The organism is Hyphomonas sp. (assembly GCF_046313975.1).
Lineage (GTDB): Bacteria > Pseudomonadota > Alphaproteobacteria > Caulobacterales > Hyphomonadaceae > Hyphomonas.
Genome location: NZ_JBKBXB010000014.1, coordinates 1 through 55,851 on the forward strand (window position 1 = coordinate 1; position 55,851 = coordinate 55,851).

At 63.1% G+C, this 55,851-nt stretch carries 53 protein-coding genes (1 of these 53 only partly in view); 38 read left to right on the top strand and 15 right to left on the bottom strand.

All coding sequences use genetic code 11. The annotated features are described in order from the left end of the window. Window positions 1–106: 106 nt before the first annotated feature. Entirely contained in the window at window positions 107–466 is a 360-nt protein-coding gene (locus ACK4TE_RS06900) for a RusA family crossover junction endodeoxyribonuclease (protein WP_409910759.1), read from the bottom strand. A 133-nt stretch (window positions 467–599) separates the two neighbouring features. Here ACK4TE_RS06900 and fumC point away from each other — a divergent pair, with 133 nt between their 5' ends. From fumC to ACK4TE_RS06945, 9 genes are all read left to right on the top strand, one after another. Continuing rightward, complete coding sequence (fumC, locus tag ACK4TE_RS06905; RefSeq protein WP_409910760.1) at window positions 600–2,000, top strand: class II fumarate hydratase; 1,401 nt, start codon at window positions 600–602, stop codon at window positions 1,998–2,000. A 6-nt stretch (window positions 2,001–2,006) separates the two neighbouring features. Then, window positions 2,007–2,549 (top strand): dihydrofolate reductase family protein, encoded by a 543-nt coding sequence (locus ACK4TE_RS06910; RefSeq protein ID WP_409910761.1) that lies wholly within the window; start codon window positions 2,007–2,009, stop codon window positions 2,547–2,549. Window positions 2,550–3,025: 476 nt separating this feature from the next. Beyond that, the gene (locus ACK4TE_RS06915) at window positions 3,026–4,333 is read left to right on the top strand and encodes a type IV secretory system conjugative DNA transfer family protein (protein ID WP_409910762.1); all 1,308 of its coding nucleotides are present in this window, start codon (window positions 3,026–3,028) and stop codon (window positions 4,331–4,333) included. Window positions 4,334–4,409: 76 nt separating this feature from the next. Then, a complete protein-coding gene (locus tag ACK4TE_RS06920) occupies window positions 4,410–4,706 on the top strand; it encodes a PepSY domain-containing protein (protein ID WP_409910763.1) in 297 nt (98 codons plus the stop codon). Window positions 4,707–4,722: 16 nt separating this feature from the next. Further along, on the top strand, window positions 4,723–4,821 hold the full coding sequence (locus tag ACK4TE_RS06925) for a type II toxin-antitoxin system CcdA family antitoxin (protein WP_409910764.1): 99 nt from the start codon (window positions 4,723–4,725) through the stop codon (window positions 4,819–4,821). 76 nt (window positions 4,822–4,897) lie between these two features. Next, window positions 4,898–5,194, top strand: a complete 297-nt coding sequence (locus tag ACK4TE_RS06930) for an aspartate decarboxylase (RefSeq protein ID WP_409910765.1) — start codon at window positions 4,898–4,900, stop codon at window positions 5,192–5,194. Next, complete coding sequence (locus tag ACK4TE_RS06935) at window positions 5,191–5,781, top strand: GNAT family N-acetyltransferase (protein ID WP_409910766.1); 591 nt, start codon at window positions 5,191–5,193, stop codon at window positions 5,779–5,781. Before ACK4TE_RS06930 ends, ACK4TE_RS06935 begins: the two co-directional genes overlap by 4 nt. Beyond that, window positions 5,778–5,972 (top strand): DUF4169 family protein, encoded by a 195-nt coding sequence (locus ACK4TE_RS06940; protein WP_409910767.1) that lies wholly within the window; start codon window positions 5,778–5,780, stop codon window positions 5,970–5,972. Before ACK4TE_RS06935 ends, ACK4TE_RS06940 begins: the two co-directional genes overlap by 4 nt. 69 nt (window positions 5,973–6,041) lie before the next feature. Further along, a complete protein-coding gene (locus ACK4TE_RS06945; RefSeq protein WP_409910768.1) occupies window positions 6,042–6,167 on the top strand; it encodes a hypothetical protein in 126 nt (41 codons plus the stop codon). Between the two features lie 8 nt (window positions 6,168–6,175). Here the strand turns inward: ACK4TE_RS06945 and ACK4TE_RS06950 are convergent, their stop codons facing one another. Beyond that, complete coding sequence (locus ACK4TE_RS06950; protein ID WP_409910769.1) at window positions 6,176–7,180, bottom strand: hypothetical protein; 1,005 nt, start codon at window positions 7,178–7,180, stop codon at window positions 6,176–6,178. 116 nt (window positions 7,181–7,296) lie between these two features. On the opposite strand from ACK4TE_RS06950, the gene ACK4TE_RS06955 reads away from it, so the two are divergent. Further along, window positions 7,297–8,403: an NADH:flavin oxidoreductase gene (locus tag ACK4TE_RS06955; RefSeq protein ID WP_409910770.1), complete on the top strand. Its 1,107-nt coding sequence runs from the start codon at window positions 7,297–7,299 to the stop codon at window positions 8,401–8,403. Here ACK4TE_RS06955 and ACK4TE_RS06960 read toward each other — a convergent pair. Further along, the gene (locus ACK4TE_RS06960) at window positions 8,400–9,146 is read right to left on the bottom strand and encodes a hypothetical protein (RefSeq protein ID WP_409910771.1); all 747 of its coding nucleotides are present in this window, start codon (window positions 9,144–9,146) and stop codon (window positions 8,400–8,402) included. The two genes, ACK4TE_RS06955 and ACK4TE_RS06960, sit on opposite strands and share 4 nt — an antisense overlap. Before the next feature lie 115 nt (window positions 9,147–9,261). Between ACK4TE_RS06960 and ACK4TE_RS06965 the strand changes: the two genes are divergently transcribed. Next, a complete protein-coding gene (locus ACK4TE_RS06965; RefSeq protein ID WP_409910772.1) occupies window positions 9,262–9,819 on the top strand; it encodes a DUF3833 domain-containing protein in 558 nt (185 codons plus the stop codon). On the opposite strand, the gene ACK4TE_RS06970 is transcribed toward ACK4TE_RS06965, so the two are convergent. Then, window positions 9,820–10,368 carry a DUF5655 domain-containing protein gene (locus tag ACK4TE_RS06970; RefSeq protein WP_409910773.1) on the bottom strand — a complete coding sequence of 183 codons (549 nt, stop codon included), beginning with the start codon at window positions 10,366–10,368 and terminating at the stop codon, window positions 9,820–9,822. A gap of 99 nt (window positions 10,369–10,467) precedes the next feature. Between ACK4TE_RS06970 and ACK4TE_RS06975 the strand changes: the two genes are divergently transcribed. From ACK4TE_RS06975 to ACK4TE_RS07005, 7 genes are all read left to right on the top strand, one after another. Continuing rightward, window positions 10,468–12,801 (top strand): ATP-dependent helicase, encoded by a 2,334-nt coding sequence (locus ACK4TE_RS06975; protein ID WP_409910774.1) that lies wholly within the window; start codon window positions 10,468–10,470, stop codon window positions 12,799–12,801. A 495-nt stretch (window positions 12,802–13,296) separates the two neighbouring features. Further along, entirely contained in the window at window positions 13,297–14,337 is a 1,041-nt protein-coding gene (locus ACK4TE_RS06980; RefSeq protein WP_409910775.1) for a rod shape-determining protein, read from the top strand. Window positions 14,338–14,376: 39 nt separating this feature from the next. Next, the gene (mreC, locus tag ACK4TE_RS06985; RefSeq protein ID WP_409910776.1) at window positions 14,377–15,246 is read left to right on the top strand and encodes a rod shape-determining protein MreC; all 870 of its coding nucleotides are present in this window, start codon (window positions 14,377–14,379) and stop codon (window positions 15,244–15,246) included. 4 nt (window positions 15,247–15,250) lie between these two features. Then, on the top strand, window positions 15,251–15,799 hold the full coding sequence (locus ACK4TE_RS06990; RefSeq protein ID WP_409910777.1) for a hypothetical protein: 549 nt from the start codon (window positions 15,251–15,253) through the stop codon (window positions 15,797–15,799). Next, window positions 15,799–17,748 (top strand): penicillin-binding protein 2, encoded by a 1,950-nt coding sequence (mrdA, locus tag ACK4TE_RS06995; protein WP_409910778.1) that lies wholly within the window; start codon window positions 15,799–15,801, stop codon window positions 17,746–17,748. Before ACK4TE_RS06990 ends, mrdA begins: the two co-directional genes overlap by 1 nt. Next, window positions 17,745–18,974, top strand: a complete 1,230-nt coding sequence (gene rodA / locus ACK4TE_RS07000) for a rod shape-determining protein RodA (RefSeq protein ID WP_409910779.1) — start codon at window positions 17,745–17,747, stop codon at window positions 18,972–18,974. The genes mrdA and rodA overlap by 4 nt, the downstream gene beginning before the upstream one ends. Before the next feature lie 82 nt (window positions 18,975–19,056). Continuing rightward, window positions 19,057–20,478: a sodium-dependent transporter gene (locus ACK4TE_RS07005; RefSeq protein ID WP_409910780.1), complete on the top strand. Its 1,422-nt coding sequence runs from the start codon at window positions 19,057–19,059 to the stop codon at window positions 20,476–20,478. A 6-nt stretch (window positions 20,479–20,484) separates the two neighbouring features. Here ACK4TE_RS07005 and pip read toward each other — a convergent pair whose 3' ends face one another. Then, a complete protein-coding gene (pip, locus tag ACK4TE_RS07010; RefSeq protein WP_409910781.1) occupies window positions 20,485–21,474 on the bottom strand; it encodes a prolyl aminopeptidase in 990 nt (329 codons plus the stop codon). Window positions 21,475–21,666: 192 nt separating this feature from the next. Between pip and ACK4TE_RS07015 the strand changes: the two genes are divergently transcribed. Next, the gene (locus tag ACK4TE_RS07015) at window positions 21,667–22,200 is read left to right on the top strand and encodes a hypothetical protein (protein WP_409910782.1); all 534 of its coding nucleotides are present in this window, start codon (window positions 21,667–21,669) and stop codon (window positions 22,198–22,200) included. On the opposite strand, the gene ACK4TE_RS07020 is transcribed toward ACK4TE_RS07015, so the two are convergent. Both ACK4TE_RS07020 and ACK4TE_RS07025 read right to left on the bottom strand, forming a co-directional pair. Further along, window positions 22,187–22,540, bottom strand: coding sequence for a DUF423 domain-containing protein (locus tag ACK4TE_RS07020; protein ID WP_409910783.1), 354 nt, complete (start codon window positions 22,538–22,540; stop codon window positions 22,187–22,189). The two genes, ACK4TE_RS07015 and ACK4TE_RS07020, sit on opposite strands and share 14 nt — an antisense overlap. A gap of 6 nt (window positions 22,541–22,546) precedes the next feature. Beyond that, on the bottom strand, window positions 22,547–22,963 hold the full coding sequence (locus ACK4TE_RS07025) for a PaaI family thioesterase (protein ID WP_409910784.1): 417 nt from the start codon (window positions 22,961–22,963) through the stop codon (window positions 22,547–22,549). Between the two features lie 132 nt (window positions 22,964–23,095). Here ACK4TE_RS07025 and ACK4TE_RS07030 point away from each other — a divergent pair, with 132 nt between their 5' ends. Then, window positions 23,096–24,208 (top strand): hypothetical protein, encoded by a 1,113-nt coding sequence (locus tag ACK4TE_RS07030; protein ID WP_409910785.1) that lies wholly within the window; start codon window positions 23,096–23,098, stop codon window positions 24,206–24,208. A 44-nt stretch (window positions 24,209–24,252) separates the two neighbouring features. Continuing rightward, on the top strand, window positions 24,253–26,127 hold the full coding sequence (locus ACK4TE_RS07035; RefSeq protein ID WP_409910786.1) for an ABC-F family ATP-binding cassette domain-containing protein: 1,875 nt from the start codon (window positions 24,253–24,255) through the stop codon (window positions 26,125–26,127). A gap of 144 nt (window positions 26,128–26,271) precedes the next feature. On the opposite strand, the gene ACK4TE_RS07040 is transcribed toward ACK4TE_RS07035, so the two are convergent. From ACK4TE_RS07040 to ACK4TE_RS07055, 4 genes are all read right to left on the bottom strand, one after another. Then, on the bottom strand, window positions 26,272–26,697 hold the full coding sequence (locus tag ACK4TE_RS07040; protein WP_409910787.1) for a hypothetical protein: 426 nt from the start codon (window positions 26,695–26,697) through the stop codon (window positions 26,272–26,274). Window positions 26,698–27,030: 333 nt separating this feature from the next. Beyond that, window positions 27,031–27,192 (bottom strand): hypothetical protein, encoded by a 162-nt coding sequence (locus ACK4TE_RS07045; RefSeq protein ID WP_409910788.1) that lies wholly within the window; start codon window positions 27,190–27,192, stop codon window positions 27,031–27,033. 62 nt (window positions 27,193–27,254) lie between these two features. Next, a complete protein-coding gene (locus ACK4TE_RS07050) occupies window positions 27,255–28,166 on the bottom strand; it encodes an ABC transporter permease (RefSeq protein ID WP_409910789.1) in 912 nt (303 codons plus the stop codon). Further along, window positions 28,166–29,131, bottom strand: a complete 966-nt coding sequence (locus ACK4TE_RS07055) for an ABC transporter permease (RefSeq protein WP_409910814.1) — start codon at window positions 29,129–29,131, stop codon at window positions 28,166–28,168. Before ACK4TE_RS07055 ends, ACK4TE_RS07050 begins: the two co-directional genes overlap by 1 nt. 139 nt (window positions 29,132–29,270) lie before the next feature. On the opposite strand from ACK4TE_RS07055, the gene ACK4TE_RS07060 reads away from it, so the two are divergent. The 8 genes from ACK4TE_RS07060 (at window position 29,271) to ACK4TE_RS07095 (ending at window position 40,279) form a co-directional block, all read left to right on the top strand. Beyond that, window positions 29,271–29,681 carry a TIGR01244 family sulfur transferase gene (locus tag ACK4TE_RS07060; protein WP_409910790.1) on the top strand — a complete coding sequence of 137 codons (411 nt, stop codon included), beginning with the start codon at window positions 29,271–29,273 and terminating at the stop codon, window positions 29,679–29,681. 135 nt (window positions 29,682–29,816) lie between these two features. Beyond that, the gene (locus ACK4TE_RS07065; RefSeq protein ID WP_409910791.1) at window positions 29,817–30,755 is read left to right on the top strand and encodes a hypothetical protein; all 939 of its coding nucleotides are present in this window, start codon (window positions 29,817–29,819) and stop codon (window positions 30,753–30,755) included. A 38-nt stretch (window positions 30,756–30,793) separates the two neighbouring features. Beyond that, entirely contained in the window at window positions 30,794–31,705 is a 912-nt protein-coding gene (locus ACK4TE_RS07070; protein WP_409910792.1) for an MBL fold metallo-hydrolase, read from the top strand. Between the two features lie 150 nt (window positions 31,706–31,855). After that, window positions 31,856–33,478 carry a peptide ABC transporter substrate-binding protein gene (locus ACK4TE_RS07075; protein WP_409910793.1) on the top strand — a complete coding sequence of 541 codons (1,623 nt, stop codon included), beginning with the start codon at window positions 31,856–31,858 and terminating at the stop codon, window positions 33,476–33,478. Between the two features lie 28 nt (window positions 33,479–33,506). After that, window positions 33,507–34,619, top strand: coding sequence for a DUF3667 domain-containing protein (locus tag ACK4TE_RS07080; protein ID WP_409910794.1), 1,113 nt, complete (start codon window positions 33,507–33,509; stop codon window positions 34,617–34,619). Window positions 34,620–34,625: 6 nt separating this feature from the next. After that, window positions 34,626–36,041, top strand: coding sequence for a putative 2OG-Fe(II) oxygenase (locus tag ACK4TE_RS07085; RefSeq protein ID WP_409910795.1), 1,416 nt, complete (start codon window positions 34,626–34,628; stop codon window positions 36,039–36,041). A gap of 253 nt (window positions 36,042–36,294) precedes the next feature. Continuing rightward, on the top strand, window positions 36,295–39,402 hold the full coding sequence (locus tag ACK4TE_RS07090; protein WP_409910796.1) for a TonB-dependent receptor domain-containing protein: 3,108 nt from the start codon (window positions 36,295–36,297) through the stop codon (window positions 39,400–39,402). 85 nt (window positions 39,403–39,487) lie between these two features. Continuing rightward, window positions 39,488–40,279 carry a hypothetical protein gene (locus tag ACK4TE_RS07095; RefSeq protein WP_409910797.1) on the top strand — a complete coding sequence of 264 codons (792 nt, stop codon included), beginning with the start codon at window positions 39,488–39,490 and terminating at the stop codon, window positions 40,277–40,279. Window positions 40,280–40,380: 101 nt separating this feature from the next. Here the strand turns inward: ACK4TE_RS07095 and ACK4TE_RS07100 are convergent, their stop codons facing one another. Both ACK4TE_RS07100 and ACK4TE_RS07105 read right to left on the bottom strand, forming a co-directional pair. Continuing rightward, window positions 40,381–42,399: an alpha/beta hydrolase family protein gene (locus ACK4TE_RS07100; protein ID WP_409910798.1), complete on the bottom strand. Its 2,019-nt coding sequence runs from the start codon at window positions 42,397–42,399 to the stop codon at window positions 40,381–40,383. A 96-nt stretch (window positions 42,400–42,495) separates the two neighbouring features. After that, window positions 42,496–43,041: a hypothetical protein gene (locus ACK4TE_RS07105; protein WP_409910799.1), complete on the bottom strand. Its 546-nt coding sequence runs from the start codon at window positions 43,039–43,041 to the stop codon at window positions 42,496–42,498. 289 nt (window positions 43,042–43,330) lie between these two features. Here ACK4TE_RS07105 and ACK4TE_RS07110 point away from each other — a divergent pair, with 289 nt between their 5' ends. Continuing rightward, entirely contained in the window at window positions 43,331–46,306 is a 2,976-nt protein-coding gene (locus tag ACK4TE_RS07110; protein WP_409910800.1) for a TonB-dependent receptor domain-containing protein, read from the top strand. Between the two features lie 98 nt (window positions 46,307–46,404). Here ACK4TE_RS07110 and ACK4TE_RS07115 read toward each other — a convergent pair whose 3' ends face one another. Then, window positions 46,405–47,295 carry a class I SAM-dependent methyltransferase gene (locus ACK4TE_RS07115; RefSeq protein WP_409910801.1) on the bottom strand — a complete coding sequence of 297 codons (891 nt, stop codon included), beginning with the start codon at window positions 47,293–47,295 and terminating at the stop codon, window positions 46,405–46,407. Further along, the gene (locus ACK4TE_RS07120; protein ID WP_409910802.1) at window positions 47,295–48,113 is read right to left on the bottom strand and encodes a TrmH family RNA methyltransferase; all 819 of its coding nucleotides are present in this window, start codon (window positions 48,111–48,113) and stop codon (window positions 47,295–47,297) included. The genes ACK4TE_RS07115 and ACK4TE_RS07120 overlap by 1 nt, the downstream gene beginning before the upstream one ends. A gap of 92 nt (window positions 48,114–48,205) precedes the next feature. On the opposite strand from ACK4TE_RS07120, the gene ACK4TE_RS07125 reads away from it, so the two are divergent. The 8 genes from ACK4TE_RS07125 to rpoB all read left to right on the top strand — a co-directional run. Next, window positions 48,206–49,615, top strand: a complete 1,410-nt coding sequence (locus tag ACK4TE_RS07125) for a hypothetical protein (protein ID WP_409910803.1) — start codon at window positions 48,206–48,208, stop codon at window positions 49,613–49,615. Beyond that, window positions 49,612–50,736, top strand: coding sequence for a hypothetical protein (locus ACK4TE_RS07130; RefSeq protein ID WP_409910804.1), 1,125 nt, complete (start codon window positions 49,612–49,614; stop codon window positions 50,734–50,736). The genes ACK4TE_RS07125 and ACK4TE_RS07130 overlap by 4 nt, the downstream gene beginning before the upstream one ends. A 120-nt stretch (window positions 50,737–50,856) precedes the next feature. Continuing rightward, window positions 50,857–51,720: a M48 family metallopeptidase gene (locus ACK4TE_RS07135; protein ID WP_409910805.1), complete on the top strand. Its 864-nt coding sequence runs from the start codon at window positions 50,857–50,859 to the stop codon at window positions 51,718–51,720. A 192-nt stretch (window positions 51,721–51,912) separates the two neighbouring features. Then, window positions 51,913–52,359, top strand: a complete 447-nt coding sequence (rplK, locus tag ACK4TE_RS07140) for a 50S ribosomal protein L11 (protein WP_409910806.1) — start codon at window positions 51,913–51,915, stop codon at window positions 52,357–52,359. Between the two features lie 5 nt (window positions 52,360–52,364). Further along, window positions 52,365–53,057: a 50S ribosomal protein L1 gene (gene rplA / locus ACK4TE_RS07145; protein WP_409910807.1), complete on the top strand. Its 693-nt coding sequence runs from the start codon at window positions 52,365–52,367 to the stop codon at window positions 53,055–53,057. 397 nt (window positions 53,058–53,454) lie between these two features. After that, window positions 53,455–53,970, top strand: a complete 516-nt coding sequence (rplJ, locus tag ACK4TE_RS07150; protein ID WP_409910808.1) for a 50S ribosomal protein L10 — start codon at window positions 53,455–53,457, stop codon at window positions 53,968–53,970. A 58-nt stretch (window positions 53,971–54,028) separates the two neighbouring features. Further along, on the top strand, window positions 54,029–54,409 hold the full coding sequence (gene rplL / locus ACK4TE_RS07155; protein WP_409910809.1) for a 50S ribosomal protein L7/L12: 381 nt from the start codon (window positions 54,029–54,031) through the stop codon (window positions 54,407–54,409). A 154-nt stretch (window positions 54,410–54,563) separates the two neighbouring features. After that, window positions 54,564–55,851: the start of a DNA-directed RNA polymerase subunit beta gene (gene rpoB, locus ACK4TE_RS07160; RefSeq protein WP_409910810.1), read on the top strand. The gene runs 2,846 nt beyond the window's last position; only the first 1,288 of its 4,134 coding nucleotides appear in the window; it begins with the start codon at window positions 54,564–54,566; its stop codon lies beyond the right edge, outside the window.

Genomic DNA, 55,851 nt, shown 5'->3' on the forward strand with positions numbered 1-55,851 from the left:
CATCGCCTCAAGTCTGGGTCCCGGCTTTCGCCGGGATGACAGGAAAACAAGTTCATCGAAACTCGAAACCGGCCGGGCACCCCCGCTCCGGGCAATCGTGCTGCATCTAACCCAGCGCCTCCGCGCGCATCCATATTCCGTCGCGTTCGCCCTCACGCCGTTCGACCAGGAGCCGCGCGACCTGATGGTCGTCCTCGAACACATTGCCCGTCAGGGAATCGAGCAGGGCCTTGGCCAGATTGTCGAGGTCCATCCAGGGCGCCTCGCCGAGATGCTCCATCACGATGTGGACGCTATAGTCACCGTATCCGGGACGCAGGCGCGGGAAATCCTTGCGGAAGAATTCCTTCAGCAGAGTCTTGTAGTACTTGGTCTGCGTCGTCAGCCCGGTACACGCCACTTCGAGCGCGCCATCCTCCGTGATCCGCGCCCGCACCTTGCCGTTCTGGATCCACTCCGTCGCCATGGCCCGACTAGGCATATCCCGCCGGAGCAGGGAAGGGGACAAAATGCCGGGACTGCGTCTCCGGCTGCCCTTGTCGCCCCGGCCCGGCCTCGCTAGACCGCCCGGGCAAAGCTGATCCCGAGGAGCCCGCCCCATGGCCAAGACCCCCACCCGTACCGAGACTGATACGTTCGGCCCCATCGAAGTCGAGGCGGACAAGTACTGGGGCGCGCAGGCGCAGCGCTCGCTCGGCAATTTCAAGATCGGCTGGGAAAAGCAGCCCCAGCCGATCATCCGGGCCCTCGGCATCGTCAAGCGCGCCGCCGCCGAAGTGAACATGGCAATGGGTAAGCTCGACAGTTTCTACGGGGACGCCATCGTGAAGGCCGCCAACGAAGTGATCGAGGGCAAGCTGGACGCGCATTTCCCCCTCGTTGTCTGGCAGACGGGCTCGGGCACGCAGTCGAACATGAATGCCAATGAGGTCATCTCGAACCGCGCGATCGAGATGCTGAACGGCAAGGTCGGCTCCAAAATCCCGGTCCACCCGAACGATCATGTCAACATGTCCCAGTCGTCGAACGACACGTTCCCGACCGCCATGCACATCGCCTGCGCCGAGGAAGTGGTGCACCGCCTGATCCCGGCCCTGCAGACGCTGCACAACGCGCTGAACGACAAGGCGAACGCCTGGAAGGACATCATCAAGATCGGACGCACGCATACGCAGGATGCAACGCCGGTGACGCTGGGCCAGGAATTCTCCGGCTATGCCCAGCAGGTGGCCAACGGCATCCGGCGTATCGAGATGACCCTGCCGATGCTGATGGAACTCGCCCAGGGCGGCACCGCCGTCGGCACAGGCCTCGCATCGCCGGCGGGGTTTGCGGTCGGCGTGGCCGAGAAGATCAGCCAGATCACGGGCCTCAAATTCACCTCGGCCCCGAACAAGTTCGAAGCGCTCGCCGCGCATGACGCGATGGTGATGACCCACGGCGCAATCACGACCGTGGCGATGAGCTGTTTCAAGATCGCCAACGACATTCGCTTCCTCGGCTCGGGTCCACGTTCCGGACTTGGCGAACTGGCCCTGCCGGAAAACGAGCCCGGCTCGTCGATCATGCCGGGCAAGGTGAACCCGACTCAGTGCGAAGCCATGACCCAGGTCTGCGCGCATATCCTCGGCAACAACACCGCCATCGCCTTTGCAGGCTCGCAGGGCCATTTCGAACTCAACGTGTTCAACCCGATGATGGCCTACAATTTCCTGCAATCCGTGCGCCTGCTGGCGGATGCTTCGGTCAGCTTCACCGAGAACTGCGTCGTCGGAATCGAGCCGCGGCTCGACAATATCCAGCGCGGACTGGAAAACTCGCTGATGCTGGTAACGCCGCTCAAGGAGAAGTATGGCTACGACCTCGCTGCGAAGGTCGCCAAGAATGCCCACAAGAACGGCACGACCCTGAAAGTCGAAGCCCTTGCGCTCGGCATTTCGGAGGAAGACTTCGACACGATCGTCCGCCCAGAAAAGATGATTGGCCCGGATCCGGTCTGAGCTCTGATGAACACGGAAGGCCACGTTTTCATCGCCTGCAGCCAGGACGGATTCATTGCCCGTCCGGACGGCGATATCGGCTGGCTTCACCAGCTGCCCGATATCGGCAGTGATTATGGCTATGCAGACTTCATGGCCGGGATGGACGGGCTGGTGATGGGCCGGGCCACATTTGAAAAGGTGCTCAGCTTCGGCGAGTGGCCCTACAAAAAGCCGGTGGTTGTGGTGAGCCGCTCTCTGAATGCACTGCCGGAATCGGTATCAGGGAAGGTTTCAATCAGCCGCGACAGCCCGGCCGACCTGATGGCGCGCCTGGGGCGTGAAGGCTGGCAGCGCGCCTATATAGACGGGGGCAAACTGGTATCCTCCTTCCTGCAGGCAGGTCTTGTCTCCAGCCTGACGCTGTCGCGTATTCCCATCCTGCTCGGGACGGGTTTGCCACTTTTCTCCGGCCTTGCGCGCGATATCCGTCTGCAACATGTATCAACCGAAGCTTATGCGTCCGGTCTTGTGCAGAGCCGCTTCAAAGTTCTGCGTGAAGAGGATTGATCTGAGTCATCGAAAAAGTTTTTTCAGGCGCTGGAGTCATGCGCGTTGCAATGCTTGAAGCGGGATGTCTTATGCGTCTGCGAATGGGTCGGGCGGCTTTCTGCAGCAAACACTGAAGTGCCGATTTCTGAACCCAGCGCGACGCTGTAATTCATCCGTGTCAGGATGAACCGGTCCGCATGGCAGCCATGCGCGATTTCCCATAATTCAACGTTGACATTAACCTGTTGCCGATTGAGCCTCTTGCTCAAGGGGGACGATGGGCGTCTCCCGGCAAGACGAAAAGCAGGACATACATGTCAGGGTCATCTGAGACTCCAAGGGGCTGGGAACCCAGGGGGGCAGAGACCGGTAAGCCGAACTCCGCAAAGCCGGAAGAGGGCGCGAAGACGCCCCGGAAACGCAAGCCGACAACGGAAAAGGCAAAGGCAACACGCAGCCGGAGAAAAGCTCCGCCTGCCCACAAAATGCCGGCCGTGGAGAAAGCGCAGCAGGCGCTCAACGCAGGTGACAGCCTGCTGCTCGGCTGGGAACTGGAAGACACGCGCAGCCCGCTTGGCTTCCGCGAGGCCGAAACCGCAACCGCCTCTGCCGGCAGGCCGATCTGGCTGAACGGCGAAGGCCACATGATCACGATTGCACCGACCGGGGCGGGCAAGGGACGCGGGGGCCTGATCCCCAATCTCCTGACCTATGAAGGGCCTGCCATCGTCATCGACCCGAAGGGCGAGGCCTGTCACATCACGGCGCAGCGCCGCCGCGATATGGGCCAGGCCGTGCATGTCATCGATCCGTTCCAGGTCATCTCGGCGGAGACCGACAGCCTGAACCCGATGGATGCCTTCTCTATTCCCGGCGTCGATCCGTCAGCGCTGGCGATGGATATCGCCAAGCAATTGTCGGGCGGCGGCAAGATCTCCAAGGACCCGTTCTGGGATATTCGCGGGCATGATCTGATTGCGGGTGTGATCGCGGCCGTGGCGGCGACGCGCGAACCGGAAGAGCGTAATCTCATCGCGGTTCGCAAGATGCTCAAGAGTGACGACAGTTCCTACACACTGGCTGTCCTGCTGGACCAGAACGGCGGCAAGCTTCCGCCCTTCGCATACGAGGAAATCTCGAGCTACCTGCAGACCGTGGAGGTCACCCGGTCGGGCATCCACGCCACCGCCTGCAGTTACCTGTCGGTGATCGCCTCGATCGCGGCGCAGCGCACGGTGAAAAGCTCGACCATTGACCTCGACGCGGTGCGCCGCGGCGATCCGATGACGATCTATCTCGTCGTGCCGCCGTCAAAACTTGCGAGCCATGCGCCGCTTTTCCGGCTCTGGACGGCGGCGCTGATGTCTGCGGTTTTGTCCCGTGACGGCGCGTTGCCGAAGCATCGCACGCTGTTTGCCATCGATGAATGTGCACAGCTCGGCGATTTCGGCATGCTGGCGATGGTCTACACGCTGGCGCGCTCCTACGGCATGCGGGTGTGGTCCTTTTTTCAGGACCTCGCCCAGATCAAGCGTGTGCTTCCTGAAGAATGGTCCACGGTGCTCACCAATGCGGCGGCGATCCAGGTCTTCGGGGTTCCGAACCATCTGATGGCGGCGGACCTTGCTCCGGTGCTGGGGGATTTCTCGGAAGACACGCTGCGGCGTCTCGACCGGGCAAACCTCGCGGTGCAGGTGGCGGGCCAGCAGGGCATCATCGCCCGCAGGTTCGACTACCTGAAAGACCCTGAATTCCAGGGTCTCTACAAACCCCACCCGCTGCTCGGCGGCTTGGGTCTCTGATACGGTCATTGCCTGTCGCTGCAGGCTTCCTACATGCAAGGCAGCGGCAGGCAATCCATCCGGGAGATACGGGCTTATGACTATGATCATTCTCATCCGTAGCGCCTTGCTGGCGATTCTGATCATAGGCGCCGGTTTTGCGGCTGCCTCTGCGGGTGAAGACAAGGCTGGCAAGGATGGGACGGACCGGCGGCTCGCCGTCTCCGAACATGAAGCCGCCGAGATCGCGGCGGCCGAAGGTGTTGCCGAGATCCAGGAGATAAAGGTCAAGCGCGGCCACTGGAAGATCGAGGGCACCGACGCGGAAGGCCGCAAGATCGAAATCCTCATCGACGGCGACAGCGGCGAAGTCGTGAAATTCGAGACCTATTAGGTGTCAGGTTGCGCGCATGCGCCAGTGGGCGGAAGAGAAGCGGGCCGCGCTGCAAGCCTGGGCCAGGAAAATCGAGGAAGAGGGCCTTTGGCCCGATGGGCTGCGACAGTTCTGACAGTCCTGCTGACGCGGGCCGAGCGGGCGGCTAGAGTGGGGCAACAGAATCACTCCCTCCAGAAAGGTGCGCAGCCATGACCAAGGCTCCCGTCGGCTCGAAAGCCAATCCGTCCCAGTTCGATATCCTCGCCAAGCTGGCCGAGGACGAGCCCTATTTCGTCATCCGCGCCAACGATCCGCTCTCCTCGGCGCTCGTGGAGCTGCACGCCTATATCGGCGCAGGCCAGTCGGGCGCCGCACACAACAAGCTCGCCGAGATCATGGCGCTGACGGCCGCCAAGCCGCCGCGCCCGGCCTCCAGCCCGAAATACCGGGAGACCTTCGCCATCTCGCTGGCGATGGAACAGTGGCGCGAAACACACAAGGCATGATCCTCGCCCCGCTGACGCTGGAAAACGCACATGTGCGCCTGCGCCCGTTCGTTCCGGATACGGACGGGGCGGAGCTGCATGCGTTGGCAGCGCGGGCGCCAGAGATCTTCCGGCTCTGGTCGTTTCGCGGACCTGGTGACTGGGTGGGCGACTGGACCGGGACGATCCGTAAGCGGACGAGTGACGGCACGATGATCGCCTTCGCGGTCACGCAGGCCGGCGATGGCGTGTTCATCGGCATCACCAGCTTTCTGGATCCCAGCGAGATCAACAAGTCGGTGGAGATCGGCATGACTTGCTATGCGCCGGAAGCGCAGGGCACGGCGGTCAATCCGTCCTGCAAATACCTGCTGATGCGCCACCTGTTCGAAGACTGGGGCGCGCGGCGCGTGCAGTATCAGGTCGACAATCGCAACGAACGCTCAAAGGCCGGTGTGCTGAAGCTTGGCGCGACGCATGAAGGCACCCTGCGCAACCACCGCACGCTGCCCGACGGCTTCGTGCGCGACACCGCTTTCTTTTCTATCCTCGACCGGGAATGGCCGGAGGTGAAGGCGCGTCTGGAAGCGAGGCTCGCGGCTGCATGACGACGCCGATCAATCTCAACAAGTTCCGCAAGGCCAAGGCGAAAGCCGAGAAGGAACAGCGCGCGAAAGAGAACCGCGCGAAGTTCGGCCAGCCAAAATCCGCAAAGAAACTCGCGGCGGCAAAGGCCGAGAAACAGGCGCGGGATACGGAGGCTCACCGCCTTCGTCCGGGTGACAGTAAAGAGAGTTAAAAAAGCGTTGACACGCGGCCCCGGCCTTGCACATCTCGCCCTCGAGTGTGCCAGCGTGGGAGTAGGGCCGTGGCCAAGAATGTGCTGATCAAGACCGTGTTCTGCCTCGCCTCCTTCGCCGCCGGAATCGCCTGGGGCATCGCCGCCGAAGCCTGGGCTGCCGGCATGCCACTCGTCAGTGTGTTTCAGGTCTGAAGCGCAGTTCAGCTTCCGCCGCTTTGTGCGCGGTTGATCAGGCCATCCTCATACCGTCCGCGTGACACGCGGCTCAGCGCGTCGAAGATCGGTTTGGCGTCCTTGTCTTTCAGCAGAGGAATCGCGCGCGCCAGTTCCGCCGCGCGGGCATATTGCGCATGCGCGCCGGCAAGGTTGCCGCGGGCTTCCATGCACGCGGCCTGATTGTGAAGGATGCCCGGTGCACTCGGCCAGGTGATTGCCAGTTCATCCCACTGCGCGCAGGCGCCGATGAAATGGCCACTCTTCGTCGCCTTCACGGCCGCCGCAAAGCGCGGGTCTCCTGCTTCTTCGCCGGTCAGCGGCTTGGCGACAATCTCTGCACGGAAGGTGGCCATGTAGGGCGCGATGTCAGTGCGAAATTGTGCGACAGCTGCAGGCACAGCCTGCGCGATCAGCCCATAGGGCGCCGCCCACGGATCATAGATTTCCTGCTCCGTCGGCCCGAAGCTGCCTTCAGGCAGGTCCGTGCCCCACACTTCGCTGATGTCGAAACAATCCTGCTGCTCCGAAGCGCCGCCCTGTGTGGAGGTAAACACGCGCCGGCCGGAGGCATAATCGATCAGGTGCGCGGTAACCGCGACATCGACGATGTCGCGGATGCATCGCTGCTCGACCGTCGCACGCCGCTCGCAGTCGAAAATGCCGTCATACTCGACGCAGCGGCGCACACGTTTATAGGTGATCTCGGCGCGGTAGCCGGTCACTTCGACCCCGCCTTCATAGATACCCTGCGGCCGGTCGCGGCCGGTCATGTTGAACCAGGGCCGGCCTTCCAGCTCTGCTGTCTGGATCATTGCGCCGAACTCCTGCTCGGCAATATCCCCGGCAGGCCCGGCAAAGCGGCCGGTCACCACATCGGTATAGTCGAGGGCCTGAGGATAGTTCGGCGCGGCGCGGCTGACATAGTCATATCCCGGTGTCGCGCAGGCGGCGGCGAAGGCAAGAAGCCCCGCAGGCACAAACCATTTCATCTTGATCCCCGCTGAAGTCACCCTTTAGCCGTGCCGCCGCAAAGCCGCGACGTCAATGGTTGACGCTCCGGGGCCTGCGCCCCACCTCTCCGCCCGAAGCGAGAGAACACCCTGACATGACCCGCACCCTGTTCACGCCGTTCCGGCTGAAGAGCCTTGAACTCAAGAACCGCGTCGTGATGGCGCCGATGACGCGCTCCCGGTCGCCGGGCGGGGTGCCGGGAGAGGATGTGGCGGACTATTATGCCCGACGGGCGGCGGCTGATGTCGGCCTGCTCGTCACCGAGGGCACGACCGTGCGCCGGGGCGGCTCGTCGAATGATCCGAACGTGCCGAATTTCTACAAGGCCGACGCCCTGAAAGGCTGGGGCCGTGTGGTGGAGAAAGTGCATGCGAACGGCGGCGCCATTGCCCCGCAGATCTGGCACCAGGGCATGGTGCGCAAGACCGGCACGGGCCCGAATCCTGACGCACCGACCGACAGCCCCTCGGGCATCACCCATACCGGCAAGCAGGTGCTGCCCGAGCCGACCACCGCCGAAGTGGAAGACATGGTGATGGCCTATGCCGACGCCGCTGCCGACGCGAAACGCCTCGGCTTCGACACGCTCGAAATCCACGGTGCACACGGCTACCTGATCGACCAGTTCTTCTGGGACGCGATGAACAAGCGCTCCGACCGCTATGGCGGCAGTCTTGTGGACCGCGCCAGTTTCGGCGGCGACATCATCCGCGAGATCCGCAAGAAGGTCGGCCCGGATTTCCCGATCATCCTGCGTTACTCTCAGTGGAAGCAGCAGGACTATACCGCCCGCCTCGCGCCGACGCCGCAGGAGCTGGAAGCCTTCCTCAAGGTGTTCGTCGATGCCGGCGTTGATGCGCTGCACGTCTCGCAGCGCCGTTACTGGGAACCGGAGTTCCCGGAGATTGACGGGCCGAACGGCCTTAATGGCGCGGGCTGGGCAAAGAAGCTGACGGGCCTGCCCACCATCACGGTTGGCTCGGTTGGCCTGAACGGCGATTTCGAGAAATCCTTTGCCGGCGAAGGCGCCCCGCAGCGCTCGCTGGATGACCTTGAAGCGCGCCTCGACAAGGGCGAGTTCGACCTGGTTGCCGTGGGCCGCGCCATCCTTCAGGACCCGGAATGGGCCAGGAAGGTGAAAGAAGGCCGCTTCGCCGACCTGCGCGACTATGACGGCAAGGCGCTGGCGACGCTGTATTAGGCAGGTCCTCTGCCCAACAACTGCGCGCCGATCATCGCTGCAAAGGCGATCACTGGCAGGAGCTGGGTGATCAGAAGGCTGCGCTGGATGGCGCGTTCGTCGGCGGCGGTCAGCGTTGGCGCTTCGCCGCGTTCCGGCCAGCCAGGGCGCGAGGTACCGAGCAATGTCAGGAACCCGCCCTTGCCCTCGGCCATCGGCATGGGGTTCAGCCGCACACCGGCCCGCTTGGCGAGGGCGCGCGCGGCGGCGCCGGCGAGCAGCATGTACTGGCCTTCGCGCCCGGTCGGCCGGTCTTCGCCGAGCAGGATGACGCCGCCGGATTTCAGGCGCACGGCATAGACGCGGTTGACCGCCGCCATGCCGAAACTGCGCACCGCTTCCTCGCGCCATTCCAGCGCTTCGATTTCGGAATAGGGGAGCGACCCGGAAAGGGCGGGCTCATTCCCGAACAAGAGGCGTGAGGCGGGCAGGTCCAGCCAGACAGCCTCCGCATCGAGGCGCACTCGCCATCGCTGGCGAAAGAAGAATTCCCGCACCATCACCCGGGCGAGCAGCAGGGTCAGCGCGGTGGCGCCGATGAAGCCGAGGCTGGTGCCCCAGAAGCCGCCCGAGAACAGGGCTGCGGCAAAGGACGCAAACATGATTGCCAGCACGGCAAACATCAGGATGACGACAAAGAGCCCGGCCCGGACCAGCCCGCCATGGCGGAATTCCTGCGCTTCGTCTTCTGCTGTCTCGGCCATGCCCCGAGTGCGCCTGCAATCGGGACCTGCGTCAAGTCTCGCGGGCGGGCGACTCATCCGCTGGCGCCCGGCCTGCGTATCAAAAGCATATGACGACCCAGACCGGAGCCCAGCCATGCCCTTCGCCAGACGCCTCGCCCCCCTCCTGATGGCGGGCGCCGCTGCCACGACAGCGGCGACGACCACCGCCTGCGCGTCCTCTTCCTCGACAAGGCTGGAGGCGTTTTCAGATGCCCGGCGCCAGCTGGTGCTGGAGGAATATTTCGAAGGCAAGACGACCGCCTACGGATTGTTCGAAGACCGGTTCGGCAAGGTGCGCCGCCAGTTCCGGGTGGACATTGTGGGCGAGGTCGAGGGCAACCGCCTGACGCTTACCGAGAAGTTTGTCTACGACGACGGCGAGCGCGACACGCGCGTCTGGGAGATCGATATCCTTGGCAATGGCCGCTATCGCGGCACGGCGGGCGATGTGCCGGGCTATGCCGAAGGGCAGGTTTCGGGGAATGCGTTCAACTGGAAGTACAAGGTCGATCTGAAGGTCGGCGCCAGCGTCTGGAATGTCGGCTTCAATGACTGGATGTTCCTGATGGATGACAACATCCTGATCAACCGCGCCTATGTTACCCGCTACGGCATCGAAATCGGTCAGGTGACCATCGCGTTCCGGAAATGATCAGGCTAGTCCGTAAGCGGATTTTATCCAGGCTTTCAGTTCTGCGTCGAGATCTGCGGCGGATTCCACTTTGACCTTGTGCGTGCACATAGAGCCCGGCTTTTCCGCGAGGATGCGGGATGTGGGGGTGGTGCCTTTCAGGTTGAGGCCGAGATCGATGCGGGTTTTCGAGGCGGGAGTCACCACGGCGAAATTTTTCGAGCGGCGGAAAGCGACCGATGTCTTCTTTGGCGAGATGTCTACATCCTTGCCGAGGCTCTTCGCGTAGGCGGCCAGAGCATCATAGACCGGGCGCAGCGCTTCCTTTCCTGCATACTGCCCTGCCAGCAAGTCATCCTCCGGCGCGTCGAGCGTGCCCTTGGCTGTGTGGCAGATGAGGTTGGCATAGCCATGGCCGAGGCCGTGGGTGTCCTTCAGCAGCTTCATCTGATCGCCGTGCTTTTCGAGGCCGCTTGATTTCACCAGAGCGGCCCATTGGGCGAGCGACTTGCCGGTATTCTTCAGCAGGTTCGCCTTCATCGTTTCCATCGGATCGGATTTATCTGACATTTCGTTCTCCCTGACGCGGCGGCATTATGTGCCCAATGTTCCCCGGTTCCAAGCAGGAGGGGGGTAACGCGGCCCGAAGGCGGCTGCTATACGTTCCTGATGAGTTCCAATCCGAATCGACTGCCCATCAGCCAGATGGCCGCTGCACGCACTGCGCCGCCGGCCGAGGGTGCAGCTTACCTGAAGGGCCTCAACCCGGAGCAGCGCGAGGCCGTGCTGCACACGGAAGGCCCGTTGCTGGTGCTGGCCGGCGCGGGCACCGGCAAGACGCGGGTGCTGACCGCGCGCCTTGCGCACATCATTGCCACGCGCCTCGCCTACCCGTCACAGACACTGACGGTGACCTTCACCAACAAGGCCGCACGCGAGATGCGCGAGCGGGCGCTGCATCTGCTCGGCGAGGCCGGGGAGGGGCTGCGCTGGCTTGGCACGTTCCACTCTATCTCGGCGCAGATTCTCCGGCAGCATGCAGAGCTTGTCGGGCTGAAGTCCAGCTTCACCATTCTGGATACGGACGATCAGGTGCGCCTGTGCAAGCAGATCGTGCAGGCGGAAAACCTTGATCCGAAACGCTGGGCGCCGCGCTACCTCGCTGGCCTCATCGATGGCTGGAAGAACCGCGCGCTGACGCCGGACAAGGTGCCGCCGGAAGAGGCGCAGCTGTTCGGCAACGGCAAGGGCATCCAGTGCTACGAGATTTATCAGGCGCGCCTGAAAGTGCTGAACGCCTGCGATTTCGGCGATCTGCTGATCCACAACATCACGATCTTCCAGCAAAACCCGGACCTGTTGAAAGAGTTCCACGCGAAGTTCCGCTACATCCTCGTCGACGAATATCAGGACACGAACGTCGCGCAGTATCTCTGGCTGCGCCTGCTGGCGCAGGGCGCGAAGAACATCTGCTGCGTGGGCGATGACGACCAGTCGATCTATGGCTGGCGCGGGGCAGAGGTCGACAATATCCTCCGGTTTGAAAAAGATTTTCCGGGTGCCAAGGTCGTGCGGCTGGAGCGCAATTACCGCTCGACGCAGCATATCCTTGCGGCAGCCTCCGGCGTGATCGCGCACAACAAGGGCCGTCTCGGCAAGACGCTCTATGTCGGCGCCGATAGTGCGTCTGCGGATGATCCCGATGCATTCAAGGTGAAGGTGCGCGGCCTCTGGGACGGGGAAGCGGAAAGCCGTCTGATTGCGGACGATATCGAGGCTTGGGTGCGCGCCGGCGGGCGTCATGATCACTGCGCGGTTCTCGTACGCGCCTCCTGGCAGATGCGCGCCTTCGAGGAACGCTTCATCCTTCTCGGCATCCCTTACCGCGTGATCGGCGGCCCGCGTTTCTTCGAGCGCGCTGAAATCCGCGATGCGATGGCCTATCTGCGTCTCGTGCGTTCGCCGGATGATGATCTTGCTTTTGAGCGCGTGGTGAATGAGCCGAAACGCGGCGTTGGCGATTCCACGCTGGCGAAGCTCCAAGCCTTCGCGCGGCAGGATGGGCGCAGCCTGTTCACGCTTGCCCCGATGGTGCTGCAGACCGATGAAGTGAAAGGCCCCGCCAAGCGCGGCCTCACCACCTTCATCGATCAGATCAACATGTGGCGCGCGAAACTCGAAGGCGGCATGCCGCATACCGAGCTTGCCGAGGCGATCCTCGAGGAGTCGGGCTATACCGACATGTTGCAGAAGGATCGCAGCCCGCAGGCGCAGGGCCGGCTCGACAACCTCAAGGAACTTGTACGCGCGATGGGCGAGTTCGACACGCTCGCGGGCTTCCTCGAACATGTCGAGCTCGTCATGGACGCCGCTGCCGGCGGGGCGGGTGAGGACCAGGTGCAGATCCTGACGCTGCATGCCGGCAAGGGTCTCGAATGGCCGGTCGTGTTCCTTCCCGGATGGGAGGAGGAAGTGTTTCCGTCCAAGCGGTCGCTGGACGAGAACGGCCTCAAGGGCCTCGAGGAGGAGCGCCGCCTTGCCTATGTCGGCATCACGCGGGCGCGGGAGCGTTGTTACATCTCCTTCGTGGCCAATCGCCAGATCTATGGCCGCTGGCAGGCGGTAATGCCGAGCCGGTTCGTGGACGAGCTGCCGCATGAACATGTCGATGCGGTCTCAGAGACCGGCTATTCCGGGATGCCGGGCGCCGAAAACGCCTTCGTCGGCACGGTGGAAGATCTTGGCGACCGGTCCGACTATCAAAGCCCCGGCTGGCGGCGCCTGAAGGAGAATGCCGCGAAACCTTCCGGCGCGCCGCCGAAGGACCCGGGCGGGCTGACCGCGACCGCGTCCGGCCCGGACAGTTTCCCGGTCGGCGCCCGCATCTTCCACGACAAGTTCGGCTATGGCCGCGTCGCCTTTACCGAGGGCAACAAGCTGACCGTCGATTTCGACAAGACCGGCCGCAAGAAGGTGATCGCGACCTTCGTGCAGCCCGCCTGAACATTACAGCCTCGGGAAAGTGCAACGCCGGGAGACGGAGGGGCCTGCCCGAGGGGGAGGGTGGCAGGCCGGATGCCGGTGTCCGGGAGTCGGGTGGAGCGGCGAGGGGCCGTCTACACCGGCGTTGCAGGTAAACATTGCCCTGAGCGCCCTCAATCAAATCCGAACGATCCGTTCATCTTGCAGTCACCAAGGCGATCCAGGCTCTGATTCCGGGACGCGCCGGAGACAGAGAGTGTTAACAGGGTGGAGGGGTTTGTTAACCTTTGCGGAACGAACCGTTCCGACAGGTCGCTGTCGTTTCGGGCCTGGCCTTGCTCATTCCCAGCAAAATCAGCAGATTCAGCACAAAGGAACGATTCGTTCCACAAAACTGCGGCCCGTGACTTGCTTTAAATGAACGTTAACGGCACATGATGTATGGGGCTGTGATCACAAAAACGTGCGCGCCGGACGGGAACGATCCGGACCGTATAGAAAGAGCTCGTAAAGACCATGATCGGCAGTCTCCTCGGCCTTCTGTCCACAGACATGGCCATCGACCTCGGCACCGCCAACACCCTCGTCTATGTGAAGGGCCAGGGCGTCCAGCTCGATGAGCCTTCCGTCGTCGCCTACATGACGCAGGGCGGCCGCAAGATCGTCTATGCCGTCGGCGAGCAGGCCAAGAACATGCTCGGCAAGACCCCCGTCAACATGGAGGCGATCCGCCCCATGCGCGACGGGGTGATCGCGGACTTCGAAGTCGCCGAGGAAATGATCAAGCATTTCATCCGGAAGGTTCACAACCGCCGGGCGTTTGTCTCTCCTCTGATCATCATCTGCGTGCCCAGCTCCGCCACCAGCGTCGAGCGCCGCGCCATCCACCAGTCGGCCCTTGCCGCTGGTGCCCGTCAGGTCGAGCTGATCGAGGAGCCGATGGCAGCAGCCATCGGCGCCGGCCTGCCGATCGATGATCCGGCCGGCTCGATGGTCGTCGATATCGGCGGCGGCACCTCGGAAGTCGCGGTCCTGTCGCTGGGCGGCATCGTCTATTCGCGCTCGGTGCGTGTCGGCGGCGACAAGATGGATCAGGCCATCGTCAACTACCTGCGCCGCGAGCAGAAAATCCTGATCGGCGAAATGTCCGCCGAGCGGATCAAGAAGGAAATCGGCACCGCGATGCCCCCCGAAAACGGCACCGGCATGGCCCTGACCGTGCGCGGCCGCGGCACGCTCGACGGCGTGCCGAAGGAAACCGAAATCACCGAGGCGATGATCGCCGAAGCGCTGAAGGAACCGGTCACCGATATCATCGATGCCGTGAAGATCGCGCTCGAAGCCATGCCGCCGGAGCTCGCCGCCGATATCGTCGACCGCGGCATCGTGCTGACGGGCGGCGGGGCACTCCTGCGCAATCTCGATACCGTGATCCGCAACCAGGCGCAGCTGCCGGTGATGATCGCCGATGATCCGCTAAAATGCGTGGTCAACGGCTGTGGACAGGTTCTGGAGAATTACTCCAAGATGAAAAGCGTCCTCTGCCCGGAAGTCTGAGCCTCGCGGGCAAGCGGGACAGGTGAGGGAGCCTGAGACATGGCGGGACGTTCCGGCCGGTCAAGTCAGAAATCGGGCGCCCGGCGTGTTACGCTGGGCATCCTGATCTTTGGCGCGCTTGCTTTGATCGTCGCGCAGACAGCGCCGCAGATATCCGGCTTTTTCGTGCCCGCGCGCACCACGATCAGCGACCGGATCGGCGCGCCGGCGGACACAAGCCTGTGGGCCCAGCTGAGCGGACAGGCCGACCGCGAGCGCCGTATCAAGGAACTCGAAAACGAAGTGCGCGATCTCGCGCGCTACAAGGCCGCGGCCATCTCGATGGCCGAGCGTATGGAAGCGTACGAGAATATCCTGAACCTCATGGGCGAGCCGCCGGAGCGCGGTGTGACCGCGCGTGTGACGACCGTGGTGGATGGTCCCTTTGCGCAGACGGTACTGGCGAATGCCGGGCGGTTGCAGGGCGTCGAGCCGGGCGCGGTGGCGCTGAACGAAGGCGGCCTCGTCGGCCGGGTGACACAGCTGGGCGACCGGTCCTCGCGCATTCTCCTGATTTCGAATTACCAGAGCCAGCTGCCGGTGCTCGGCGAAGTCAGCGGCGTGCGCGCCATCATGCAGGGCAAGGACCGGGATCGCGGCGTTCTGAAGGATATGCCCGAAGAGGCTGATTTCATTGAAGGCGAGCGTATCCTTTCCTCCGGCGAAGGCGGTGCGTTTCCGCGCGGCCTCGTTGTGGGCACGGTGACGCGCTCGGGCAATGAATGGCTGGTGCGTCTCGCCATGCGAGAACATTCGAGCGGATATGTCCGGATGATTGCCCCGCCGGTGATCATCGAGCCGCTGCCGGAAGCGCCGCCGGTTGAGGTGCCAGCGGAAGGGGCGCAGGCCGCACCGCAGGGGGCAGGTTGAGCCCATGAACACCTCGTCGCTCAAGCGGAAGCGCAAGACGCTCTGGAGCCAGGCGGGGCCAACCCCCCGGCTGATCTTCGGCGCGGCCATCATCGCGATTGTCGGTGTGCTGGGCATGACCCCGAAAGCCCTGTTCGGTATTCCGCTCGCTTGGCCGTTCGCGGCGCTGTGGGGCGCCATCGGTTGGGGCAGAGCGGGATTGTCGCTGCGCCCGATGATGTTGCTGGTGATCTTTGGCCTGATGCAGGACATTGTCTCGAATGCGCCGCTTGGCTGCTTCGCGATGATCAACCTCCTGATCTACGGAATGAGCGCGGGCATCGCTGATCAGACCGATGGCATGCGTGATCCGCTGGTGGCCGTTGTCGGCCCCGTAGTGTTGCTGGTCGTCGCTTTCCTTCTGGTCTGGGGCTTTGCCTCGATCACCAGCGAGCATCTTGTGCGCAGCTGGCCGTTGCTGGCGAGCTTCATCACTACGGGGCTGGTCTACGCCTTCGCGGCGCGCATGTATGATCTCGGCCGGCGACCGGGCGAATCTCCGGGAGGCAGCTGATGGCGAAGAACCGGAATCTTGATTTCATGTTCGACCGGCGCCTGCTGATTGCTGCCGGTGCGGGCGGTGTCGTGTTCTCGACCCTTGTCGCGCGGCTGTTCCAGCTGCAGATGCTCGAGGCGGACTATTACGACAAGCTCGCCGCCGAAAACCATGTCCGCCTGGTTCTTGCGCCGCCGGAACGCGGACAGATTCTCGACCGTTTCGGCCGCCCGCTCGCCTCGCAGCGCCAGGCGGGCCGCGTCTCAGTTGTGCCGGAGCGGATGTCGGATACCGAGGCGACGCTCGATCAGATCGCGCGCCTGATCGATCTTTCGCCGGAGCGCCGCAAGCGCATCACCGATGAAGTGCGCGCCAACCGCATGCGCAATGCGAGCTTCGTCCCGGTCACCGTGGCGCAGGAACTCTCCTATGAAGAGTTCGCCCGCCTGCGTGTGCATGCCGTAGATATCGAAGGCGTTGATGTGCAGATGGGCTCGACGCGGTCTTATCCGCGCGGGCGCGATTTCGCGCACGTTCTCGGCTATGTCGCGCGCGCCAGTTCTGACGATCTCGTGCGCCTGACAGAAGGCCGCCCGCCGGAAGACCTGACCATGTTCCGCGAAATGTTCCGCCATCCCGACATGCGTGTCGGCCGGCAGGGCATGGAGCGCTTTGCCGAAGACTGGCTGCGCGGACGCCCTGGCCGCCGGCGCGTTGTGACCAATGCGCATGGCCGCCCGATGGAAGAGCTGGCGCAGGACCCGAAACAGGCCGCTGTTCCGGGTAAGGATCTTTTTGTCACCATCGATGCCGAGCTGCAGCGGGTGGCTATCGAACGGTTCGAAGGCGAAAGCGGCGCGGCGGTGGTGATCGATGTCGCCTCGGGCGATGTACTCGCGATGGTCTCTACGCCGGCGTTCGACCCGAACGCCTTCGTCAACGGCATTTCCGGCAAGGACTATGCCGAGCTGCGCGACAATCCGATGGCGCCGCTCTATCCGCGCGCGCATGGCGGCGTCTATCCGCCGGGCTCGACCTTCAAGATGGTGGTGGCGACTGCGGCGCTGGAGGCGGGCGTTGTGAAGACGACCGATACCGTCCGCTGCCCCGGCTCCTACCGGTTCGGCAACCGCACCTGGCACTGCTGGAAAAAAGGCGGGCACGGCGTGATGAACATGCACAATGCCATCAAGCATTCGTGCGACGTGTATTTCTACGAAGTCGCGCGGCGCACAGGCGTGCGCAAGATTGCCGAAGTGGCCCACAAGTTCGGCTTTGGCGAGACCTTCGTGCTGGGCATGACCGGCGGGCGCAGCGGCCTCGTGCCGGATCCGGACTGGAAACAACGCGCCCGCGGCGAGCCCTGGTTCGAAGGTGAAACGCTTAACTTCGGCATCGGGCAGGGCCAGCTCGGCACGACGCCCTTGCAGCTTGCCCTGATGACGGCACGCATCGCCGCCACGGGTGCGCCGCTCAAGCCGAAACTGATCGGACTTGGTCCGCCCTCGGATGAAGACCCGGTGCTCGACAAGCCGCTCGACACGGAGATCATGGAAATCCAGAAGGCCGGCATGTTTGGCGTCACGTCCGAGCCGGGGGGGACCGCCTACCGGTCCGGTGATCTCGGCCTCGGCGGCCCGCGCCTTGCCGGCAAGACCGGAACAGCGCAGGTGCGCCGGATTTCTGCCGAAGAGCGCGCGAAAGGCATTCGCGGCGGCGAAGCGATTGCGCGTGAACTGCGCGACCACGCCCTGTTTGTTGCCTATGCGCCTGCTGACAATCCGCGTTTTGCGGTCTCGGTTATCGTGGAACACGGGGAGGGTGGATCGCGTACGGCGGCGCCGGTCGGACGCGATATCCTCGCTGCGGCCATCAAGATGGATTCCGGGCGTACGCCTGCCTATGCCCAGCGCGCCTCCACGACTGTTCCGAATACGGATGGCACGGCCGGGAGGGATCCCGCATGAGCCGTGAAGGGTATACAGGCTATACACGCGGCGAAGCGCGCACGGCTACAGCGGGTTCGCTACAATTCTCGTCCTCGCCACTTGGCAAGATTGCGCGCCTGCCCTGGGGTGTGATCCTGACGATTTTCGCGCTCGGCCTTGTCGGCACCGCGATGCTGTTTTCGGTCAGCTGGGACCCGGTCACGCAGGCGCCATCACCTAAGGAAGCCGACCTCTGGCGTGATCACCTGACGCGTCTTTGCATCGGGTTCGGCCTGATGATCGGTCTTGCCCTCCTGCCGCTCGGCATCTGGGAACGCCTCGCCTGGCCAGCCTATGGCGTGGTCATCGTGCTGCTGGTACTCGTCGATTTTTTCGGGGTGATGGGCGGCGGCGCGGCGCGCTGGCTGAAGCTCGGCCCGATCGGCCTTCAGCCGTCAGAGCCTGCGAAACTCGCGGTGATCATGGCGCTTGCCAGTTACTACCAGCGGATGATCCCGACCAATGGCCAGCCTCCGGCGCTCTGGGTGCACGGGATCGCGCTGATCATCCTGCTGATCCCAGCAGGCCTCGTGTTCAAGCAGCCGAACCTTTCCACCGCGCTGGCGCTGGCCTCGGCCGGCGGTCTGATCATCTTCTTCTCCGGCATAGCCATGCGCTATGTGCTCGGCGTCATCGTGATCGGAATAGCCTCCGTGCCCGCGATCTATGCCTTCGTGCTGGAGCCCTATCAGCGCGCACGCGTCGATACGCTGATTGCCGGCATTACCGGCGAGACCACCAATGGCCTCGGCGAAAGCTATCAGATCGAGCAGGCGAAGATCGCTATCGGTGCCGGCGGCCTCAACGGGCGCGGGTATCTGCAGGGCATCCAGTCGCAGCAGGAATATGTGCCCGAACAGCATACCGACTTCATCCTGACGGTGATCGCGGAGGAGTTCGGCTTCCTCGGATCGGTGGCCGTGCTGGCGGCGTTCGCGTTCCTGTTCTTCTGGGCTTTCCGGGTGGCCGCGCGCAACAAGAGCTGGTTCGGCCGGCTTGCGGCGCTGGGGGCCACATCGATCATCGCCTTCTTCGCCATCTTCAATGCCGGCATGGTTCTGGGCCTGTTGCCGGTGCTCGGCATGCCGTTCCCGCTGATCTCCTATGGCGGCACGGCGCTGATCACGGTGATGGCCTCTTTCGGGCTGATCCTGTCGGCCTATGTCCACCAGGACGAGAAGCTGACCGGGCGCGGGCCGTACTGACCGGGAACAGCCCTTGCGGCGTTGATTTTTTGCGGCCGGACACTAGGGTCGCGCGAAACATTGCCCCCGGGGAGCACAATTCATGGCAGAGATTGGCCGCAAGACGGAAACCTGGAGCTCGCGCTTCGCGTTCATCATGGCATCGGTGGGGTCTGCCGTCGGCCTCGGCAATTTCTGGCGTTTTCCCTATACGGCCGGTGAGAATGGCGGCGGCGCCTTCATCATCATCTACATCCTCTGCGTCCTGCTCGTCGCCCTGCCGCTGCTGATGGCGGAATATGCGATGGGCCGGAAATCCGGCATGTCGGCGATCGAGGGCGTGCAGTCGCTCGCGCGGGCCGAGAGCCGCAGCCAGAACTGGGGCATCGTCACCTGGATCGGCTCGCTCACGGCCTTCTTCATCCTCACCTTCTACATGGTCATCTCGTCCTGGCTGCTCGCCTATATAATCGAGGCGGTGAAGGGCGACCTGCATGGCACCACCGCGGCGGAATCCGGGCAGTACTTCCTGAACGTGATCGGGCAGGGCGAAATGCCGATGCAGTCGCGCTGGTATATGTTGATGCTGCTCGGCATGTTCATTCTGGCCAACGTCATCGTCGTCGGCCGCGGCGTGAAGGGCGGGCTGGAAAAGGCAGCGGTCATACTGATGCCGCTCTTCTTCATCATGCTGATCGTCGTCGTCGGGTTCGCGGTTGCCAATGGCGATACGGCGCGCACAATGGCCTTCATTTTCGAGCCGAAATGGGAGGATGTGGGCTTCAAGACCTTCCTTGCCGCGATCGGCCAGTCCTTCTTCTCCATCGGTGTCGGCGTCGGCCTGATGATCACCTATGGCGCCTATCTCGACCGCGAGACCAGTATCCCGCGAGCGTCCGGCATCATCGCCGCATCGGATACGTTCGTGGCGCTGATCGCAGGCTTTGCGATCTTCCCGATCGTGTTTGCGGCGGGCCTTGATCCGGCCGGCGGGCCGAGCCTGTTCTTCGTCTCGATGCCGGTGGCTTTCGAAGCGATCCCCGGCGGCGAATATTTCGCCATCGTGTTCTTCTCGCTCGCGCTGTTTGCGGCGTTCACCTCATCGATCTCGCTGATGGAAGTCGGCGTCTCCTGGTTCGAGGAACGCGAAGGCGTCACGCGGTTTGGCGCGGCGGCCGGCATCGGATTCGTGCTGTTCATGATCGGCGCGGCCTATGTCTTCTCGCTCGACTATCTCGACTTCATGGACTTCATGACCGAGGGCCTGCTGCTGCCGCTCGGCGGCCTCTTGGCGGCAATCTTCGCGGGCTGGATTCTCAGCCGCGAGATGCTCGTCTCCGAACTTGGCGAAGGCATGCTGATGAATGTCTGGCGCTTCCTGATGCGCTGGTTCGTGCCGGGCTTCGTCGCGCTGATCCTCGTCTTCGGCTTCCTCGACAAGATCCAGGACCAGTACCACGTGCCCCTGCCGGGCGCGCTGGAAGCGCTGCTGGGGCCGAACTGGACGCCGCCTCCGGCGGAGTAGGGCGGATCAGGCCTTCGTCCGCACCGTCAGCTTGTCCGCGAAATCATCCGTAGCCTGAACGAGCCGGTCGATGATGCCTGGTTCCATGGAGGAGTGGCCGGCGTCCGGCACGACGTGCAGTTCGGCTTTCGGCCAGGCCTTGGCGAGGGCCCAGGCCGTGGAGAGCGGAGTGACGACATCGTAGCGGCCGTGCACCATCACGCCGGGCGTGGATTGCAGCTTCAGCTTCGCCTGTTCGAGCAGCCAGTTGTCGGTCTCGAAGAAGCCGTCATTGATGAAATAGTGGCACTCGATGCGCGCGAAGGCGTCGACAAAATCATCCTCGTTGAAGCGCGGCGGCGTGGTGACCGGGCCTTTGATCGAGAGCGTCTGGCCTTCCCAGCGGGCCCAGGCGCGGGCGGCTTCGATGCGGGTCTGCGCATCGGGGCTGGTCAGGCGCTTGTAGAAAGCGGTGACGAGATCGCCGCGCTCGGCTTCGGGAATCGGGGAGACATAGCGGTCGAACGCATCCGGGAAAAGGCGGCTGGCGCCTTCCTGGTAGAACCACTGGATCTCGGATTTCGAGACGAGGAAAATCCCGCGCAGCACGAGGCCGAGCACCCGGCTGGTATGGGTCACCGCATAGGCGAGCGCCAGCGTCGAGCCCCAGGAGCCGCCGAAGACCAGCCAGCTTTGCACACCCAGATGCTTGCGCAGGGCTTCCATGTCCTCGACGAGGTCCCAGGTCGTGTTGCCTTCAAGTTCGGAATGCGGCGTCGAGCGCCCGCAGCCGCGTTGGTCGAACAGGAATATGCGGTAGCGTTCCGGATCGAAGAACCGGCGCATTTCGGGGCTCGATCCGCCGCCCGGGCCGCCATGCAGGGCGACCACGGGTATTCCTTTCGGATTCCCTGATTCTTCCCAGTAAATTTCATGGATCGGCGAGACCCGGAGCCGCCCCGAAGCATAGGGCTCGTGGCGATGGTAGAGAATCCGGCGGCTCTGGCGTCTGTTCATGCGCTCTTCACTTCTATTCAGCTAGCTTCCAGCCAATGACTGGACTAAAGGTTTCCGCACCCATACGGTTCATGCTGTTTGGGGCCTTGGCTGCTGGCGGGTGGCGTATTGATGCGTAGCTTAATGATTTGTGTATCCCTAGGGCTTCTTGCAGGATGCGCAACCGTTTCGGTTGTGCCCGGTGAGGCCACTGTGGAGACCGCACTGACCCGCAGCCAGTCCGACCTGCGACTCGCCTCCAACGCGTATTGCGATGAAACGGTTGCCGAAGGCTGGGTCGAGGAAACGGGCGGAATCGCCGGGCTTGCTGACACGCTGATGCATGGCCGGCCGGATACATCGGGCGGCGTCGGATTCTACGCCGCGCGGATTGGCGCCCAGTCGAAAGCCCCGGCTCTTGTGCTCGCGAGAATTGCCGCCGACAGCAGCGCTGCCCGCAAGGGCCTTGCCGAAGTGACTTCGGAAGCCGAAACCGTGCTGCGCAGCCGCGACAAGAACGCCTCCAATCGTGGCGATGTAATGAGTTTCGAGCGCGCGCTGGTGCGGGCCCAGATGGCGCATCGCGGCTTCCAGGAAGCGCTCGATCTCGTCTCCGTCCGCTCCGACATGGACGTGTTGCCGGTAGCCCAACAGGTCGAGGCGTTCGCCGTGATGATCGACGACGCCCGCCGCACCGCTGACCGACTGGCGGACAAGTATGTCGGCGAAGGCACTACGGGGTCTTAGACGCCCCAAGCGCAATCAGCGCCCAGCCTGACAACATGCCCACGCCGCCAAGGGGCGTGACTGCCCCCAGCCATCGCGGCGCGCCGAGCGCCATCGCGTAGAGCGTCGCGGAAAAGATCAGTGCACCGATGAACAAGAGCCATCCGCCGCGTGCGATGTTGCCCCCTCTGTTGCTGAGGCCTGCGGCAATCGCGGCGGCCGCATGAGGCAGGGCATAGAGCGTCGCGGTCTGCCACCAGTCCTGCCCTTCGGGCGTGAGCCTCGCTTCCAGCGCATGCGCGCCGAACGCGCCGAGCGCGACCGAGAGGAAACCGAACAGTGCGGCGAGGCGGACAAGCATCCCGGATCAATCCTTGCGGGGCAGGGCATAGGTGACGATGGCGTGGCTGGCGGCTTTCTCCGCGCCTTCGATGCGGATGTCCACTTCGATGATGGCGAGCGCCTGTCCGATCTTCATCAGCTTTCCCTCGGCGATGACCACGGTGCCGATGCAGGGGCGCAGGAAATTGATGTTGAGATTTGAGGTCACGGTCATCGGCTCGAAGCCGGTGACGGTCATGATCGCCATATAGGCCGCCGTGTCGGCAAGGCTCATCTGGGTCGGGCCGGAGATGTAATTGCCGGGGCGAAGATGTGTCTCGTCTGCTGCGAGACGGATGACCGCGCGGCCAGGCTCCATCACCGCGACCTGATTCTGGTGGCCGCGCCCGGGAAAGGCACGGGCGAGAAATGCGTTGGCCTCTTCGGCGGTGAACCTCGTCATCTCTGCCTCTCCTCGCAGCCCTTTCCCGGCGGCCCTTTCCCGGCGGAACGGCTTGATTGTGTCTCGCCCCGGCGTCACCCTAGCCGCCACGACCCTGCCGCCAAGAGGTCACCCAGAGGAAGGAAACGCGCCATGCTGACTGCCGGAGACGAGTATCCGATTCACCAGACGCCGGAACCGATTGCCTTCTCGGGCTCGGACCGGAACTTTTACGACCGTTTCTTCTTCAATGGCTACAGCAACGATGGCGCGACCTTCTATGCCGCCGCGATGGGCGTCTATCCGCATCTCAACATCATCGATGGCGCCGTCTCTGTCTGGCGCGGGGGCAAGCAGAGCTCGGTGTTTTTCTCGCGCCCGCTGAACATGGAGCGGATGGATACGTTTGTCGGCGGGCTTTCAGTCAGTGTGATCGAACCGCTGAAGAAAATCCGCCTGAAGCTGGAAGAGACGGACGGCATCGCGCTCGACGCGGAGTTCACTGGCCGTGCCTTCCCGATTGAGGAGCCGCGCTTCACCCGCCGCATCGGACCGCGGATGATGATGGACCTTACACGGATGACACAGAATGGCCGCTGGAGCGGGAAGCTGCGCATCGATGGCCAGGAGATAAAGATCGACCCGGCAGGCTGGACCGGAACGCGCGACCGCAGCTGGGGCGTGCGCCCGATCGGGGCGCCGGACCCGCAGCCTTCGATCCCGCCGGTGCCGCCGCAATTCTACTGGATATGGGCACCGACGAATTTCCCGAACCTGTCGCTGTTCTATCACATCAACGAGGATGAAAAGGGCGAGGCCTGGAACACGCGCGCATCGCTCAGCCCGGATGGCGCGCCGCAAGGAGCGGGCATCCATCTCGGCGAGGCGAACATGGACATCCGCTATGCCAAGGGCACGCGGCGGATGGAGACGGCTACGCTTTCCGTGAAAGACCCGTCCGGCCGTCCGCACACGGTCGATTTCGAGCCGCTCGGAACTTTCCTGATGAAGGGCATCGGCTATGGCCACCCCAGATTCCGGCATGGCATCTATCACGGTGAACAGCTGGTGACGGCCCGGGAAGATTACGACACGACGACCACCCCCTGGCAGCAGCCGGAAAACCTGCACATCCAGGAAATCGTCCGCGCGACCCATAAAGGTCCGGATGGGTCCGGCTCGGTCGGAATCGGGGCGTATGAGCAACTTTTCATCGGCAAGCATGCCCCGAGTGGCTTCAAGGACATGCTTGACGGCGCTGGCTGAAATCAGGGCGTGATTTTTCCCGGCAGGGCGGCTAAAGGCGCGCCATGCTGGAGATCAGAAACCTCGATTATCGTGTGGAAGCCCGCCCCTTGTTCGAAGGCGCGACGGCGCGGATTTCGGCTGGCTGGAAGGTCGGCCTGATCGGGCGCAATGGCACAGGCAAGTCCACCCTGCTGCGCCTGATCCGGGAAGAGATTTCTTCGCCCGCGAAAGACAGCGCGATCCGGCTGCAGAACGGCGCGCGGCTCGGCTGGGTCGCTCAGGAAGTGGCGCCGGGCGACGAGACGATCCTTGAGGTCGTGCTTCAGGCGGACGCCGAACGCCATGCGCTGATGACCGAAGCGGAAACCGCGACCGACCCGGACCGGATCGGGGACATCCATGCGCGCCTGCTCGACATCGATGCCTGGTCGGCCGAAGCGCGGGCGGCGGAAATCCTGATGGGTCTCGGTTTTCAGCATGCGGACCTTTCGCGCGCGACGCGGGAGTTTTCCGGCGGCTGGCGGATGCGGGCTGCAATTGCGGGGGCGCTGTTTGCGCAGCCTGATCTCCTGCTGCTCGACGAGCCGACAAACTATCTCGACCTTGAAGGCGCGGCCTGGCTGGAGGGTTATCTCGCGCGCTATCCGAACACGGTTCTGATCGTGTCTCACGACCGCGAGATGCTGAACCGTTCGGTGACGCATACGATGGCGCTGGAACATCGCAAGCTGAGCGTGACGCCGGGCGGATATGATGACTGGCTGAAACTACGCGCGGCGAAACTGGCGCAGCTCGAAAGCCAGAAGGCGAAGCAGGACAAGGACCGCGCGCACCTGCAATCCTTCGTCGACCGGTTCCGGGCCAAGGCCTCGAAGGCGCGTCAGGCACAGAGCCGGATCAAGATGCTCGAGAAGATGCAGGAGATCACCATTCCGCTGTCGGAGCGGACGATGCCGTTCAACTTTCCGGCCTCGGACGCAAAACTCGCGCCGCCACTCCTGGAGATTGAAGACGCGAGCATGGGATATGGTCCGCAGGCTGTCATTCTCAAAGGCGTGAAACTGCGCATCGATCCGGATGACCGCGTGGCGATCATCGGCACAAACGGGCAGGGCAAGACAACGTTGGTGAAGTCTATTGCCGAACGGTTGCCGCTGCTTGCGGGCATTCGCAAGATGCCGAAGAAAGTGGAGATCGGATACTTCTCCCAGGACCAGCTGGATGAGCTGACGCTGGGCGATACGGTGCTTGAGCATGTGATGCGCGCGCTGCCGGAGAATACGCCGGTGGCCAAGCAGCGCGCTGTGGCGGCGCAGCTGGGCTTCAGCCATGAGAAGGTCGAGACGAAGGTCGAGAAACTTTCGGGCGGCGAGAAAGTGCGATTGATCCTTGGACTGATTGCCTTGCAGAAACCGCAGATCCTGATCCTCGACGAGCCGACATCGCACCTTGATATCGACAGCCGCGAGGCGCTGATCTATGCGCTGAACGATTTTGCCGGGGCGGTGCTGCTAATCACGCACGATGTCTATCTGGCGGAAGCGACGGCGGATCAGCTCTGGCTGGTGAAGGATGGCAAGGTTGCTCCGTATGCGGGCGATCTGGCGGATTACCGCGCGCTGGTGATGAGTTCGGACCGCGAGAAGGCTTCGGCTTCGAAGGCGGCCTCGTCTGATCCGGCTGAGCAACGCCGCAAATCTTCGCAGGCGCGCGAGGCGGCGGCGCCGCTGAAGAAGCAGGCGGAGACGGCGGAAAAGGCTTTCGAGAAAGCCAATGCGCGGATCAGGGCGATCGATGTTGAGCTTGCCAAAACGGGCCTCGCGGCGGGGAAGATCACGGAACTTTCTGTCGAGCGTGGCAGGCTGGAAAAGGCCGCGGCGAAGGCAGAGCGCGAGTGGATCGCGGCGCTTGAGGCGTATGAGGCGGCGGTGGGGTAGCGCCAGCGGCCGGACGCAGCGTGGTCTGGCCGGTGGATTTTTCTGATCTTTTCATTTTCCCGATTATCCCCGCGAAGGCGGGGACCGGGTCAGGCGCGAGAGCAGCCCGAGGTCCCCGCCTTCGCGGGGATGAGCGGATAGAAGCTAGGACGTGTTGTGCGGGGTGAGGGCGCAGGCCCCCTCCGTCTGGCCGCGATGCGGCCATCCACCTCCCCCGCTGCGCAGGGGAGGATTGGGATGGGGCCGCAGCGTTTCGCAGGCCGCAAGCGTCAGGAAGTGCGTGGGTGAATTGGTGCTCCACACCGGGTCATCCCAGCGGGGTTTCGTGAGGACGTAGGGTCTGTACGCTGACGGGTCCGGTTTCTTCTGGCCGAGGAAGGCGGGGTAGACGTAGCCCCATCTTGTGGTGGCGAGCATCACGTTTTCGTAGCCGCAGCTATCGAACCAGAGGAAGAAGCGGTTGAGGCTCCACCAGAGGATGGGCCAGCAGAGCGGGTGAACGTGCCGGAAGAGCGGCGCGAAGTTGGGGTCTCTGCGAAGTTGGCGCATCGAGATCATGGGTGGGAGCATAACCCTGCCTCAGGGGGTGTCGGATTGAGATGCTACTTTTTCTGCTTCGCGCATTGATCGGTAGGGGGATTTTTGGCGTTTGGCCGGATTTGTTGATGCGTAAGGCCGTTTAGGGAAAGCTGCCGTGGATACCTGCGCAGGCAGGTATCCAGAGTGTCTGATCGCAGCCCGGGGGCTCTGGACCCTGCCTTCGCAGGGGTCTTCGGAGAGGTGGGAGCTTGGGTCGCTGGGTCCCGGCTTTCGCCGGGATGATAGCAGGGAGAGCGAGAGAGTGCTGTTTCGCTTGTATTTTGTCTGCTTGGTTTGCCGGCCGTTACAGGCGATTCCAGCTTTTTACAGGTTCTTGCCGAGGGTGCGGATTTCCTGTGCGGCGGCTTTGCGGCGAGCGGATTCGCGGGGGGTGTGGGTACATTTGGCGCCCTGTCGTTTGTGGGGTTTGCACAGGAGGCAGCCCGAGCGGGTCGATTTCGGACCCTTGCGTTTGAAGTTTGCCATGCCGGCCTCCTGAGCGGAGGGGCGCTATGCGGCCTGCCGGGTGAACCGGCCCTGAACGGCGTTCAGCGCTCTTTCGGATCGAGGGCGTCGCGCAGGCCGTCGCCGATGAAGTTGAGGCAGAGCAGGGTGACCGACATGGTGACGGCGGGCGCGATCAGCATCCAGGGTTTGTCTTCCATCATGTCGGCGCCGTCAGCGATCAGCACGCCGAGGGAGGTCAGCGGTTCGTTCACGCCGAGGCCTAGGAAGGAGAGGAAGCTTTCCGCAAGGATGACGACCGGGATGGTGAGGGTGACATAGACCGCGACCGGGCCGATGACGTTCGGCAGGATGTGGCGGGTTATGATGCCGGTCTGCGAGACGCCGGCGGCGCGGGCGGCCTCGATGAATTCCTTGTTCTTGATCGACAGGGTCTGGCCGCGCACGATGCGGCTCATGGTCAGCCATTCGATGGCGCCGATGGCGGCGAAGATCAGCACGATGTTCCGTTCAAAGACGGTCAGCAGCAGGATGACGAAGAAGATGAAGGGCAGGGCGTAGAGCACATCGACGATGCGCATCATGAAATTGTCGATGCGTCCGCCAAGATAGCCCGCGACGGCGCCCCAGGTGACGCCGATGACGAGGCTGACGATGGTGGCGACGATGCCGACCATCAGCGAGATGCGCAGGCCGATGAGCAGGCGGGCGAAGAGGTCGCGGCCCTGAAGGTCTGTGCCGAGGATGTGCAGGTTCTCGAACGTCGGCGCGATGGTGCGCGCGTCCGAGATGGTGCGGTAATCGTGTACCCAGACGAAGGGACCGATGACGGCGACGGCGACGATGACCGAGAGAAGGATCATCGAGAAGACGGCCGCCTTGTTGCGCATCAGGCGCGCGCGGGCATCATCCCAGAGGGAGCGGCCGCCCTGGATGGCGGTGGTGACGGCTCTGACGCGGCCGGTGGGGTCGAGGACGGGATCGAGGCTCGACATCAGTCGTATTTCACTTTCGGGTCGAGCATCGCGTAGAGGATGTCGGCGACGAGGTTGAGGAGGATGATCAGGCCGGCATAGACGATGATCGCGCCCATCACGAGCGTGTAGTCGCGGTTCAGCGCGCCATCGACGAAGTAGGAGCCGAGGCCGGGCAGGCCGAAGATCTTCTCGATCACGACCGAGCCCGTCATCACGCGCGCCATCGCAGGGCCGGCATAGGAGACGAGCGGGAGGAGCGCCGTGGGCAGGGCGTGGCGGGTGATGACCTGCCATTCGCTGAGGCCCTTGGCGCGCGCGGTGCGGATATGGTTGGCGCGCATGGTCTCGATGATCGAGGCGCGCATCAGGCGCGAGATGATGGCGACCTGCGCGAGGGTGAGGGTAAGGATCGGCAGGGTGAGATTGTGCCAGCTCATGCCGATGTTCGGATAGGTGCCGAGGCCGCCGACCGCGAACCAGCCGGCGCCAAGCGCGAAGACGAGGATCAGGACCGGGCCGATGACGAAGCTGGGCACCGAGATGCCGACCATCGCGATGCCCATGACGCCGTAATCGGTGGCGGAGTTCTGCCTGAGGCCGGCGAACACGCCGAGGAAGGTGCCGATGAGGATCGAGAGCACCATGGTCAGCGCGCCGATGGTGAGGGAGACGGGCAGGCCGTCGGCAATCAGCTGGTTCACGCTCTTGCCGAGCGTCTTGTAGGAGGGGCCGAAATCGCCCTGGATGACCGAGCCGACATAGCTGAGGTATTGTTCGTGCAGCGGCTTGTCGAGGCCGTACTTCTCGGCGATGGCGCGCTCGATGGCGGCGGGCAGCTTGCGTTCACCATCAAAAGGACCGCCGGGGGCGGCGCGCATCATCAGGAAGGCGACGGTGATGATGGCCAGCATCGTGGGGATGGCGATCAGCAGGCGCCGGAGCGTATAGCCCCAGGGAATCCGCCGGATTGCGCGCTCGAACATCTTCACGAAATGCAAATGCCTCTGGTCACAGCGGGTTGACGGGACTGATTTTTCTGCCCGCTTGGCAGGCCGCGTTACATTCCTTATCTCACAAGCCGCCGCGATCAAGCGACGTGCTGCACTCAGGGAGAGTTTGCCAATGGCCGATATCCGCCAAGTGACCCCGGATTTTGCCGTGGCGCCCCAGTTGACCGAAGCGGATATCGAGGCGGTGGCGAAGGCCGGCTTCAAGACGCTGATTGCCAATCGCCCGGACGGCGAGGGCGGTGTGGACCAGCCTCGCATGGGCGCGATTCGCGCGAAAGCCGAATCCCTGGGGCTGACATTCGCCGCATTGCCGTTTTCCGGCGCGCCGACGCCCGAGATTGTCGAGCGGATGAGCCATATCCTCAACGAGGCGCCGCAGCCTGTGCTGGCCTATTGCCGGACAGGCACGCGTTCGATCACGGCCTGGGCACTGGTGCATGCTGGGCAGGGGAATGCAGACGACATCATCGACGCCGCCGCCGGGGCGGGGTATGATCTGTCGGGACTGCGGGACCTGCTATAGGGCGGGCGCTGTCATACTGGCGCCGCAATGCGGGAGTTGAAGCGGCGGGCGAGACGTGCGAGGCGTCTGGCATCGCAATGCAATCCGGCCGTCCGGGCAACCGGAGAGAGCGGCGAACCGGGAGTAGAGACCAGCATGTCAGGCCGTATGTGGATTTCTGACTTCAAGATCGAGGAAGGCGTCATCCTCGTCAAAAAGACCGGCGCCCGGATCGTTCCCGACCTTGCCCTGGTGCATTCGATCTTCACCTGGTTCTGCTTCTACTTCTTTGTCCAGACATGGCGCACATGGCGCCTGATCACCGGGCACAAGCGCCCGACGATGGCCTTTTTTCCGGACAAGCCGCGGCCCTGGTATTTCATCTGGTCGGTGATGCATGTGTCCGGCGCGAAGCTGGTGGAGGATGCGGCGACGGCCGACATCGTGATGCAGTTCGACGACTCCACCGAGACTTGCAATGCGCCGCCGCGCGTGAAGCCCGGCGCGCGGGTGCTGAATTTCGGGTGCACGGACATTTCGAAGTCGCGCGTGGCAGAGGCCTTCGAAGCGGCGAGCGGGGACACGCTGGCGGTCGATCCGCTGACCTATACCGGCCGGATGGTGGAGAAGGCCGAGGCAAATGCGGCGCATGACGGCCGCGTGATCGAAGGGCCGCTGGATGAGGCGGTGCCGGGCAAGGCCTACCAGCGCCTGATCGATAACGAGATTCCGGGCGGACTGGTCGAAGACCTGCGCTGCTGCCTGGTCGGCGGAACGCCGATCATCGTGTTCCGCAAGCGCCGCCCGCTGGCGCGGCGTTTCCTGAACGAGAATGTCGAAGTGCTGCTGGACGAGCCGAAGAATTGCTATTCGCAGGATGAAATCCGCGTGATCGAGCGCTTTGCTGCTGAAATCGGGCTCGACTGGGGCGGGGTAGATGTCCTACGCGATCGGGCGACGGGCCGGATTTACATCGTCGATGCGAACAAGACGGACATGGGTCCGCCGGTGGCGCTTAAGCTGGGTGGCAAGCTGCGGGCGACGCGGCGCATGGCCCGGGCTTTCGCGGAAACCTTCGCGCCGAAGAAACGCTGACATTTGCGCTCGTCCGTAGGCTGAAGGATTGAGAGTGCATGGCTATCCCGTATGTCCGGGACATCAAGTTCGAATATGGCCGCGTGGATCAGGTTTCGCCCCTGATCCGGCGCGTGATCGCGAACAATCCCGGCCCGTTCACCTATGTCGGTACGGGGGTCTACATCATCGGCAAGGGCGAGGTGGCGGTCATTGATCCCGGCCCGATGCTGGACGAGCATTTCGAAGCGCTGAAGGCGGCGCTCGCCGGTGAGACGGTGACGCATGTGCTGGTCACGCATGGCCATTCCGATCATTCGCCGCTGGCCCAGCCGCTGGCGGAATGGGCAGGATGCCGGACTTATGCGCGCGATGTGGGCATCCACACGGCCAAGGACGAACTTGGCAGCCCGGATGATCTCAAGTTCACGCCGGACGTGAAGATCGGGGACGGGTATGTCGCCGCCGGGCCGGGCTGGACGCTGGAGGCAATCGAGACGCCGGGCCATACCGCAAACCATCTGTGTTTCGCGCTGCGCGAAGAGAAGGCCTGTTTCACCGGTGACCATATCATGGGCTGGTCGACCACGGTCGTGTCGCCGCCGGACGGGCACATGGGCGCGTACATGCGCAGCCTGGAGAAGATCCGCCAGCGCGGGTTCGAGACGCTGTGGCCGACGCATGGCGAGGCGGTCCGCGGCAAGGATTTCGTCGAGACCTTCATCACCGAGTATGCGAACCACCGCAAAGCACGCGAAGCGGCGATCCTGGCCGAGCTACGCGGGGGCGAGACGTCGATCCCGGCGATGGTGGAGCGGATGTATGCCGAGGTGGACAAGCGGCTGCACCCGGCCGCCGCGATGAGCGTGCTGGGGCACATGATTGACCTGATCGAGCGGGGCCTTGTCGCCTCGCCGGATACGGCGCCGACGCCGCGCTCGCGGTTCGAGCTGGTCTCCACAAAGGCGTGATCGCTGCTCATCCGCCGTTCAGGATGGCGGGTTGACCCTTTGCAATCTTTCACGGGTCTGGCAGCTAAGGGGCCAGACATTTCGTCATATCCGGGCGCGCGGGTGGAATCTTCTGCCGGCGCGGTCCCTTGCGACAAGGAGTTTTCGCCCATGTTCAGCCGCCGCACCCTGCTTGCCACCACCACTGCCGGCCTTGCCGCCCTGATGCTTGCTGCCTGTGGCGGCGGCGCGAAGGGTGATGATGTGCCGACCCTGCGGCGCGGGATTTCCGCCAAGGTGCAGACGCTGGACCCGCACAAATCCTCCGCCCAGTGGGAAAACATCATCATTGGCGACATGCTGATCGGCCTGACCACGGATGATGCCGATGGCGAGCCGGTGCCCGGCATGGCGACAAGCTGGGACGTGGACGATACGGGCACGGTCTGGACCTTCCAGCTCGGCGATTTTGTCTGGTCGGACGGCGTGCCGGTGACGGCGAATGACTTTGTCTATGCCTTCCGCCGCCTGCAGCAGCCCGAGATTGCCTCGCAATATGCCTCGATGCTGTGGCTGGTGAAAAACGGGCAGAAGGTGAATGAGGGCGAGCTGCCGCCGGAACAGCTGGGCGTGCGGGCCATCGATGAGAAGACGCTCGAGATCACACTGGAACATCCGGCGCCTTACCTGCCGGGCCTGCTGACCCATTACACGACCTTCCCGGTTCCGGCGCATGTGGTCGAGCAATATGGCGAGGCCTGGATCCAGCCGCAGAACATCCAGGTCAACGGGCCATACAAGTTGGTCTACTGGCGCTCCGGCGACCAGCTGGTGGCAGACAAGAACCCGACCGGTTTCGGAGCGGCTGAGGCCTGCTTCGGCCGGGTCGCATATTTCGAGATCGAGAACGAGGCGGCCTACGAGAACAAGATCGCGGCCGGCGAGCTCGACATCAACAATGTTTTCTCAGGGCCGCGCAAAGCCGAGATAGAGGCGAAGTTTCCGGGCTGGGTGCGCACCTATCCGGGCCTGCTGACGACATACTGGAGCTTCAACCAGACCAAGCCGCCGTTTGATGATATCCGGGTGCGCAAGGCCCTGTCGCTGGCGCTCGACCGCGAGTTCATGGTGCGCAATGTGCTGACGCCGGGCTTCGAGCCGGCCTATGCGTTCGTGCCGCCCGGCATTGCCAATTATGAGGTTGAGCGCCCGCAGGTCTCGTTCAAAGACATGCCGCGCGCCGAACGGATGGCAGAGGCGAAACGCTTGCTTGAGGATGCAGGCTTCGGCCCCTCGAAGCCGCTGAAGTTCCAGTTCATCCACCGTTCGACCGGCGACAATCCGAAGGTCGCGCCGGTGGCGCAGCAGAACTGGGCGGAGATTGCGCCCTGGGTGCAGCCGGAGATCGTGCGGCAGGAAACCTCGAGCCTCTATGCGCGCCTGCGCCAGACGGATTTCGAAGTCGGCGACGGGGCCTGGCTGGCAGACTATAACGACCCGAACAACTACCTGTTCCTGCTCGACTCCAATACTGGCCAGCAGAATTACGGCAAATATGCCAATCCCGAATATGATGCGCTGCTGGCGCAGTCGAACTTCGAGCTGGACCTCCAGAAGCGCGCCGAGCTGATGGCTCAGGCCGAGAAGATGATGCTGGAGGATTTCCCGATCACGCCGATGTGGGTGCAGGTGACTCAGAACCTTGTCGATCCGACGCTCACCGGCTGGGTGGACAATGCCAAGGACAACCACCGCTCGCGCTTCCTGTGCCGGGAAGGTATGAAGGCAGACTGACCGTTCAATCGTCCGGGGGAGGGCCGGGATGGACCATGATGCCGAAGCCGCCGGGTTGGCCTCAGCGGGCGGGCTGTCGAGCGGCGCGCACCATCCGGTAAAGGCCGGTGCGGTGTGCCAGAATTGCGGCACGCCGATCGGCGAGCGGTTCTGCACGGTGTGCGGACAGCTGGGCGCGGATTTTCATCGGCCGGTCTGGGATCTGGCGACATCGAGCATTGGCGACATGTTCGCGCTCGACGGGCGGCTGTGGCGCACGCTGCCGCCGCTGCTGCTACGGCCGGGGCGGATGACGCGGGATTATATCGACGGCAAGCGGGCCCGGTTCGTGCCGCCTTTCCGGCTGTTTCTCCTGACGTCGGTGATTTTTTTCCTGACCGTGTTCGGTGTGCTGGAACAGCAGCCCTGGTTGAAGGAGCTGCGGTTTACCAACAGTGATCAGCCGAGCGGTGAGTTCGTGGTTGGCGGGGATGTGCGCTTCAACATCAATACCGCGCCCGATGCCGGGGCGCTGCGCCGGCAGCTGGAGGCAGCAGACCTTTCCGCAGAGGAGCGGGCGCAGATCGAGGCGGCGCTGGCGCGGCTGCCGGAAAGCGGCGGGCTTGCGCCTTTCATCCTGGAAGACGGAACCGTCGACCGGGACGCGTTGCGCGATTCCATTGCCGCCTCCAATCCGGACCTCAATGCCCAGCAGATGGAGGCGGCGCAGGCGACGGCGGAGCGGTTTGCGAACTTCTACGAGAACCAGGAGCGGTTTGGCAGCCGGATGAAGGAATGGGCCCCGCGCTTCACGCTGCTGTTCCTGCCGATCTTTTCTGCCCTCCTGGCGCTGACCTATTCCTGGCACCGGCGGCGGTATTTCTATGATCACCTGATCACGGGCCTGCATTTCCAGACTTTCGTATATGTGCTGGTCACCGTGCTGGTGCTGCTGGCGGCAGGCGTCCCGGCAGCGACCGGGTTTGCGGCTGCGGCCGGACCCTTGCTGATTTTTGTCTATCTCTGGAGAATGCTCCGGGTGACGTATGACACCGGCTGGATTATGGCCTTCGTGCGGGCAGGCTTCCTGCTCATCGCGGGGCAGGTGGTCCTGGCGTTGCTGGCTACAGGACTTGTTGTCCTCAGTTTCTTCCTGACGTGAGATTTCATGCTGCGTACCCTTCAAGACCTGACGCGTGATGCCAATGCCCTGAAAGCCCAGGGCCGGATCGGCGCGGCCATCGAGATTTACAAGGATGCGGTGCGCCAGTTCCCCACCAGCGCCGTGGCTTTGCACAATCTTGCAGCCGCTTACGGCGATGCAGGCAACCATGTCGATGCCGACCGGGTGGCGGCAATGGCGCAGCAGGCGGGGCTGAACGGGCCGGAGACCTGGCTGGTGCGGGCGCGGTCGCGGTTTGCGATGAACGATTTCAATGGTGCGGAGACGGCCTATACACAGGCGATCATCCGGCAACCCGACAATGCTGCAGCCAGGATGGAGCTGGCGCAGCTGATCTGGGTTCGCACCGGCGACCAGAATGCAACTCTGAAAGTCGTGGAGACCCCGCCGGGCAGCGGGGCGGCGGAAGAGGCGTTTTTTGGCTTCCTGCAGGCGCAGGTGCTGGAACATATGGAAGAGACGCAGGCCGCGCTGGACCTCATGCTGCCGCTGGTGGTGAAGCCGGGCTATGCCTCGCAGCTGCGCGCGCCGATGCTGGCCTTTGCCTCGCAGCTTGCGGCGGAGACAGGCGACGCACCGGGCGCGGTGGCGCTGGCGGAGCAGGCGGTGCGGCTGGCGGAGCCGGGCGATCCGGGCGCGCTGGAGGCCGAGGTGCGTGCACACATTGCGGCCGGCGACGGCGCGAAGGCTGTGCCTGCTGCGGCGAAGCTTCTGAGGCTGAACCCCAACAACCAGCGCTTCATCGCGCTGCAGGCCACAGCCTGGCGCCTGGCGGGTGATCCGCGATATGCGCAGGTCTACGACTATCAGAACCTGGTGCGCACGGCGATGATCGCGGTGCCGGCAGGCTGGCCGACACTTGAGGCCTATCTGGCCGATCTCGCAGTGGAGCTGAAACAGGCGCATCCATTCAAGGCGCACCCGTTTGGCCATTCAGTGCGGCGCGGCAGCCAGAAGTCGGATATCCTGTCGGTGCAGACGCGCGCGATATCGGCTTTTGTCGAAGCGATCACGCCGCCGATCAATGCGTTCCTCGATACGATGGGGCCGGGCAGTGATCCGCTGCGGTCACGCCGAAAGGACAGCGCGCAGATGATCGGCAACTGGTCAGTGTGGCTGCGCCCGGATGGGCATCATGCCGACCATGTGCATCCGGATGGCTGGATGTCGTCGGCCTGTTACATCGAGCTGCCGCCAGCCGTGAATGCGGGTGGCAAGGAGGGCTGGCTGCGCTTCGGCAAGCCGGGCATTCCGGCGGGTGCCGGCCTGCCGGCAGAGCATTGGGTGCAGCCGAAGCCGGGCCTGCTGGCGCTGTTCCCGTCCTATATGTGGCACGGCACCGAAACCTTCAGCGGGAACGAGCCGCGACTCACGATCGCTTTCGATCTCGTGCCGTCCTGACAACTCCTGCGCGGGCGAATTTCGCCTCTGCTGCTGCCACAGCGCGCAATAACTGACCGCGAAGCGCGGTTTTGTGGCCATGAGGTCACAAAATCCGTCCAAACTGAGATTTCATAATTTTGCGGGTTGATTTCCACATTAACGAACTGCAATCGTCACATAAGTTTGACAAATCCGGCAGTCTGGGCGGTGGAGCGTCCAGGGGGCTGCCGGAGTGACATTTCGTCATGTCAGTTTGTGAGAGGGGCCTGTAATGGCAAGAAAGTTCAATAATGGATTCCTGTTCCGGACAGCTGCGGTGACCGCGCTGGCGACCGGATTCGTGTTTGGCGCCTATGCGCAGGGGGAGGGCGAAGAAGACGCGCCCGTCACCACGACGCCGGCCGCCGAAGGCGAAACCACGCCGGACGGGCGCGTGCTGGACACGGTTCGGGTCACCGGTTCGCGTCTTGCCAATCCCTATACCAGCATCTCGCCCCTTGATGTGATTTCCGCTGACTCTGCTGCGCTCAAGGGCGTTGCCGATGTCGGCACGCTGCTGCAGACCGCAACGGTTGCTGCCGGCGCGCCGCAGGTGACCGCAGCCACCTCGTCTGCCTTCGTGCAGAACGGCGGTATCGGTGCAGAAACCATCTCGCTGCGCGGTCTCGGTGCGAACCGCACCCTGACGCTGATCAACGGCCGCCGGGCTGGCCCCGCAGGTACGCGCGGCGGTGTTTCGGCCTTCGACCTCAACGCGATCCCGCTCTCGGCTGTCTCCAACATCGAGATCCTGAAAGACGGCGCGTCCTCGATCTACGGTTCGGACGCTGTTGCCGGCGTTGTGAACATCATCACGAAGAAGGACTCCGGGTCGGAAGTCGACTTCTTCTACAGTGCGCCAGAAGAATCGGGCGGTGAGCAGCTGCGCGCCAGCGCCACCTGGAGCGGCAATGTCACGGATCGCGGCAACCTGCTTGTGTCATTCGACTACTTCAAGCGTGAGGAACTCGCGCAGGGGGATCGTAGTTATTTCTCCTGCGGCCAGCCTTATATCTTCAATCAGGATGGTTCTCGCGCCGACATCATTGACCCCACCACTGGCACCTTCAAGTGCCAGGACCTGCTCTGGGGCCATGTCTGGATGTATGACTATCTGCGTCCGGGCGCCATCGGTCGCCCCTGGCAGGGTCGTCCGCAGTTGCTTCAGTTCGACTATGACGGCACGCTTGCCGGTAATGGTCTGGCCCCTTGGGGACCCAACACTTTCGGCCTGACATTGCCGACAGGCTGGTATCCCGTCGGTCTGGGAGAGCTCACGCTGCCTGGGGCAACGCCGGATCCATTCTACGGTCCGACCGCATTGCTTTCCGAAGCCCTGCTTAACTACGATCACCCATTCCAGGATCAGCAGTCAATGATCCCGGACGTGGAGCGCATGACGTTCTACGCCAATGGTGAGTATGAGCTCACTAATTCGGTTTCGCTGTATGGTGAAGTGCTGCTGAACCGCCGTGAAACGAAAGTGAACGGCTACCGCCAGTTCTGGCAGTACGACTACATGTACAATTATTTCGGCTATGTTTACACAAACACGCCTGCGCTTTCAGGGGCTGGCTGGCTGGCTGATCCGTCTGCGTTCAGTTTCATTGGCCTGAGCCCGACAGCCATCACCGATCACGCAGACGATGCGATTACTGTTAATTATGTGAACGCTGTATTCGGTGCGAAGGGTGACTTCGTTGTGCCAGGTTGGAACTGGGATGCCTTCTTCCAGTTTTCGCAGTCGGACGGTGAATACAAGAACGACATCATCTTCAATGATGCTATCGCTCCGTATCAGTGGTTCAACATCTATGGCAGCTGCGCCGCCGATCCGGATGGTGTGACCGATGTGCGCGGCGTGCCCTGCATCACACCGGACTGGTACAATCCGGAATTCCTTGCAGGTAACCCCTCTGCTACTGATCGCGCCTTCCTCTTCGGTGTTGATGTTGGCAACACGATCTATGAGCAGTCGCAGTTCGAAATCTTCATCGATGGTCCTCTGGTAACTCTGCCAGCAGGTGAAGTGCGCGGCGGTATCGGCTTCAGCCGTATCCATGAGCGCATCAACGACATTCCGGGTGAAAATACCCGCGTGGGCAATGCATGGGGCTCGTCGAGCGCCGGCATAACGCGCGGCCGGAAAATGACGCGCGCGCTGTTCGGCGAGCTGTCGATCCCGGTGGTCAAGGACCTGCCGCTGGCAGAAGCTATCGACCTCTCGCTTTCGGCTCGCCTGACAGATGTCGATGTGTATGGTTCCGACACGACCTACAAGGCCGGCCTCGGCTGGCAGGTCACGCCGACCATCCGTACACGCGCAAGCTACGGCACGTCGTTCCGTGCCCCGGCGCTGTTCGAACTTTACCTTGCCGGACAGACTAGCTTCGTTGGCCAGCGTTCGATTGACCCTTGCATTGCATGGGGCTCCAACCTTGCCGCAGGTAACATCTCGCAGCGTGTAGCTGACAACTGCGCCCTCGGCGGCGTGCCGGCGGCACACACCGGCTCGGGCTCATCAGCCACGGTTATTTCGTCGGGCAACTCGACGGGCGGCCTACAGGCCGAGACGTCTGATGCAGCAAACTTCGGCCTTATCTGGTCACCGACCTTCGCGGACCTCCGCGTCTCTGTCGACTATTACCAGATTAACGTAGAAGGTCAGATCGCACAGCTTGGTCCGGCAAACATTGTTGGCGGATGCTATAACTCCGACAACTTCCTCACTGACCCGCTCTGCAACCTGTTCACGCGTAACCCGCAGAACAACCTGATCGCGACGGTCACAGACAACTTCATCAACATTGCGGAGCAATCTGTCTCCGGTGTTGATGTGGCGGCGACCTATACGCGCGACTTCAGCTTCGGTACGCTCACAGTTGACACGTCGCACACGTTCACCACGGACAGCGAGTTCCAGCTGCTGCCGACATCGACACCGCAGGATTTCACCGGCGAAGCCGGCCGTCCGGAATGGGTGGGCGAAGTCTCGGCGACGCTGGACCGTGGTCCCTGGTCGCTGTTCTGGGGCGTCGATTTTATCGGCGAAACCTCGAACGTCGAAAGCTTCGGCGGCAATACCGGCACCTATTTCGGTGTCCCGGTGACCTACAAGCTGGAAACCGAGCAGACGACGTATCACAACGTCTCGCTGAAGCGCGATCTGCCCTACGACATGTCGATCCGCGTTGGCGTGTCGAACCTGTTCGACGAGCATCCGCCAGCAGTCACCACGCTGGGTCTCGGCGAGTACTCGACAGTCGGCACTTCGGCCTTCTACTCGCAGTATGACTGGCTCGGCCGCCGCTTCTTCGTGAACTTCAACAAAAAGTTCTAGACTTAGCGAAGCAAAAACACGAAAGCGGCGGGGGCAAGCCCGCCGCTTTTTTCTTTTCCGGGAATTGCATACGAGAGCGTCTGTCATGCCTACCATCAAGATGAAGCAGGATAATCTGAATGAGAGGAACGCAGAGTTCGCGCAGGCGCCTCTGCGCACGCCGGTATTCCTGAACTCCGTGCCCAAGAGCGGCACTCACCTGATCCGCAACATCATGCGCATGTTCGTGGGCGTGGAGCAGCAGTATCACGCAACCTTCATCCAGATCCCGAACCTGCGGAACCATGCGATGCAATGCTTCCATCCGGCAAAGCCGATGCTGAGCTGGGGGCATCTTCTGTTCTCGGACGAGTCGGTAATCGCAACGCGCACGGCGCGGCATATCCTGCTGGTGCGCGATCCCTATACATGGGTGCTGGCGCGGGCGCGGTTCTTTGTGTCGGAGAATTTCGAGGCGAACCTGCAGCACCTGAAGGGCAAGGAGGTTTCACCGGAAGCCCTGCTCAACATGATGATCTTCGGTATCCATCAGAAAGCGCCGCCGATGCTTGACATCTACCAGTTCAACGCCGCTGCCTGGATGGGCACCGGCGTGCAAGTCTACCGGTATGAGGATATCGTCCGTCATCTGAAGGTGATCGACACGCCGGAAGCGGAGGCCTTCTTCCGCAAGCTTCTGGAAGATTGCGGGATCGATATGCCGGCGGACTGGAAACAGCGCGTGATCATCGGGGCGGACCGCAAGCAGAGCGCGACGGCGCGCGAGAACCTGGCGGTGGATGATGACCGGATTCCGGCGGTGCTACCGGATGTCCAGAAGCGGCTGGTGGATGTTGCGATGCCGGGTATGCGGGCTTTGCTGGGCTATACCGACTGACGGGGCAGGGGCGCGCAGACCGTTCGTCTGCGGATGTTTCTACGGACAAAGAAAAAGGCGCGCCGCGGGGCGCGCCTTTTGTTTGGATTGGTGATGCCTGCTTACTTCAGGCCGCACTCGTTGGTGAGGAAGCTCTCGATTTCCTTGAGCGACAGGCGCTGCTGTTGCGGCGTCCAGGGCAGGGAGTGCGGCATGTCCGGGATGTTGACGTATTTCGCCGTCGTGTGCTTGCGCACCGCATTGTAGAAGGCTTTGCCGTAAGTATCCGGCACGCGCACGTCCCGGTCGCCGTGATAGATCAGGATCGGGATTTCCGCATTCGCCACATCCTTGATCACGTCGCGGCCGGAGAGGCCCTTGAGGAACATCCGGTTGAAGCGTGTACGGTCGAAGCCGGTATTGATCTTTGCGGACTCGGCATAACCCGCGCCGGCGATCGCGCACTGATAAGGGCTGTTCTTCCGGGTCGCGGCCGCCATCGCGGCGTAGCCCCCGTAAGAGTACCCGAACATCACGATCTTGTCCGGCGCGGCATAGCCCTGGGAGACAAGCCAAGCGGCGCCGTCATCCTTGTCGTCCTGCGCGAGATATCCGAACTGGCTGTCGCCGGCGGTCCACAGATCAAGGCCCCAGCCGACAGAGCCGCGATACTGCGGTTGCAGCACGGAATAGCCGCGCGAGGTGAGGAAGGGCACCCAGCCGGACATATCCCAGCCGCCGAAGTCGCGGGCCCAAGGTCCGCCGTGCGGCAGGACAACGGCCTTGCCGGGCGCCTCGCCAGCTTTCCAGCCCTGACGGGGCGTGAACAGGGCCGGCAGGTTGCGGCCGTCGCGGGCCTGATAGTAGACGAGGCCGGTTTGGGAGAGATCTTCCGTGTTGATCCACGGGCGCTCGGCGCCGAGGAGTTCGAGGCTCGAGCGGTCGCGCAGGATGTAATAGCGCGCCGGCATGTTTGAGCCGGAGGCGCTGAAGACGATCAGGCTGTAGTCCGGCGAACGGTAGATGATGTCTACGGTTTCTGCATTCAGCTGCTGCTCGAGACCAAGGACAATGCCGCCATACTCGGCATCGAGCCACTCATAGCGTGTGACATCGGCATCGTAGGAATAACCGAGGATCTTTCCGAAATCAGCCGGCGAGGACGACACGACGACCGACGCGGCATCAAACTCGGGATTGGAGAAGACCGGCGTTTCGCTGAATTTCTTCGCGACCGGATCGTAGGTGTAGATCTCTTTCTTGTCGGCGAACTTGTTGGTGACGACATAATAGAGACCCGTCTCGCGGTCGCGGTGAACAACGGCCATTTCCTGGCGTTTCACGATGTCCACGGTCAGGGAAGGGTGCTCCTCGAACGCGCCGCCCTTGGTCGCCTTGAGCTGCGTGAACTGTTCGAACGTGTTGCGCTTCTCGTCGGAGCCGGACGTGCTCATCACTTCGCCGTCGGCCGTATCGATGTAGCCGGCACCAGCATCGCGGGAGTTCTTGAACACAGGCGTGAAGACCTGCGTGCGGACATTCAGCAGTCCGAGCTCCGACCGGAAATCGGAGCCGACGCGCGAGATCAGCACATTCTCGGGGTCCTGGGGCATGCGGCTGGCGACGGAGCCACGCGCGGTGATGCGGATACAGTCTTCGGTGGATTTGCCGATGCCGCGGGTGCTGCCGAGGCTGATGAAGGGTTCGTCGAACTTCTTGAAGGTCGTGTCGGTGAGCAGGGCCTTGACGCTCCAGGTGCGTGTGGTGCCGACCGCGTTGCCTTCTGCACAGCCGGAGAGGCGGCCGGTGAAAGGCTGGCGCACGGCGACCTGCAGCTTGCCATCCTTGAGAGCCATGACCTGGATGAACTCCGACTCCTTGCCGTCCGGAGCAGCAATGACAGGCGGTTTCGACAGGTCCGTCAGGTCCCAGGCGGCGATGACGGCGCGGTCCTTGTCATTGCCCGTCGTCGGGCCGATCAGCGCGGCCATTGTCTTGCCGTCTGTGGACACCGTGACGGATGACATCGCCGGAAGGCGGGCAAGGTCCTCGATCGGGATTGGGTCTGCCTGGGTGATCTGGGCGAGGGTGCCAGCGAGCGCTGTCGCACACATGAATTTCCAGAAGCGCGCTGTCCGCATCGGACACTCTCCTTTTCTGATATTCGATAATGTTTTGACGTATTGCAGTGCAGCGTCAAGGCAAGAGGCGGCACAAATCTGCGAGATGCAGGACGGTCAGCTGACGCGTTTGACCCGGAAGGCCTTGCTGCCATCAACCTTCATCATGAAGCTGCCAAGGGCAGCCTTGCGGACGGAGGCCTGCGTGGCCTTGCGCAGGTTCATGGCATTGAGCTTGGTCGTGTCGATCTGTTCCCAGGTCTGCCCGTTTTCGAGCACGACAATGGCGCGGCCTGTGACGCCCTGAATGCGGGCGGATTTCACGGCGGCGGTGATTTCTTCGATGGATTCGGCGTTCGGAGCGGCCTGTGCCGAGGAAGACGACCGGTTGAAGAGTGCAGGCAGGCTCGGCATCGAGAAGCCGAATGCTTCCTTCTCGATTTCCTTGATCTGGGCGACATCAATGGTCTGGATCTGTCCGGACTGTTCCTTGGTCCGGAGTTCGGCGACAGCCGCGTCAAAGCAGGCGAGCCTCGCGGAATCCTCGGAAATCGACACACAGGCATAGACGTTTTCCGTCGGGGCTTTCGAGGGATCGGCGTGTGCCGCGCCGGCGGTTCCCAGCGCAATCACCAGGCACAGGATACGATTGCCAGTTTTCATCTTTCTTCCTCGCAAGCTCTCAATGGCGCAGATTTTTGCCCATTCTGGCCCGCCGGACCACAAAGTGAAAGCGCCTCAACGCTCAATCAGGGGTCAAATTTGCAGCGACGTGAAGCGAAATAGTCACACTAGCGGGAATTTGTCGGAAGTTTGTCGGACTCTTGATTGACTGTGCCGCCTCAGGCCTCATTACTCCCCGTTAAGGTCCGGGGAGTCGGGCCCAACACCCCTTTTGGGGTGCGGAGCGTTTTGCGCGTGGATGTCGCGCACTTATTTTTTGGAGGGTATCTTGACAGAACCACTGTGGAAAAAGCGTCTGCTTTCGACCTCGCTGTTTGCAGGCGCCATGCTTGCGGCTGCGAGCCCGATGGCGGCCGTTGCCCAGGAAGACGATGCTGTCGTCGCCGTGACTGAATCGGCAGATTCGGAAGCACGCCAGCAGAAAATCACTGTCACGGGTTCGCGCATCGCGCGCCGTGACGAAGTCGCTGAAAGCCCGATCCTCACGGTCGGCCAGGATGCGATGCTCGAGTCCGGCTTCACGACGGTTGAGCAATACCTCAACACGCTGCCGCAAATCACGCCGAGCCTGTCGTCCCAGTCGAACAACCCGAGCTCGAATGGTCGCGCCGTTATCGACCTTCGCGGTCTCGGTTCAGGCCGCAACCTCGTCCTGCTCGACGGCCGCCGCGGCATGCCGTCGTTTGCCGGTGGTACGGTCGACATCAACACGATCCCGTCGGCGCTCGTCGAGCGCGTCGAGATCATCACGGGCGGTGCCGCCTCGACCTACGGCGCTGACGCTGTGGCCGGTGTTGCCAACTTCATCCTCCGCAAGGACTTCGAAGGCGTCGAAATCGACTCGCAGTACCGCGCAGCCATTGAGAACGGCGATGCCGTCGAGTGGGGCTCGGGCATCACGATGGGCAGCAACTTTGCTGATGATCGTGGTAACGCGGTCCTGTCGTTCAACTACTTCACCCGTGAAGTGCTGGGCAAAGGCGCCCGCGAGTTCTCGGCTCAGGCTTCTGCCCTGACCGGTACCTTCCCGGATGGCTCCTGGTCGCCAGGCACCAACCAGCCGACCGCTGGTGCGGTTGCCGGCATCTTTGGCGCCAACCAGTGTAACAATAACGGTGGCTCGGCTGGTTTCGGCTTCAACCCCGACGGCACCCTGTTCTGTACAGGTGTTTTGGGTAACCCGGCCCGCAACGTGGTCGGATATACGGGTCCGGATTCAGCTATCGCGACCCAGTTCTTCCCGGATCAGTTCTCCTACAATTTCGAACCGGACAACAACCTGATCCTGCCGCTCAACCGCTGGAACGCGTTCGCAGCCGTTGACTATGAGCTGAACGAGAACATCCGTGTCTACTCGCAGTTCCAGTTCACGAACTACAATGCCGAGCAGGAACTCGCGCCGACCCCGGCGAACGGCTTCACCGTCCCGGTGACCAACCCGTTTATTCCGGCCCAGCTGGCGGCTCTTCTCGCGACCCGCACGACGCCGGGTGCCGACTTTGTGCTGAACAAGCGTTTCAATGCGCTTGGCGGCCGCGTCGGCAGCACCACGCATGACGTGTGGCAGTTCACGGGCGGCGTCGATGGCGCCCTCGCCGGAACTGACACCTGGACCTACGATGTCTACTTCTCGCAGGGCCGTTCGACCCTGAACGAGATCCAGTCCGGCAACGTCCGTCTGCCGCGCGTTGAGCAACTGCTTGATGCGGCCGATGGCGGCGCATCGATCTGCGCAGGTGGTCTGAACCTGTTCGGGAATGTTCCGATCAGCCAGGCCTGCCAGAACTATATCTCGCTGAAGGCCAAGAACCTGACCGAGATCGAGCAGAAGATCATCGAAGCCACGATCCAGGGCGAACTGTTCACGCTTCCGGCAGGCCCGGTGCAGACGGCCTTCGGTCTGCAGTACCGTGAGCTGAACTTCGACTTCCAGCCTGACTCGGGCCTGCAGCCCGGCCAGGTCGCTGGTTTCAACGAGCAGCTGCCGACGAGAGGCTATCTCGACTGGTACGACGCCTATACCGAGGCGCTGATCCCGGTCCTGAAAGACCTCCCGCTGGTTGAGGAACTCAGCCTGACCGCTGGCTTCCGGGTCACCGACAACAACCGTTCCGGTTCGTCGGATGCCTGGAAACTCAACGGTGACTGGAAAGTCAACGACAACTTCCGCATCCGCGGTGGTTATCAGGCGGCTATCCGCTCGCCGAGCATCGCTGAACTGTTTGCCCCGGCCGTGAACAACTTCCCGACCTTCACCGGTCAGGATCCGTGCAACACGACCGGTGCCAACGCCACCAACCCACTGTTTGGCCGTAACGGTGCAAATGGTGCGCAGGTTCAGGCTCTGTGTGCAGCGCAATCGGCAGTCGCCGGCGGCGTGGCTTACTCGCAGCCCTTCGGCCAGGCCCGCGGTATCGTCGGTGGTAACCCGAACCTGTCGCCGGAAGAGTCGAAGTCCTACACCATCGGCTTCGTGGCAAGCTCGCCCTTCACAGGCGGTTCGTTTGCCGAGAGCCTCGGCATGACTGTTGACTACTGGTCGATCGAACTCGAGAAGCAGATCGGTGCGTTCGGTGCTGCTACGATTGTTCAGCGCTGCTTCAACCGCGACAATGCAAACCCGACCTACTCGGCAAGCAACCCGTGGTGCCAACTGTTCACGCGTGATCAGAACGACGGCGGTGTCGTCAACCTGAACCAGCTGAACAACAACGACCAGTGGCTGAGGACCTCGGGCGTCGACATCACGGCACGTTGGGGTATTGACCTCGCCGACCTGGGTGCAGACATCGGTTCGCTGAACTGGAACCTGGTTGCGACCTGGATCGAGAAGTACGAGACGCAAACGAAAGTGTCGCCGGCTGACCCGGTGTATGACTTCGTTGGCACCATCGGCTCGGGCACCGGTTCGTCTGTTCCGGAGTGGCGCTTCACTCTGAACACGAACTACACGGTTGACGATCTGTCCCTGAACCTGGCCACGCGCTACATTCAGGACATGGTCCACGGCAACACCGTGACGGGCGGCAGCCCTGTCACCAACACGGGCGTCCAGTCGACCTGGTACCTTGACCTGAACGGCACCTATGCCCTGACGGACAACATCTCCCTGCGCGCAGGTGTCAACAACCTGCTCGACCAGGAGCCGCGCCTTTACTCGCCGAACGTTCAGGCGAACACAGATCCGTCGCTCTACGACGTCGTTGGCCGCTCGGCCTTCGTCGGTCTGAAGCTCCGCTTCTGATCAATTGCCGGCCGGAGCAATCCGGCCGGACACCAGAAACAGAGACGGCGGTCCTTAGGGGTCGCCGTTTTCTTTTACGTTCTACTCACGAAGCGAACTCATCCCGCCCGCCACCGGGCATACAGCGCCGTAGGTAAGAGGCGGGCCGAGCCTTGCTGGGGCAGGGCCATCTCGCCTTGCTCCATGACGCCGCCGAAAGGCGCGAGGCGGTCGCCGACGGCCTGCGCGAGGGCGAGGTAGGAAAGGCGCACGGCATAGGCCGTGGTGATGACGAAGAGGGGCTGGCCGCTCAGCAGATCCCGCAGGCCGTCCAGCAGTTCGGGCAGGTTTTCCTCGAAGCGCCAGGTTTCGTTCTTCGGGCCGCGCCCGAATTTCGGCGGGTCGAGGACGATGGCGTCATACTTTGATCCGCGGCGGATTTCGCGGGCGACGAATTTCATCGCATCGTCAGCGATCCAGCGGATGGTGCGGTCGTCGAGACCGGAGAGGGACTGGTTGTCCTTGCCATAGCCATTGGATTTCGGGCTCGCATCGAGATGCACGACCTCGGCGCCGGCGGCTGCGCAGGCGAGCGACATCATGCCGGTATAGCCGAACAGGTTCAGCACCTTGATCGGGCGGCGCGCGGCGCGAATCTGCTCCTGCGCGAATCTCCAGTGTACGGAATGTTCCTGGAACACGCCCATATGGCGAAAGGCGGTTCGGCGCGCCGTGAAGGTGAGGCCGTTCCAGCGCATCGGCCAGCTTTCGGCAGCGCGCGGGGAGAGGATTTCCCAACTGCCGGCGCCGTCTTCATCCTGTGCCTTGGTGACGAAGCGCGCATCGGCTTTCCAGTTCTGCACCGGACGGGCAGGTTCCCAGAAGGCTTGCGGGTCTGGGCGGATGACGGTCTGGCTGCCGAAGCGCTCAAGCTTTTGCAGATGGCCCGAGTCAAGCAGGGCGTAGTCTTCCCAGTCATCGGCGATCAGCAGGCGGGTTTCGGTCTGCATCAGGCATAGCCCCGCTGACGCCAGGCTTCGTAGATCATGATGGCGGTGGCCTGGGCGAGGTTCAGGCTATCGGCGCCGCCGCGCATGGGGATGAGCGTGAGCTGGTCGCAGGCCGCCTCGACATCTGCGGGAAGGCCGGCCTGTTCGTTGCCCATCAGGATGATGGACGGGCGCCCAAACGGCGCGGCGTCATGGCGGAGGGTGCCGTTGACGCTAGCGGCGGTGAGACTGAGGCCCTTGGATTTACGCCATGTGTCGAAGGCCGCGAAATCGGCGGCGGCGAAGGGCACGTCGAAGATCGAGCCCATCGAGGCGCGCACGGCTTCGAAAGAATAGGGGTCGCAGCAGGTGCCGAGGAGGATCACGCCGCTGGCACCGGCGCAGTCGGCGGTGCGCAGGATGGTGCCGAGATTGCCGGGGTCGCGCACTTCGTAGAGGGCGATGTAGAGCGCTGCCCTATCCTTGGGCAGGGTGAGGTCGGCAGGCGCGAGATGGCGCTGGCGGAAGGCGGCGACGACCGACTGGGCGTTGTCCTTCTGGGTGATCTTCGACATCAGCCGTTCCGGCGCCATCACGACCCGCGCGCCTGATTTACTCGCCTCACGGGCGAGTGCGGCGATCTGCGGGCGGTCTGCCATGTCTGCGGCGATCACGACCGTCTCGGCCTGCCAGCCGCGGGCGAGGCCTTCCCCGACGATGCGCGCGCCCTCGGCCAGGAACAGGCCCGTTTCGGCACGTTCCTTCTTCCGCTCAAGGCTTTTCAGCGCCTTGATCAGCGGGTTGGACGGGCTGGTGAGCAGTTCCGGTGGGGTGGTCATCGATCTGGTGGCCTGTGGCGCCTGTCTTGCTGTAGAAGGATGGTTAGGGCATCCCAGAAGCTGTTGAACAGAGGGATAGGAGGGTCGAAGACGTGATACGCCTGCTCGACTACCTGTTGGGCCTCGTTTCGCTTCTTGCGTTGCCCTTTATCCTCTGGTGGGGACTCTACCAATCCCCCCAAAGCGCCGCGGCGCTGGAAGCCCGCCTCGAAACAGCCGCCAACACCGCCTTGCAGCGGGCCGGCATCGACTGGGCGCGGGCTGAAATGAACGGCCAGAAAGCGATCCTGACCGGCGCGGCGCCATCGCCCGATGCGGTGGAGGAAGCCGCACGCATCGTGCTGCGCAGCAGCGGGCCGGGCGGCATCCTGCTGGGCGGTGTGGCGCAGGTGGAAACGCGGGTGAAGCCGGCAGAGCCGGTGCGCCCCTATGTCTGGTCAGCCACGCGCACGGAGGCGGGCGGGTTCATCCTCACCGGGCATGTGCCTTCCAAGGCGGTGCGGGAAACCCTGATGCTGGAAGCGCAGGCGCTGGCGCGCGGACCGGTTGAGGACAGGATGGTAACCGCGCCGGGCGCACCCGGTGGCAACTGGCAGGGCGTTGCCCGCTTTGCGATCACGCAGGCCGCCGAGCTGAGCGCGGGCAGCGCAGTGCTGTCGGATTTGAACCTGACCGTGAAGGGCGAAGCGCCGGACGATGCCGTGCGCGCGCGCCTGACGGCAGCGGTGAGCGGGGTCGCGGCGCCCTTCCGCGGGGCGGCATTGATCCGGGGCAATCCGCTCTGGTCTGCGACGATCCGGGACAGCGCGCTCATCCTGTCAGGCGCAGTGCCCTCCGAGGCGGAGCGCCGGTCGCTGATGGCAGCGGCGCGGCAGGCCTTTGAAGGCGACGTAATGGATGAGATGACGGTCGCCGGTTCGCCTTCAGAAGGCTGGACGGCGGGCGCGAGGGCAGGGCTCGTCCACCTCGCCGGCTTTTCATCCGGCACGATGACATTTGATCCGGCCATCAACGGGTTCACCTTCGAAGGGAGCGCATCGCCCAGCACGCTGTTCTTCCTGAATGAGGATATGGCGCGCAGTGCGGGGCGCTGGCGGTATGTGATCGCGGCCGAGCGGGTTTATGTTGGCGGAATGGGTGCGAGCAGCCGCGAGGCTTGCGAAACCGCCCTCAATGAGGCGCTGGCGGCAGACCGGTTGAAGTTCAGCCGCGCTGGAGCAGGGTTTGACCGGTCGAGCGGCCCGGCGCTGGATGCGCTGGCGGAGGCCGCGAAACGCTGCGGGCCGGGCGCGGACCTCGAACTCGTGGCAGCGAGCGACGAGATCAGCGAAGCACAGGCGGCGCAGGTCGCGGAATTTCTGGCGCGCAGCGGTGCGCCACGCCCCAGTATTGCTGCATTCAGCTATGGCCCCGTCGAGGCGGGGGAGGGTATGGACACACAGGCAGAGCGCGCGACAGTGCCGCCTCTGAAAATCAACGTACGGGAGCGAAGCGGACGATGACCTGGCTGATGACACATATGTGGATCGTTGCCGTTTCGGCGAGCGCCGTCGCGCTGCTCCTTGGATGGTCGATCCGCGGCATGCTGCTGTCCGGCAAGATGCGTCAGGCGATGGTCGAGCGCGATATGGTCAAGGTCGAACTCGGCAATACGAAGGATGAAGTCGAGAAGCTGTTTGCCCAGATCCGCAAGCTGCAGAATGGCGATGCGGCGTCCGCAGCGCCGGTGGCAGATCCGATCCTGACGCGGAAAGTGGAATCGCTGACCGCGGAACTCGCGCGCAAGTCGGCAGAGATCGAAGCGCTGAAAGCCTCGGCAAGTGCCGGCGCGGCGGCCGCACCAGCAGCGCTTGCGGCGAAAGCCGGTGAAAGCGAAGAGTCTCTGGCCTGGCGCAACCGGCATCTCGAGAGCCGTTTGGCGCACCTCGAATCCGAGCTTGCAAAGGCGCAAAGCGTGCTGGCTGCGCCCGCGCCCGTGGCCATAGTCGAAGCGCCTGCAGCGCCCGCTGTCGATACGGCGAAGCTCGAATGGGAAGTGAAATACCTGCGCACCCGGGTCGAGGCGCGGGAGACCGAACTGTCGGCAGCGCCCCGGATCGCAGCGCCCGCGCCGCAACAGGTCGAGGCGGCGCCTGCGCCGGCAGCGGACCCGGCTTCGCCCGTGGAGGAAGAACTGGCGCGTCTGCGCTGGCGGGTGCGTTTCCTGGAAGGCAAGCTCGCCTATTTCGAAGGCGATGAGGAAGCCGCAGTCGAGGGCGAGGATGCCGCCGATGCCGAACCGGCGCCGAAATCGGCCGCCGAAGCGATTCTCGGTCAGCTCGAAGCGGCAGACGAGGCGGCAGAGGCCGAGGAAGTTGCCAATGGCACGGCGCGCGTGCGTCCGGCGCAGCTGGAAAAGCCCTTCACCGAGAAAGCCGACGACCTGACGCTGATCGGCGGCATCGGTCCGAAGATCCAGGAACTGCTGCACGATCTCGGCATCTTCCATTTCGAGCAGATTGCTGACTGGACACCGGAGAATATCGCCTGGGTAGATGACTATCTGAGTTCTACCGGCCGCATCACCCGCGAAGGCTGGGTGGAGCAGGCTCGTGTGCTCGCCGGCGAAGCAGCTGACGCCTGACGCATTCAGGACGGGTTCACACCCGCCGCTTCACGATAGCGCCATGACCGGAAGGCCCGTTTGCATTTTGGAGTGCAGGCGGTAGGATTCCGCTTCACCCGGTTACAGGAGACAGGTGTCATGTCCGAACCATTCACGTTGGGCGAAACCTTTGACGGCGCGCTGCTGGCGAATGCGCCGCGCGTGCGGCTTTCCCGCCGGGGCATCATCATGGGCCTCGCGGCGGGCAGCGTGTTCCCGTTCGTCACGGGATGCAGCACCAACCTCGCCACTGGCGAGAGCCAGTTCCTGCTGTTCGGTGATGACCAGATTGCCAGCATGGCGGCCACCGCCTGGACCGACATGAAAGCGCAGACACCGCAGACGTCGAACACGGGGCTGAAGAACCGCGTGCTCGGTATCTGGGACCGCACGATCAAGGGCGCGGCCAAGACCGGCCATGTGAACCCGAACGATCAGTGGGATGTCGCCGTGTTCGACACCGACGATGTCAACGCCTTCGTCATGCCGGGCAACCGGGTCGGCGTGTACCGCGGTATCACCGAACTGACTGAGAATGACGACCAGATTTCCTCGGTGCTGGGCCACGAGACCGGTCACGTTGTCGGCAAGCATGCGGCAGAGCGGATGTCGGTCTCGACGGCGGCGCAGGTCGGCCTGATGGCCGGGCAGATTGCCGTCGCCTCGTCCGAGGAGCTGTCGAAGTATGGCACCGCCATCGGCGCGCTCGGCGGCGCGGCACTGCAGTTCGGTGTGATCCTGCCTTACAGCCGCCGGCATGAGCTGCAGGCCGACAAGCTCGGCGTCGATTACATGCACCAGGCCGGCTATGACGTGAAACAGTCCGTGCGGCTGTGGGAGCTGATGGACGCCCAGTCCAAGGGCCAGCGCCCGCCGGAATTCATGTCCACCCACCCCGACCCGCTGCGCCGGGCCGAGGAACTGCGCACCTATATCAACGCGCGCGGCTATGCCCTGATCTAGGGCTTTACGCTTTCACCCCAGGAAGCCCGGATGGCCCGCCCGTCCGGGCTTTTTCATGTGCGCGCTTGACCGGGAAGGGGCTTTCAGCCATACGCGCCACTTCTGCGGGAGGCGCCAGCCGTACCGCGGAACCTCTATTTCAACCGGGCGGATCGAAAGACCACCGCCCCATCGCCAAGTTGTGAGGACAAGATGGCTAAGAAACTGCTGGGGCAGATCAAGCTCCAGATTCCGGCCGGCAAGGCCGCTCCCGCACCGCCCGTCGGCCCGGCCCTGGGCCAGCGTGGTATCAACATCATGGAATTCTGCAAGGCGTTCAACGCACGCACCCAGAACCTCGAGCCGGGTCTGCCGATCCCGGTCGTGATCGAATACTATCAGGACAAGTCGTTCACCTTTGTCACCAAGACGCCGCCGGCTTCGGTGCTGCTGAAGAAGGCCGCTGGCCTGAAACTCGGCAAGAAACCGGCCTCGGGCGCCAAGAAACCGGGGCATGAGTCGACCGGCAAGGTGACCATGGACCAGGTCCGCGAGATCGCGAAGGTCAAGATGGCCGACCTGAACGCCAACGACATCGACGCTGCAGCCAAGATCATCGCCGGCTCTGCCCGCGCGATGGGCCTTCGTGTGGAGGACTGATCACCATGGCTAAAGGAAAACGCACCCGCGCCATCGAGCAGACCATCGACCGGACGAAAACCTATTCGATCCCGGAAGCCGTCAAGCTCGTGAAATCGAACGCGAAAGCCAAGTTCGACGAGTCGATCGAGATCGCCGTGAACCTCGGCGTTGACCCGAAATATGCCGACCAGCAGGTCCGCAGCGTGGTCAGCCTGCCGGCCGGCACGGGCAAGAATGTCCGCGTCGCCGTGTTCGCCAAGGACAAGAAAGCTGACGAAGCCCGCGCCGCCGGCGCAGAAATCGTCGGCGCCGATGACCTGTTCGAAAAGGTCAATGGCGGCTTCATGGATTTCGACCGCGTCATCGCCACGCCGGACATGATGGGCCTCGTCGGCCGTCTCGGTAAGGTTCTGGGCCCGCGCGGCCTGATGCCTAACCCGAAAGTCGGCACCGTGACCCCGAACGTCGTTCAGGCGATCAAGGATGCCAAGGGCGGCGCCATCGAGTTCAAGGTCGAGAAGGCGGGCATCGTCCACGCCGGCATCGGCAAGGCCTCCTTCTCGGAAGCCGACATCGAAAAGAACGTCACGGCCTTCCTGTCGGCCCTCGCCAAGGCCCGTCCGTCGGGCGCGAAGGGCACCTTCATCCGCAAGATCTCGCTCTCGTCCACCATGGGCGGCGGCGTCCAGATCGACCTGAACGAAGCGAAAGCCTGACCTGCCGGGCTTCGGCCCCCGCAGGTCTTCGAAAAAGGCCCGGCCTCCCGCTTCGGCAGGCCGGGTTTTTTCTGCCTTAAGAAAAATGCCGATCAGGGCTTGCGGCCCGGTGGAAAAACCGTTAATGCCCGCCGCTTGACGGGAGTTCTCCGATGTGCATTCGGGGGACTCCCGTTTCCTGTCACAGACCATAGGCCATTTTCTCACGAAAATGCCAAGGGCCGCGAGGCCACCTATGCAGACGGGGTGAGGCGTAGATACGGTTCGGAATTTCCTGGAATTTTCCGGGAAAGGCTGGCCGGGCAGGCCAATCCCTGGGCAGGCGCTGGAAGCCGCAAGGCGGAAGGCGAACACCTAGGGCGGCCGGATGGTCCGGGCGCCTCAATGGAGACCCGCAATGGATAAAGCTGGAAAAAGCGCGGCTCTCGAGAACCTCAAAGGGGTTTTCGAAGGGGCGGGCGTGGTCGTCGTGACCCACTATACCGGTCTTACCGTGGCGGAAATGACGAAGCTGCGTGGCCTGCTCCGCAAGGACGGCGCGCACTTCAAAGTGGTCAAGAACCGCCTCGCGAAAATCGCGCTGGGCGGGGTCGGTGGCGATAAGGCGCAGGACCTGTTCCAGGGCCCTGTGGCGATCGCCTACTCGCCGGATCCGGTGTCGGCTGCGAAAGCGGCTGACGAGTTCTCGAGGGAAAACTCGAAACTCGTCATCATCGGCGCCGTGATGGGTGAGCAGGTCCTCGATGCCAAAGGCGTCGAAGCCCTCGCGAAACTGCCGTCCCTTGATCAACTGCGTGGCAAGCTCATCGGCCTCCTGCAGGCTCCGGCAACGAAGGTTGCTGGCGTCATCCAGGCTCCGGCGTCGCAACTTGCCCGCGTGGTGTCGGCCTATGCGTCGAAAGACGCCGCATAAGACACCCGTTTTCGCAACACCAAGACCTTAACAACCGAACCAAACAGGAATCAAAACCATGGCAAATCTTGAAAAGATTGTCGAAGATCTCTCGGCCCTGACCGTTCTGGAAGCCGCTGAGCTCGCGAAACTGCTCGAAGAAAAGTGGGGCGTCTCTGCTGCTGCTCCGGTGGCTGTTGCTGCCGTCGGCGGCGGTGCTGCTCCGGCCGCAGCTGTTGAAGAGAAGACCGAATTCGACGTCGTTCTCACCGATGGCGGCGCGAAGAAAATCGAAGTCATCAAACTGGTCCGCGAAGTCGTTCCGTCGCTCGGCCTGAAGGAAGCCAAAGACCTCGTCGAAGGCGCCCCGAAGACCGTCAAGGAAGGCGTTGCAAAGGCCGATGCAGAAGCGATGAAGAAGAAATTCGAAGCCGCTGGCGCGAAGGTCGACCTGAAGTAATCGCCTTCGGGCGACTTGCCGGGCGGCGTTCGCGCGAGGCGCTGCCCCTGTAAAGTTCACGCGCGGCGGTTTCCTCCGGAGGCCGCCGCGTGCTCGCGTTTAAAACTCCGGTGTTCCGCTCCCGCAGGCGGCGCCGCAAAATTGGGAACTTGGGATGGCACTCTCCTTCACGGAAAAGAAACGTATCCGCAAAAACTTCGGCCGAATTCCCGAAGCCATCGAAATGCCAAACCTGATCGAGGTCCAGCGCGAAAGCTACGAAGCCTTCCTGCAGATGAACACTCCGCGCGAAAAGCGCACGGATGATGGTCTCGGCGGTGTCTTCAAGTCGGTTTTCCCGATCACGGATTTTTCCGAGCGCGCCACCCTTGAATATGTCTCCTACGAATTCGAACAGCCGAAGTTCGATGTTGAAGAGTGCATGCAGCGCGACCTGACCTTCCAGGCGCCGCTGAAAGTGCGCCTGCAACTCGTCGTGTTCGATGTCGATGAAGAAACCGGCGCCCGCTCTGTCAAGGAAGTGAAAGAGCAGGAGTGCTATCTCGGTGACATCCCGCTGATGACCGAGAAGGGCACCTTTGTGGTCAACGGCACCGAGCGCGTGATCGTCTCGCAGATGCACCGCTCGCCGGGCGTGTTCTTCGACCATGACAAGGGCAAGACGCATGCTTCCGGCAAGCTGCTGTTTGCCGCCCGCATCATTCCCTATCGCGGCTCGTGGCTCGACTTCGAGTTCGACGCGAAAGACATCCTGAACATCCGGATCGACCGCAAGCGCAAGCTGCCGGCGACGACGATCCTGTACGCACTTGGCTACACGACCGAGCAGATCCTCGACCAGTTCTACACGCACTCCATCTACCGGATGGACAAGAAAGGCTGGATCACGAGCTTCCGCGCTGATGCCTGGCGCGGCGTGAAGCCAGACTTCGACCTCGTCGACGCAAAGTCGAAGAAGGTTGTCGCCGAAGCCGGCAAGAAGATCACGGCGCTGAAAGCGAAACGCATCGCAGAAGGCGGCACGGACGAAATCCTCGTTCCGTCGGAAGCCCTCGTCGGCAAGTTCCTCGCCCGCGACGTCGTCAACATGGAAACCGGCGAGATTTTCGGCGAGGCCGGCGATGCGCTGGAAGAAGCGAACATCGCTGAAATCCGCGACTATGGCGTGAAGACGATCGAAGTCCTCGACATCGACGCTGCAGGCCGCGGCCCGTGGCTGCGCAACACGCTGAAGGCCGACAAGAACGAGAACCGCTTCGAAGCGCTCTCCGACATCTACCGCGTCATGCGCCCCGGCGAGCCGCCGACGCAGGAAGCCGCCGAAGCCCTGTTCGGCCAGCTCTTCTTCGACCAGGAGCGCTATGATCTCTCGGCCGTCGGCCGCGTGAAGATGAACATGCGTCTCTCGGTGGCCGTGCGCGAGTACGAGTCCGCCCCGGACG

Excerpts from the sequence above, each read along its gene's own strand:
- ACK4TE_RS06900 (WP_409910759.1), bottom strand. The coding sequence starts at position 466 with ATGGCGACGGAGTGGATCCAGAACGGCAAGGTGCGGGCGCGGATCACG.
- fumC (WP_409910760.1), top strand. The coding sequence starts at position 600 with ATGGCCAAGACCCCCACCCGTACCGAGACTGATACGTTCGGCCCCATC.
- ACK4TE_RS06910 (WP_409910761.1), top strand. The coding sequence starts at position 2,007 with ATGAACACGGAAGGCCACGTTTTCATCGCCTGCAGCCAGGACGGATTC.
- ACK4TE_RS06920 (WP_409910763.1), top strand. The coding sequence starts at position 4,410 with ATGACTATGATCATTCTCATCCGTAGCGCCTTGCTGGCGATTCTGATC.
- ACK4TE_RS06925 (WP_409910764.1), top strand. The coding sequence starts at position 4,723 with ATGCGCCAGTGGGCGGAAGAGAAGCGGGCCGCGCTGCAAGCCTGGGCC.
- ACK4TE_RS06930 (WP_409910765.1), top strand. The coding sequence starts at position 4,898 with ATGACCAAGGCTCCCGTCGGCTCGAAAGCCAATCCGTCCCAGTTCGAT.
- ACK4TE_RS06935 (WP_409910766.1), top strand. The coding sequence starts at position 5,191 with ATGATCCTCGCCCCGCTGACGCTGGAAAACGCACATGTGCGCCTGCGC.
- ACK4TE_RS06940 (WP_409910767.1), top strand. The coding sequence starts at position 5,778 with ATGACGACGCCGATCAATCTCAACAAGTTCCGCAAGGCCAAGGCGAAA.
- ACK4TE_RS06950 (WP_409910769.1), bottom strand. The coding sequence starts at position 7,180 with ATGAAATGGTTTGTGCCTGCGGGGCTTCTTGCCTTCGCCGCCGCCTGC.
- ACK4TE_RS06955 (WP_409910770.1), top strand. The coding sequence starts at position 7,297 with ATGACCCGCACCCTGTTCACGCCGTTCCGGCTGAAGAGCCTTGAACTC.
- ACK4TE_RS06960 (WP_409910771.1), bottom strand. The coding sequence starts at position 9,146 with ATGGCCGAGACAGCAGAAGACGAAGCGCAGGAATTCCGCCATGGCGGG.
- ACK4TE_RS06965 (WP_409910772.1), top strand. The coding sequence starts at position 9,262 with ATGCCCTTCGCCAGACGCCTCGCCCCCCTCCTGATGGCGGGCGCCGCT.
- ACK4TE_RS06970 (WP_409910773.1), bottom strand. The coding sequence starts at position 10,368 with ATGTCAGATAAATCCGATCCGATGGAAACGATGAAGGCGAACCTGCTG.
- ACK4TE_RS06975 (WP_409910774.1), top strand. The coding sequence starts at position 10,468 with ATGAGTTCCAATCCGAATCGACTGCCCATCAGCCAGATGGCCGCTGCA.
- ACK4TE_RS06980 (WP_409910775.1), top strand. The coding sequence starts at position 13,297 with ATGATCGGCAGTCTCCTCGGCCTTCTGTCCACAGACATGGCCATCGAC.
- mreC (WP_409910776.1), top strand. The coding sequence starts at position 14,377 with ATGGCGGGACGTTCCGGCCGGTCAAGTCAGAAATCGGGCGCCCGGCGT.
- ACK4TE_RS06990 (WP_409910777.1), top strand. The coding sequence starts at position 15,251 with ATGAACACCTCGTCGCTCAAGCGGAAGCGCAAGACGCTCTGGAGCCAG.
- mrdA (WP_409910778.1), top strand. The coding sequence starts at position 15,799 with ATGGCGAAGAACCGGAATCTTGATTTCATGTTCGACCGGCGCCTGCTG.
- rodA (WP_409910779.1), top strand. The coding sequence starts at position 17,745 with ATGAGCCGTGAAGGGTATACAGGCTATACACGCGGCGAAGCGCGCACG.
- ACK4TE_RS07005 (WP_409910780.1), top strand. The coding sequence starts at position 19,057 with ATGGCAGAGATTGGCCGCAAGACGGAAACCTGGAGCTCGCGCTTCGCG.
- pip (WP_409910781.1), bottom strand. The coding sequence starts at position 21,474 with ATGAACAGACGCCAGAGCCGCCGGATTCTCTACCATCGCCACGAGCCC.
- ACK4TE_RS07020 (WP_409910783.1), bottom strand. The coding sequence starts at position 22,540 with ATGCTTGTCCGCCTCGCCGCACTGTTCGGTTTCCTCTCGGTCGCGCTC.
- ACK4TE_RS07025 (WP_409910784.1), bottom strand. The coding sequence starts at position 22,963 with ATGACGAGGTTCACCGCCGAAGAGGCCAACGCATTTCTCGCCCGTGCC.
- ACK4TE_RS07030 (WP_409910785.1), top strand. The coding sequence starts at position 23,096 with ATGCTGACTGCCGGAGACGAGTATCCGATTCACCAGACGCCGGAACCG.
- ACK4TE_RS07035 (WP_409910786.1), top strand. The coding sequence starts at position 24,253 with ATGCTGGAGATCAGAAACCTCGATTATCGTGTGGAAGCCCGCCCCTTG.
- ACK4TE_RS07040 (WP_409910787.1), bottom strand. The coding sequence starts at position 26,697 with ATGCTCCCACCCATGATCTCGATGCGCCAACTTCGCAGAGACCCCAAC.
- ACK4TE_RS07045 (WP_409910788.1), bottom strand. The coding sequence starts at position 27,192 with ATGGCAAACTTCAAACGCAAGGGTCCGAAATCGACCCGCTCGGGCTGC.
- ACK4TE_RS07050 (WP_409910789.1), bottom strand. The coding sequence starts at position 28,166 with ATGTCGAGCCTCGATCCCGTCCTCGACCCCACCGGCCGCGTCAGAGCC.
- ACK4TE_RS07055 (WP_409910814.1), bottom strand. The coding sequence starts at position 29,131 with ATGTTCGAGCGCGCAATCCGGCGGATTCCCTGGGGCTATACGCTCCGG.
- ACK4TE_RS07060 (WP_409910790.1), top strand. The coding sequence starts at position 29,271 with ATGGCCGATATCCGCCAAGTGACCCCGGATTTTGCCGTGGCGCCCCAG.
- ACK4TE_RS07065 (WP_409910791.1), top strand. The coding sequence starts at position 29,817 with ATGTCAGGCCGTATGTGGATTTCTGACTTCAAGATCGAGGAAGGCGTC.
- ACK4TE_RS07070 (WP_409910792.1), top strand. The coding sequence starts at position 30,794 with ATGGCTATCCCGTATGTCCGGGACATCAAGTTCGAATATGGCCGCGTG.
- ACK4TE_RS07075 (WP_409910793.1), top strand. The coding sequence starts at position 31,856 with ATGTTCAGCCGCCGCACCCTGCTTGCCACCACCACTGCCGGCCTTGCC.
- ACK4TE_RS07080 (WP_409910794.1), top strand. The coding sequence starts at position 33,507 with ATGGACCATGATGCCGAAGCCGCCGGGTTGGCCTCAGCGGGCGGGCTG.
- ACK4TE_RS07085 (WP_409910795.1), top strand. The coding sequence starts at position 34,626 with ATGCTGCGTACCCTTCAAGACCTGACGCGTGATGCCAATGCCCTGAAA.
- ACK4TE_RS07090 (WP_409910796.1), top strand. The coding sequence starts at position 36,295 with ATGGCAAGAAAGTTCAATAATGGATTCCTGTTCCGGACAGCTGCGGTG.
- ACK4TE_RS07095 (WP_409910797.1), top strand. The coding sequence starts at position 39,488 with ATGCCTACCATCAAGATGAAGCAGGATAATCTGAATGAGAGGAACGCA.
- ACK4TE_RS07100 (WP_409910798.1), bottom strand. The coding sequence starts at position 42,399 with ATGCGGACAGCGCGCTTCTGGAAATTCATGTGTGCGACAGCGCTCGCT.
- ACK4TE_RS07105 (WP_409910799.1), bottom strand. The coding sequence starts at position 43,041 with ATGAAAACTGGCAATCGTATCCTGTGCCTGGTGATTGCGCTGGGAACC.
- ACK4TE_RS07115 (WP_409910801.1), bottom strand. The coding sequence starts at position 47,295 with ATGCAGACCGAAACCCGCCTGCTGATCGCCGATGACTGGGAAGACTAC.
- ACK4TE_RS07120 (WP_409910802.1), bottom strand. The coding sequence starts at position 48,113 with ATGACCACCCCACCGGAACTGCTCACCAGCCCGTCCAACCCGCTGATC.
- ACK4TE_RS07130 (WP_409910804.1), top strand. The coding sequence starts at position 49,612 with ATGACCTGGCTGATGACACATATGTGGATCGTTGCCGTTTCGGCGAGC.
- ACK4TE_RS07135 (WP_409910805.1), top strand. The coding sequence starts at position 50,857 with ATGTCCGAACCATTCACGTTGGGCGAAACCTTTGACGGCGCGCTGCTG.
- rplK (WP_409910806.1), top strand. The coding sequence starts at position 51,913 with ATGGCTAAGAAACTGCTGGGGCAGATCAAGCTCCAGATTCCGGCCGGC.
- rplA (WP_409910807.1), top strand. The coding sequence starts at position 52,365 with ATGGCTAAAGGAAAACGCACCCGCGCCATCGAGCAGACCATCGACCGG.
- rplJ (WP_409910808.1), top strand. The coding sequence starts at position 53,455 with ATGGATAAAGCTGGAAAAAGCGCGGCTCTCGAGAACCTCAAAGGGGTT.
- rplL (WP_409910809.1), top strand. The coding sequence starts at position 54,029 with ATGGCAAATCTTGAAAAGATTGTCGAAGATCTCTCGGCCCTGACCGTT.